The following is a 57,671-nucleotide window of genomic DNA, read 5'->3' on the forward strand; positions in this document are numbered from 1 at the left end:
GTGCCTGTGGCAACGATTTGTCCACCACCGACACCGCCTTCTGGTCCAAGGTCGATAATGTGGTCAGCTGTCTTAATCACATCAAGATTGTGTTCAATGACAAGCACGGTGTTTCCATCGTCCACGAAGCGTTGAAGGACTTTAAGCAGACGAGCAATGTCATCTGTGTGAAGTCCTGTCGTTGGTTCATCAAGGATATAAAGGCTCTTACCGGTTGAGCGTTTGTGAAGTTCACTCGCCAATTTCATACGCTGTGCTTCACCACCAGACAGCGTTGTGGCTGGTTGTCCAAGAGTGACATAACCAAGTCCAACGTCTTTGATAGTTTGCAATTTGCGTGCGATTTTAGGGATTGGTGCAAAGAATTCAACTGCATCATTGACTGTCATATCAAGAATTTCAGCGATATTTTTGTCTTTGTAATGAACTTCAAGCGTTTCACTGTTATAACGTGTGCCATGACAAACCTCACAAGGTACGTAAACATCTGGCAAGAAGTGCATTTCAATCTTGATAATTCCGTCACCAGAGCAAGCCTCGCAACGTCCACCTTTGACGTTAAATGAGAAACGTCCTTTTTTGTATCCACGAATCTTAGCTTCATTGGTCTTAGCAAAAAGGTCACGAATATCATCAAAAACACCTGTGTAAGTTGCAGGATTTGAACGCGGCGTACGACCAATTGGGCTTTGGTCAATGTCAATCAAGCGTTCAATGTTTTCAATGCCCTCAAGTGCCTTGTGTTTACCAGGTTTGGCAGAATTGCGATTCAATTTTTGAGCAACAGCTTTTTTCAAAATACTGTTAACCAAGGTTGATTTTCCAGAACCCGAAACACCTGTCACCGCAATGAATTTACCAAGTGGGAAAGTCACATCAATATTTTGCAGGTTATTTTCAGAAGCACCTTTGACACCAAGCACGCGCCCATTTCCTTTACGACGTTCTAGTGGCACAGGAATTTCTTTTGCTCCAGACAAATACTGCCCTGTAATTGATTTTTTATTTTTGGCAACATCTTCTGGCGTTCCAGAGGCAACAATTTGCCCACCAAAATCACCTGCACCTGGTCCGACATCAATGAGCCAATCAGCTTGGCGCATGGTATCTTCATCGTGTTCAACGACAATCAAGGTGTTGCCCAAATCACGCATTTTTTTCAAGCTGGAAATCAACCGGTCATTGTCACGTTGATGAAGCCCAATCGAAGGTTCATCCAAAATATAAAGGACACCTGATAGGTTTGAACCAATTTGCGTTGCCAAGCGAATACGCTGACTTTCACCACCAGATAAAGTCCCCGCAGAACGCGACAAGGTCAAATAATTCAAGCCAACATTATTTAAGAAGGTCAGACGGTCTTTGATTTCCTTAACAATCGGCGTTGCAATCGTCTTTTCATTTTCAGAGAGTTCGAGGTGAGTTAAAAGTTCCAAGTGGTCAGCAACTGACAAATCAGACACTTGCCCAATATTTAAGCCATTTTCGCCACCAACACGAACACAAAGTGCTTGATTATTTAAACGATAACCATGACAAGTTGCACATGGCAATTCATTCATGTAACCACGCATAACATTACGTGTAAAGTCACTATTTGTTTCATGATAACGACGGTCAATATTATTGACGACTCCCTCAAACGGAAGGTCGATATTACGTTCACCACCAAAGTCATTGATATAGTGGAAATGGAATTCACGCTCGCCTGAGCCATACAAGACCAAGTTTTGTTCTTCTTCTGTCAAATTTTCAAATGGTGTATCCATATCAATACCAAAAGAAGTCATGGCTTGTTCTAGCATGGCTGGGTAATAGTTAGATGAGATTGGATTCCACGGTGCTAAAGCCCCTTCACGAAGAGTTTTACTACGATCAGGAATCACCAAATCCAAATCGACTTCCAATTTGCTTCCCAAGCCATCACAGGTTGGGCATGAACCAAACGGTGCATTAAATGAAAAAAGACGTGGTTCCAATTCGGGAACGGTAAAACCACAAACAGGACATGAATAATGCTCTGAAAAGAGCAATTCAATACCATCCATAGTATCAATAATCACATAACCATCAGCCAATCGAAGCGCAGCTTCCACTGAATCAAACAAGCGCGAACGGATACCGTCTTTATTAATCAAACGGTCAACAACGATTTCGATATTGTGCATTTTGCTCTTAGATAACTCAGGAACTTCTGAAATGTCGAAAATCTCGCCATCCACGCGTACACGCACATAACCATCTTTTTGAATACGGTCAAAAATCGTCTTGTGTTGTCCTTTTTTACGACGCACAACTGGTGCTAAAATCTGCATTCGCGTCCGTTCTGGCAATTCCAAAACTTGGTCAACAATTTGCTCAACAGACGATGCCGTAATGGCACCATGCCCATTGATACAGTATGGCGTACCCACACGAGCATACAAAAGGCGCAGATAATCATTGATTTCTGTCGTTGTCCCTACAGTAGAGCGAGGGTTTTTACTAGTTGTTTTTTGGTCAATGGAAATCGCTGGACTAAGACCCTCAATCGAATCCACATCAGGTTTTTCCATATTTCCAAGAAACATGCGGGCATAAGCTGACAAGCTTTCTACATAACGACGTTGCCCTTCTGCATAAATCGTATCAAATGCTAAACTTGACTTTCCCGAACCAGACAAACCAGTCACAACAACTAACTTATCCCGCGGAATTTCAACATTGACATTTTTTAAATTGTGGGCACGTGCCCCACGAATAATTAATTTATCTTGCATAATCTATTCATCAGCAAAATGAATAACCTATCTTGATGATCCTTCATCCGATAGATTCACTTTTTACCAATGTCCTAGTCCTTTCTTCATAGCTACTTCTAAGATTCTTACCTTATTATAACAAATTTTCTACTATTATTTATCCCAAAAAACTGCTAATTGTAGTATAATAGATTGGTATGTAAGATTTTGTCCTCTTGAAAATATCAAACTAAGGATTTTAATATGACATACAGCAAAAATGAATAGAACAAAATCCAATGTTCTACGCTAAACTAACTAGATTTTGTATCTTAGAGTAAAAGGAGGGTTGTTTTTATGGAACAAATGTTTCTATCAACAGCGTTAGAATTTAAAGAAATCAATACATTCCAGCCCGGCGCTTGGATTAATTTGGTCAACCCCTCCCAGGAAGAAATTGTCAAATTATCTGAGCAATTCAATATTGATATTACAGACCTTCGTGCACCACTCGACCTTGAAGAAACATCACGTATTGCTGTTGAAGATGATTATACATTGATTATCGTCGATGTGCCAACCTATGAAGAACGTAATAACAAAAGTTACTATGTCACTATTCCGCTCGGTATTATCGTGACAGATAACGCTGTTATCACAACGTGTTTGCAAGAATTGACGCTTTTTGATAACTTTTTCAATCGTCGTGTGAAAAACTTTTACACATTCATGAAAACACGTTTTGTATTCCAATTGCTTTATCGTAATGCAGAGCTATTCCTAACAGCCCTTCGTTCTATCGACCGTCAAAGCGACCGAATCGAAGCTGAATTGGAAAACGCCACACGTAATGAGCAATTGATTGACATGATGGAGTTGGAAAAATCTATCGTCTATTTGAAAGCCTCATTGAAATTCAACGAACGTATTGTTAAAAAACTTTCGAGTAGTACCAGTTCTTTGAAAAAATATACCAAAGATGAAGATTTGCTTGAAGATACCCTGATTGAAACGCAACAGGCGATTGAGATGGCTGGCATTTATGAAAATGTCTTGAACGCCATGACAGAAGCAACTGCTTCAATTATCAACAACAATCAGAATACCATCATGAAAACCTTGGCATTAATGACCATGGCTTTGGATATTCCAACCGTTATCTTCTCAGCTTATGGCATGAACTTTCAAAATAACTGGTTACCACTAAATGGTCTACCATACGCCTTTTGGTACATTGTCTTTATCGCCGCTGCTATGAGCGCCATCGTTGTTATCTATTTCTTTAGAAAGAAATGGTTTTAACAGAGTACGTTTTAAGGTAGCTAAAGCTACTCTTAAAACGACGGGAAGTCTTATATGACTTTCCTAACTCTCTTACTAGTTCGAAAAGTGATTATTATCAAGCCAATGTTTTTGCGTTATGATATTTGATATGTCGGGCTATGTTGAGTAACGAAAGTTTGATATTTTATCGGCAGCGTATTTATGGTGGTTATTAATTAGAGGAAGTAACTGTTTTATTTTCTCTCACTAGTAATTCATCTTAATCATGGGCTTTACTGGATGTTCTTAGCAACACTTCTATTTCACAAAAACAGGAGACTATATATTATGGATTTAACTAATCTTACTAAAAAGAATCAAGAATTTATTCACATTGCTACTAATCAATTGATTCAAGATGGCAAATCTGATGTTGAAATCAAAGCGATTTTAGAAGAAGTTTTACCAACAATCGTTGAAAATCAGAAAAAAGGTTTGACTGCGCGCGCTCTTTTCGGAGCACCTACCGTTTGGGCTGCTTCATTTACTGAAAAAGCTTCAGACAAGAAAGCTGAGCAAACTGCCAAAAATGATAATCCTTGGTTAATGTGGCTCGATACATCACTTCTTTTCATTGGTGTTGTTGCTCTTCTTAATGCTGTCATTGGTTTCTTCAATTCAACGACAACAAGTTCTGGCTTGCTTTCATTGCTTGCCCTTGGTTTTGGTGGTGGTGCTGCTATGTATGCCACTTATCACTTCATCTATCGCCATTCTGGTAAACCAAAAAGCAAACGTCCAGGTTGGGCTAAAACTATCTTGGTGCTCGTTTTAGCAATGCTTGGTTGGGTTCTCCTTTACACTGCAACAGCATTCTTGCCAGCAGTTATCAACCCACAATTACCAGCCATCGTTATGTTAATAATTGGTGCAGCTGCACTTCTCGGACGTTATTTCCTTCAAAAGAAATATAATATCCTTAATGCCATGTCACCACAACAATAATTTTTAAACATTAAAAGTCCTGCTAGGTAACCTAGCAGGACTTTTTTAGGTATTACGCAATGCCACGATAATTTTCTTTGACCAATCTGATGTAATTTTCACCTTATCAATATCTGTCACATCAATTTTCTTAACCGAAAAATACGTCTTATTGTTATACCTAAGGTTAAAATCATCGTCACTATTTTCTTTAACAGCCGTAAATGGAACGTCATTTAAAGCAAAATAGACTTGCAGAAGATAACTTCTGCAAGTCCTCTTTGGTAGCCATGATATAAAGAGCACCTGAAAACTATGCTGATAATTGTTGTTCCTCATCGCTCTCAACTGAAATAATATCCACAATATTCATTTCTGACAATTCTGCTGAATAATCTTTGTTAATCTCCGTTTGAATGTCTTGCGACACATCAGTTAATTCTGAATCAACACCACATCCCGCCAAAATAGTTAGCAACAGCGCTAACAGTCCTAGCAAAAATTTTCTCTTTTTCATCTTAGTCTCTCCTATATTTTAAAATATCTCCTGGTTGACAGTCTAATTCGCGGCAAATATTCATCAACGTATTAAACCTAACACCTTTTGCCTTTCCAGTCTTTAAAATCGATAAATTCGCCTCAGTTATCCCAACTTTTTCAGCCAATTCTTTGGAGGTTATATTTCTCAACTTGAGCATTTTATCCAAATGTACTTGTATTTCTTCCATAGCTAAATAATCTCATCGTAATCTTTTTGAAGTTGAACGCCGTGTTTTATCACAAGGATACCAATATAATTGACAACAAGTAATACAATGTTGAACCAATAATCTTTTAATGATAGCTCAAATAAATCACTAACATGTTCAAGATTCAAAAAATTAAAAATAAGGTTAACAGCCAACTGAATACCTGTCGCAATCAGCAAGCAACGCAATATTTTAGAAAGATAAGTGATATTTCCAGAATTGAAATAGAAGTCTTTCTAAAAATTCATTAGTAGTTTGTCTAACACTCGCATAATCATAACGACCATATAAAAAATAGCAGCCGCTAATAGCAATATAAGCATCGGAAACCAAATCGGTACCTGAGCAATTTGAGAGCCATACTCTAGTGTCAACATTCCATTTTGACTCCAGCCGTCAAGAACAGCACCTAGAATACCTAAAAACATGACAATAATTCCAATAATTACTAAATAGCGTATGATTTTGATAACTTCCCTACTAACCTTAAAAACAATCTGTTTCATTTTACACCTCGATTATTGTTTTACTCTGTAAAGCATTTGCATACACAAAAAAGACCCCTTGCGGAGTCATTTTTCTTATTTAAAGTAACGAATTAGTCTTCGTTTACGAATGGCATAAGAGCCATAACGCGAGCGCGTTTGATAGCTTTTGTTACTTTACGTTGGTTTTTAGCTGAAGTTCCAGTTACGCGACGTGGAAGAATTTTACCACGTTCTGAAACGAAACGGCTAAGAAGCTCAGTATCTTTGTAATCAACATATTCAATTTTGTTAGCTGCGATGTAATCAACTTTTTTACGGCGTTTGAATCCGCCACGACGTTGTTGAGCCATGTTTTATTCTCCTTTATATTATTATTATTTCAAGTTTTTCACTTGAGTTGTCCATATCCATTAGAATGGAAGATCGTCATCTGAAATGTCCATTGGATTTGAATTGCCAAATGGGCTTTCATCACGACCAAAGTTAGGTGTTTGTGATTGTGAAGATTGCGATGAGAATCCACCACCGTTTGATGAGCCACCAAATGATGAATTGTTATTGTTGAATCCACCTGATTGACCTTCACGTGTAGCACGGCTTTCCAAGATTTGGAAATCATCTGCAACAATCTCTGTTACATAAACACGTTGACCTTGTTGATTTTCATAATTACGAGTCTGGATACGACCTGTAACACCAATCAATGTGCCTTTTTTAGCCCAGTTAGACAGATTTTCTGCCTGTTGGCGCCAAATCACACAGTTAATAAAATCAGCTTCACGTTCACCATTTTGATTTTTAAAGTTGCGGTTTACAGCAAGTGTAAATGTGGCAACGGCTTGATTAGATGGTGTGTAACGGAGTTCTGCATCACGGGTCATGCGACCGACAAGTACTACATTATTAATCATAAAGCACCTTCTTACGCGTCAAGTTTAACGATCATATGACGAAGAATGTCACCGTTGATTTTTGAAAGACGGTCAAACTCGTTAAGAGCTGTTGCATCTTCTGCTTCAACGTTGATAACGTGGTAAAGTCCTTCACGGAAATCTTGGATTTCGTATGCAAGACGGCGTTTTTCCCAATCTTTTGATTCAACAACAGTTGCACCGTTGTCTGTCAAGATAGAGTCAAAGCGTGCTACCAAAGCGTTTTTAGCTTCTTCTTCAATGTTTGGACGAATGATATAAAGAATTTCGTATTTAGCCATTGATATTTTTCCTCCTTTTGGTCTAATGACCCGTGACCCTCGTCACGAGTAAGTGAGGGATACTCACAATGAATTATTATACTATATGTAGGGCGAATACGCAAGAGATTTATGTATTACAGAAAGATTTCATTTGTCCATTGTGAGCATTGTTAAAATGATATTATCTACTATTAAACAAGACAATAAAAAAGCACAGACGTGCTTTCTATATAAATATTAAATTAAAATTCACCTTTATTAGAGACAGGGAGATTCGTTTCATATAGCTCCGTTGCAAACTCTAAGCCTTTTCTAAAATTATCCGCTTCTTCGCGGGCTTCAAACATTTTCTGTGCTTGTACATATTGTTGACCACTACGCCAATACGTTTTCCGAACAACCCACATATCCCTACCTCGCTTTTCGCTAGTTTAAGATACATTATAGCATAAATTGTAACAAAATTTTGTCTTGTCTTGAATTTTTAATATAACATTCAAATTGTTTTAATATATTTTTTGAGTGTTATAACACGAAAATCAATTAATTTCCTGCTAAACTAATATTTTCTATCAAATACATCTTCTTACTCTAGAATAACTATATTGAAAGTCGTCTTAAACTAAAAGAGTCAATTATAAAAATAATAGTTTCTTAGTTTTATCATCATTAAAGTTATAATAACAGTTAGACCTGAATCTACTAAAAAAATCAACAAGTGAACTAAAAAATAGTATATCGTTAAAGACTTCAAATTTTCCATAAAATACTAAAATGATGTTATCCTTAAATCTTAGAGTCATTATTGTATAATTTAGACAAAGGACGAAAACATGCAAAAACGATACTCAAAAGAATTTAAAGAAACCCTTATTGACTTCTATCATTCTGGGCAATCCGTTACACAGCTTTCTAAAGAATACAGCGTGTCTCCTGCAACAATTTATAAATGGATCGACCTCTACTCTAAGTCTAATGAAAGCTCAGTTTCTAAAGCTGATTTTCTAGAATTAAAAAGACAACTAGCAAAAGTTAAGGAAGAACGAGACATCTTAAAAAAAGTATTGACCATATTCGCCGAGAAAAAGAAGTGAGTGCTGCGGATATGACTCAAACCATTAAAACTTTAGCACTCAATGTCAGGCTCAGCTGTCAACTTCTTGGTGTCTCTGAATCAAGTTATTATGAACGGATCAATCGACGTCGTTCCAAAACTCAATTACGGAGGCAACACTTGGCAATTAAGATTGTCCAACTTTTCAAGGCGAATCGGGGAATCTATGGGGCACCTAAGATTCAGCACCTCTTACTAAATCAAGGGGAAAAAGTAGGGTTAAACCTCGTACAAAAAATAATGAGACAACTTCAGATCAAGTCAGTCGTCGTTAAAAAATTTAAACCAGGACACTCCGTTAGGGATGGCATTAAAAGAAAGAACCTCATACAAAATGAGCCTACAAAGAAAAATAAGGTTTGGTCAACCGATATTACTTATATCCCTACTCAACAAGGCTGGGCTTATCTCTCAACCATTATGGATCGTTACACTAAAAAAGTCATTACTTGGGATTTAGACAAGCGAATGACTGTAGAATTAGTGCAAAGGACTTTGATTAAGGCATTGAAATCACAAAATTATCCAGAAGCTGTTATTCTTCATTCTGACCAAGGAAGTCAGTATACTAGTCATGAGTATGAAGAGACAATAAAAAATTCTGGACTCACCCACTCCTTCAGTCGTAAGGGTATCCTTATCATAATGCCAGTCTTGAATCTTGGCATGGACATTTAAAAAGAGAGTGGGTGTATCAATTTAGATATAAGAACTTTGAAGAAGCCTATCAGAGTATTTTCTGGTATATCGAAGCCTTTTATAATTCAAAACGAATCCATCAAAGTTTAGGGTATCTTACGCCTAATCAATTTGAAAAAGTAATCACTTAAAATAAAGATATTAAAATTATACGTTTTTGACTCTAATAAATTGACTTAACGTCACAAACTATTAATACTATTATATAAGGGTTGAAATCCTATCATTGCTGCGTTTACTGTTCATTTTAACAGAGCATTGGAGCTACTATTTTTGTCAAGCCCCCCTATACTAAAATTTTTAAAAAACATCATTTTTATACGCTTATGATATAGTTGCGCTCTTATTATAAAAATAGAGGGGGACGGGTCCTCAATCTACAGGTGTTAAAATTTTTTATTTAATTCGTACTCTATACTACTAATCAATTCTTTTGTATAATATCCTTCGCGCAATCTATGTTGTTGTATACGGACATTACTCTGTAATTGCCCATATTGAGATTTTGAAATGGCCATAATGCTATTATTGAGTTCTTCCAAAATGTCTAATGTTAATCCACATTTATTATTGTTTAACCATATGCCAACATTAGAATTAGTGTCGGCTATAGGAATAATTCCTGAAGCTAAATAAAGACTTAACTTATATTGCCAATTATATTTTTCATACGTTTTAAACTTGGTATTATCGATCCCATCTGAATCCCATAACAACCCATACCCAGTGTTTAATTTTGAAATAAGTGTGTCATTATCAAACTGCCCCATATATTCAAGATTGGTTGGAAGCGTAAAATCTAAGTTACTGCCAAAGATATGCATATATACGTCATTGATATTTTCTAAAAATCCAGCCTTAATAAAGGAAATATTACCAGCATAATTAACAGTATGTGAAAAAGTAGGATAATTGATTGGTGTATTAGTCAAAAAATCAAACGGATCGGTTTGAATAACTACAGGCACATTCAATCCATTATTGGTCAGTACCTCTCTTGCTAATTTACTAGGAAGAGTTATAACATCAAATTGATTTAATAATTCTATATCCCTCTCTAAAGTAGTATGTAGGCCTCTTAGACTGTTTAGGTCATGTACTATGGCTATAACAGAGCACTTATTCATATGTGCTTTCCTTATTAAGTCTACTTGAAAATCAGATGTAATATAAAGCGGATACTGAAAATAAATTACGGAATTTGGTTCTACAATATCCATTACCTTATTGTTAATATCAGGAAACTCTGTTAATTGAGAATTGAACATAGGATAATTAATTTTCTCAAATAATAATTTAGATGTCAGAATATCACTTATATCACGGCGTGGTTTTATTGAACCATCATATGAAGTACGTAATTTTGGTGTTAAAATATAATTTTTCATGAATATTTCTCCTACATTTAAGTTGAAAGAGAGAAACTAAGCTTTTTTAACGATGCTAGAGTATACTTAGTCGGCCTTCTTATAATCTGCATTTTTAGGATTATCATCATGTTGCATTTTAGTCATTATTAACTATCCTCCATGATCGATCTAGTACGTACATCCACCTCTTACTTGAATGTGGGTTATTAATTTAAAAGATTCTATCAACTAGATATGGGTATATGTAAGCAATTATATTATAACACATATAGGGTTCTGTTGCAAAGTTCCCCATAACTCCTGATTTATTGTAAAATGTAAGAAAACGAGAGTGAGGGTAGACAGATGGATCATTTCAAAGGGAAACAATTTCAAAAAGATGTGATTATTGTCGCTGTTGGTTACTACCTGCGTTACAATCTAAGCTATCGTGAAGTTCAAGAACTACTGTATGATCGTGGAATAAATGTTTGTCACACTACGATTTATCGCTGGGTGCAAGAGTACATCAAAGTCCTCTTTTATCTTTGGAAGAAGAAAAATAGACAATCCTTCTATTCATGGAAAATGGACGAAACCTATATCAAAATTAAGGGACGTTGGCATTATCTTTATCGTGCAATTGATGCGGACGGCTTAACCTTAGATATCTGGTTACGAAAGAAACGGGATACTCAAGCAGCCTATGCTTTCTTAAAACGACTTCATAAACAGTTTGGACAGCCTAGAGTCATCGTGACAGACAAAGCACCTTCTCTTGGCTCCGCCTTTAGAAAGTTACAGAGTGTGGGTTTATATACTAAGACAGAGCACCGAACTGTGAAGTATCTTAACAATTTAATAGAACAAGACCATCGACCTATTAAACGACGAAATAAATTTTATCAAAGTCTCCGTACAGCCTCTTCCACGATAAAGGGCATGGAGACCATTCGAGGAATATACAAAAAGAACCGAAGAAATGGAACACTCTTCGGCTTTTCGGTCTCTACTGAAATCAAGGTATTAATGGGAATAACAGCCTAAGATATTTGGAGTTCAGAGAGGGCGCGTTTGATTTTCAAACTTCGCAACAGAACCTATTCAAAGACGATTAGGTCATTCTGATGTCAAAACTACACTTAGCATTTATAGTCATTTATACCCAAACGCTGATGCTGAATTGACAGATAAACTCAATCTCATATCAAGTGATTTTATCGACTAAATCTCTTTGGCTACCAAATTAGCTACTAAAAAAGGAAATACACCTCAAAAGCCTCATTTTAAGGGCTTTTTTCCATATTTTCCCACTATTTCTAAAGGGGGGGCATTAAGTGAGTTACCGTGAAAAATTCATAAGCTCTGAACTTTTAGATACGGCGTTGGTAAATAGAGAACTAACATGATTAATCAGCACTCCAAAAATAAAAATACAGCGCATGAGGTCAACCTCATAAAGGTACCTCTTCTTTTTTTCGCTTCTGTTGGCAAAATGGCTGCTCCTTCTGTTAAATTTACTTGGCAACCATTATCCATCTTAAAACTTAATGCTATCTTAAGCACGGCAAAAGAAAAAAACGCTTAAACTATTAATTCTCACAAATTTTCCGTTAAAAATAAGCTAAAAAAAACAAAAAATCTGGAACACCTAAGTGTTCCAGACCCTTTTAAAAATATTGCGTATGTTGTACCAACATACCAATCTCATAAGGAGTTAGGCTGTTGGATTATTATCTCCATTTTTATAGCGACTTAAATTCATTTTCAGCATTGTACATACCTCCACGACTTTTTTTATCACTACTTTTTACATTGGTTTCACTCCTTTAGCTATTTTCTGCAACTAGCTAAAGTATCACAATTTTTATATCTTGCTACGTTCATAAGATACCTCCATTAATCTGAAAATACTCACATAACAACGATAATAATCACCTAATTTTTAATTTGTTTTTCTGTTTTTTGATTGATACAGCGATTGACTCGTCGCCATATCTGTTTAGAGTATCCATTTTTGTAACGGCCTACATTGATTGCTTTCATATCTATCACAACTTTCTTTAAAAGCTTTTTTAAACATGGAAGCAATATGATTAGAAGCCCTTTCGATTACTACTGTTACTAGCAACAAGATCAACCGGTAATATTTCTTGCACTAGCCATTTCTAACCGTTTACTTCCAATAATATTTTCTCACCTAAAATGTGACATCACTCCTTTATCGCTATTTTCTGCAACAAGTCGTTAGTCTCCATTTTTGTAACGACCTACATTAAACATCAACATAAGGGGTTCCTCCGATGTACTTTGTTACAAGTTTTGGTTTTCAAGGCTAAACAAGATGCTTAATCACCATCTTTATAGCGTCCTAAGTTAAAAGCTAACATAAGCGCCACCTCCGTAAAGTCAACTGTGCCTACTCACTCCGACTAGGAGACTAATCACCATTTTTGTACCGGGCGACATGTGGTTTCATCATAAGAACTGTTACCTCCTTACTTCGTTACTTTTGTCATCCTTCTTTACACTTTTATTATAGTGTAACCGCTTACTTTTGTCAATACCTAAATACTCATTTTTCTAAAAAATAGTCAAAAATCTCATTTTTGATGAAATAAAATAATAAGCGTTTTTGTTATTCAAAGAAATCATTCTTTGCTAAAATAGAGATATGATTAATTTTACTGATTATGGCATTGAGATGTGGGATGATGAGAAAATTGCTTCTTTTCGTCGCACGCTGCTTGCTTGGTATGACAATGAAAAGCGAGATTTGCCTTGGCGCAGAACCAAAAATCCTTATCACATTTGGGTGTCTGAAATCATGTTGCAACAAACACAAGTTGTTACTGTTATTCCCTACTATGAACGCTTTTTAGCTTGGTTTCCAACCGTTGACGATCTCGCCAAAGCTCCTGAAGAAAAATTACTTAAAGCGTGGGAAGGCTTAGGTTATTATTCACGCGTGCGCAATATGCAAAAAGCTGCGCAAGAAATCATGGACGATTTTAATGGCGAATTTCCTAGCACTTATGATGATATTCTCTCCTTAAAAGGAATTGGACCTTATACAGCTGGTGCGATTGCAAGCATTGCTTTTGACCTTCCCGAGCCAGCTGTGGACGGCAATGTCATGCGTGTTATGGCAAGGCTTTTTGAGGTCAATTATGATATTAGTGACCCTAAAAATCGCAAAATCTTTCAAGCTATTATGGAAGTTCTCATTGACCCTGAACGCCCTGGGGATTTCAATCAAGCACTTATGGATTTGGGCACAGATATTGACTCTGCTAAAAATCCTCGCCCAGATGAATCACCAATTCGCTTTTTCAGCGCAGCTTATTTACACGGCACTTATGACAAATACCCTATCAAATTGCCAAAGAAAAAGCCAAAACCGTTGCAAATTCAAGCTTTTGTCATTCGCAACAGCAAAGGTGATTTCTTATTAGAAAAGAATACAGACGGGCGATTGCTTGGTGGTTTTTGGTCATTTCCAATCATGGAAACTGATTTTATTGGGCAACAACTTGATTTATTTGAGACAAATAATGCCAAAAACACTCTCAAAACAACGTCGCAAAAAACGTTATTTAAGGAAGAATATAAACTAAACCCAACTTGGACAAATCAAACCTTCAATCACGTCAAGCATACCTTTAGCCACCAAAAATGGACAATCGAACTCATCGAAGGCTCAGTCAACTCAAATGAGTTTACCAAAGATAGGGAACTCCGCTGGGTCGCACAAGACCAACTTTCGACCTACCCCATGGCAACCCCACAAAAGAAAATGTTAAAAGAGTATCTGAAAATGGAGGGATAAAATGATCACGGGTTCATGTCTCTGTCACACTGTCACTTACCAAGCCCAAAAACTGTTAGGACCTATCGTGTTTTGTCACTGTTCGTAGCGTCGTAGCTGATTAGATTCTCTTCGTCCTTTGGACTGTGACAATCCTAATCATCCTGACGGGAGTACGTCAACGAAATCATAGATTTCTGAATTACCACCTGTCGAAAAGCTTCTTCTTCGGCTTTTTCGGTTAATCCTTTGGTCAACGTTGAAGATTTTCAAATCTTATCTGGTGCAGATGAGATTGTGACTTATGAATCCTCTAAAGGAAAATACCGCTATTATTGTAAGAATTGTCACAGCCAAATTTACCACATCAAAGATGATATGCCAGATAAACTTACTTTAAAACTGGGAACAATTGACCATTGCGAACAAGACTTGACCTTACTCGAACTCAAGCACATTCACAACAGCCAGAAATTCCCATGGCTTGAATGATTGAAATAAAATAAGGACTGGAATAAACCAATCCTTATTTTTATTTAAGCTTTTTGGCTAATTTTCCCGTATAGGAAATTGAGCAAGAGCCCTGCAAGTGCTAATATGATAGCAATGTAGAATGCAATTGAGAAGCTTCCATTATTTGCTACTGCTATATTTGAAGCGATACTTGGTGCAAAATAAGCTGCTACTGAATATCCTGTAAACACGATACCATAGTTTACACCTTGATTGGCGGGACCATAATTTTCCATAACAATTGACGGAAAAACTCCCATGACACCACCAAAACAAATGCCAAGCCCAATAATACCAACAGCAAAACCAGCTTATCCTGGAACAAATGCCAGAACCGCTAGCGCTAAGGTAATAACGGTGAAAATAATATAGAGGGTGTTTGAACGCCCAATCCTATCTGAAACAAGTTCCCCAGATAAAACGTCCACTCGAATTAGCAATTGAATAGAGTGATACGTAAAGAGCGGCGACCGTTGCCGAAAGCCCAAACATTGACGTGCCAATCGTACGAGCATTTGAAGCAATCATAAGTCCTGAAAAAGCTCCGACAAAAAACATCGCAATAACAACATAAAAAACTGGTGTCTTTAGAATGTCAATCCATGTTTTGTTGACCACATTTTGTGCTGACGAAGTCGGTGGATTCCAACCGTCAGGCTTATATCCTGCAGGTGCTTTTTGGACAACGACACTTGCCACAAGAACGATGACAATATAAGCTAGACCAATTGTCCGAAAGGCGTGCTGAGCATCATGAGATAAAATCAAACTATTAGCAATCGGTGAAGCAAAAACAGCCGCTAAACCCATACCGCCTGTTATTATCCCAGAAGCTAGGCCACGCTTATCTGGGAACAGTCGTAAGGTATTGGACAAGCAACCAGAATAAGCAAAACCTTGACCGAGCCCTGCAATCAAACCGTAGTTAATATACAACTGCGCTAAACTAGTTGCCGTACCCGTGAGATAAAAACCACTAGTAAAAAGAATTGCACCAATCGCAATTGACCACTTCACCCATCCTTTATCCGCAAAATATCCGCCTAAAATCATCGGAATCGGACCAATGGCTGAATTAATGGAAAAAAACTAACATGATTTGGGGCATTATCTAGCCTGTCTATTCACTCAAAGGCTGCGCAAAAGTTGAAAAAGCATAAACTGCACCTGTGCATAGTAAGATAGCAGTTGAGGCTGCCAGCACTAGCCAGCGATTTATTTTTTTATCCATAAGAGACCTCCTTTTGGATTACATTTGCCTTATTTTGACAAAGATAATAACAAAATCGCCTTAAAATATCAACGCTTACATTGTAAAAAACAATACTAAAATACTAAAAAATCAGAAAATTGTATTATAGCATTGAAAACTGATACTATCGTAGTCTGTCTATAAAAACGTTTACATTTTATTTAAAAAAGGAGTATGATATAGTTAATTATTTGTGTAAAAGAGGTAAACTATATGAAATTAGTTGCTATCGTTGGAACGAATTCAGATCGTTCTACCAACCGAAAATTATTAAAATTTATGGCGAAGCATTTTTCTGATTCAGCTGATATTGAAATCCTTGAAATCAAGAATTTGCCAGCTTTCAACGAACCAGAGGATAAGATGGCTCCCGCTCCTGTCGCTGATTTTTCTCAAAAAATCGCTAGCGCAGATGGTGTCATTATCGCAACTCCAGAATATGACCATACGATTCCTGCACCACTTGCTTCTGCTCTTGAATGGATTGCCTACACTAGCCGTGTGCTTATCAATAAACCAATCATGATTGTTGGGGCTTCTCTTGGTGCTCTCGGTACTTCACGCGCACAAGCTCATCTCCGTCAAATCCTTGATGCCCCTGAATTAAAAGCACGCATCATGCCAGGAACAGAATTTTTCCTCGGACATTCTGAACAAGTTTCGGACATTCTGAACAAGTTTTAGATAATGATTTTAATCTCAATAACCCTGAAAAAGTCGCCGAACTTGAAGATAATTTCAAAGAATTCCAATCATTTGTTGAGATTAGTAATCAAATCGCTAGCCAAGCAGACACAGACCGCAAAAGAGCATTTGCTTGGGAAGCCAAATAGGAGGTAACAAGTTATGAAATTAGTCGCTATTGTCGGAACTAACGCCAAAAAATCATATAATCGACTGCTATTACAATACATGGCAAGACATTTTGCCAAAAAAGCAGACATCGAGATTTTAGAAATCATAGATGTACCAATGTTCAATGAAACAGATGACCAGACAGAGTCAGCTATTATTCAAGAATTTAATAGCAAAATCACAGAAGCGGACGGTGTTATCATTGCCACACCTGAACACAACCACACGATTCCTTCAAGCTTAAATAGCCTTCTTGAGTGGCTTTCTTTCAACATTCATCCTTTAGCTGGCAAGCCAACCATGATTGTTGGAGCTTCTTATGACATTCAAGGCTCATCTCGTGCGCAATTGCATCTTCGCCAAATTTTGGATGCACCAGGTGTTAATGCTACTGTCATGCCAGGAAGTGAATTTTTACTAGGACGTGTCCAAACTGCTTTTGATGAAAATGGTGACCTTAAAGACCAAGGAACTATTGATTTTCTAGAATCATGTTTCTTCAGATTCCTTCGCTTTGCAACCATTGCCAATCAACTCAATGAACCAGAAGAAGTTCGTTTTGAACCTGGTACTTATCAAGTCACGACAGTTGGGCACAACGGAGATTTGCCAATGTCCGTAACCCTTTCAGAAGAACGTATTGAAGCGATTGACATTGATTCTTCTGGTGAAACAGGCGGAATTGCTGACGTTGTCTTTACTCGTATCCCAAGTGAAATTATTGAAGGACAAACTTTAAATGTTGATGCGGTATCAGGTGCTTCGGTAACATCAAATGGTGTTCTTGACGGAGTTGCTCGTGCTGTTCGACAAGCAGGTGCCAATCCAGATGCGCTCCGCTCACGTCCAAAAGCACCATCAGCGCTTGATAAAGAAGATAGAATTTACGATACCGAACTCGTCGTTGTCGGTGGCGGCGGAGCAGGGCTTGCTGCTGCAGCTCGTGCCCTTCAAGCTGGTAAAAAAGTGGTTGTCGTTGAAAAATTCCCATCTGTTGGTGGAAACACTGTTCGTGCCGGTGGACCAATGAATGCTCCTGACCCTGCTTGGCAAAATACATTTGCTGCTAACCCTGGTGAAGCTAATACGCTTCAAGAATTGCACGACATTGACGAAGCAACAATCGACCCTGAATTTATCGATGATTTCCGTGCTTTAAAAGTTGAAATCGAAGAATACCTCAAAGACTCCACTTATCTCTTTGATTCAAAATTACTCTACCGTATCCAAACTTATCTTGGCGGTAAACGAAAAGACCTTAAAGGCAATGAAATTCACGGAAATTATCAATTAATCAGCGTTTTAACCGAGCGCGCCCTCGAATCTGTCCACTGGCTGGAAAATATCGGTGTTGAATTTGTCCGTGACGAAGTCACCATGCCAGTTGGAGCTCTCTGGCGCCGCGGTCATAAACCAAAAGTTCCAATGGGCGTTGCCTTTATTTCTGTTTTGAAAGACTTTGTTTTAAAAAATGGTGGCATTATTTTAACAGATACACAAGTCAAAGAATTGCTTGTTACAGACGGTATTGTCACAGGTGTTAAGGGAACAGGACGCAATGGTCAAAGCATTACCGTAAATGGGAAAGCTGTCATTCTGACAACAGGTGGCTTTGGAGCAAATACTAAAATGCTCCAACAGTACAATACTTACTGGTCAAAAATTGATGACGACATTGCCACGTCTAATACCCCATCTGCCACTGGTGACGGCATTTTCCTTGGTCAATCCGTCGGTGCTGACTTGGTTGGAATGGGATTCAGCCAAATGATGCCCGTATCAGACCCAGTTACTGGTGCTCTCTTCTCAGGTCTCCAAGTCCCACCAGCTAACTTTATCATGGTCAATACCAAAGGAAAACGATTCGTTGACGAATACGGCAGCCGTGACCAATTGTCCCAAGCGGCAATTGATAACGGTGGACTTTTCTACTTGATTGCTGATGAAAATATCAAAGAAACAGCTTATAATACAAGCCAAGAAAAAATTGATGCTCAAGTAGAAGCTGGAACGCTTTTCCGCGCTGATACTTTGGAAGAATTAGCAGAGCAAATCAATATTGACCCAGCCGTTTTGATAGAAACAATCACCAATTACAATTCATACGTTGATGCTGGTCATGACCCCGAATTTGACAAAGGTGCCTTCGACCTCAAAGTCGAAAAAGCACCATTTTACGCGACACCACGCAAACCAGCCGTTCACCACACCATGGGTGGTTTGAAAATTGATACCAAAGCCCATGTTATTAACGAAAACGGGCAAACGATTAAAGGGCTCTTTGCAGCTGGCGAAGTAGCTGGCGGACTCCACGCTGGTAACCGCCTCGGTGGAAATTCGCTAACAGACATTTTCACATTCGGTCGCATCGCAACCAACACCGCTATCGCAGAATATCTGGGTTAAGTTAAAAACAAGGTGAGAATTTCTCATCTTGTTTTTTATTTTCAAATAACAAAAGAAAACCCCAGCTTCTTCAAGCTAGGGATCTCTAGGAGATTATGAAAAAGAAAGTTTATTAGGATTGTTTATAGTATAGAGCCACTTGCTTAACTAAACCTAAATTTTTTCTTACAGAAAACTTAAACTTTTTTCTTTTCAATGTCCCCGCTTTTTCTGATGATGCTTTTCTTGCCTAAGCAAGTATTTTCGTTCTTTTTCTCGCTCACGCTTCACTTTTTGCTTAGACTTTTGAGCTTTCTTGACTTCCTCACGCATTTCCTGCATAGCAAGCTGAGCTTTCGTTGACACCACAGGCTTACACTTTGCCTTATTGATATCACGTTGCACTCGTTTTGGATTTCGTTTTTTCTGTGAAATAGCTGGCGCTGAAAACTCAGAGCTTACTTCAACCTTATCATACCTGCGCAGCCATTTTCCCAAAGAAACATCAATAAAGTTTAGAATATCATCATCCTTTGGTTCTTTACCAAACACGTAACGAAAAGCCTTGTAACGTTTCTTCGAATCCGTAAATTCAATCAAAGCCGACCAAAATGCCCCATCAAAATATACTGTCATTTTCATAACAGCCCCTCCTTAAAAAAATTGACAATGGACGACCTCGGAAGGGGAAGGTTACTGATACATATTGTACTCACAGAATACCGACTGCGATTTGTTTTTATGTCAGCTTTAGTATAACAGATTTTGCTGATTTTGAAAGAGAATACCTTGATAACCTAGAAAACTTGGCAAATCTACCGTAAAGACATTAGCCACCGCAAATTGATATTTCCCTTTAAAATATCCCAAATGTGTCATGGTTCTGATATTGTATTTCTTGACAAATTTCTTATAAGCAACATAATCAATTTCCTTAGTATCAAGAAAATAAATCGTTTGTTCCACAGCTTCAAGCCACTTCAAACCTCTCTGCGTATCCACATTATCCAAACGACCAACAAAAAGGAAAAATTCCTCTTTAGCCGCCATTTTTTCTTTCACCGCATCAAGCGTAACAAAACAAATATTATCAGCCGTTTCAGCCTTAACATCACCACAATAAAATAAAAAAGATAGGAGTAACAACCTCAACACACTCACTACTCTCATTTTTCCCTCCTACCTATTTATTCGAAAAAAGAAAGAAAAACCTCCCGAAAAATTTCGGGAGGTTATGTTAACAGCTTAAGCGTTAGGTTAGTCCATGGCAATCAGTGATTTAATGGTTTTACGGTCTTGCATATCTTTGTAGGCTTGGTTAATGTCATCCAAGCGATAAGTGTTTGTAAAGACGCGACCTGGGTTAATGTCACCGTCAAGGACTGCTTTAAGAAGGAGTTGTTTGTCGTAGGTAGTGACAGAAGCTGGACCGCCTCCGACAGTAATGTTTTGTGCAAATGTTGAACCTAGCGGACGATTATTGTAATGAGGGACACCAACAAATCCAATACGTCCGCCATTGTGGATAACACCGAGAGCTTGCTCCATAGCAGCTTCTGTACCGACACATTCAAGAGCAGCGTCAGCTCCTCCGCCGAGAATTTGACGAACCTTAGCAATGCCTTCTTCACCGCGTTCAGCAACGACAGCGGTAGCTCCTGAAGCAAGCGCCATTTGTTGACGGTCTTCGTGTCGGCTCATCAAGACAATCTGAGAAGCTCCGCGCATTTTCGCCGCAATAACGGCACATTGTCCAACCGCTCCATCACCAATAACAACGACTTTATCGCCACGTTTTACGTCAGCAACACGCGCAGCATGATAACCTGTTGGCATAACATCAGCCAAAGTAAGGAGTGATTTCATCATACCTTCTGAATAATCAGACGGTTGCCCAGGGATTTTAATCAAAGCCCAGTTAGCATAGTGGAAGCGGACATATTCTGATTGGAAACCAGAAGACCAGTTTGTGTCGCCAGGGTGGTTATCACACGTTCCGTCAAAACCAGCACGACAAGCATCACATTCCCCACAACCGTGAGTAAATGGCACGATGACAAAATCACCAGGTTGTACGGTCGTAATGGCAGAACCAACTTCTTCAACAATACCAAGAGCTTCGTGACCTGAGTTTTCAGAATGTGCAGCTTTTTCATCACCATTAGCATAAGACCAAAGGTCAGAACCGCAGACACAAGCACGAACAACCTTGATAATAACATCATCGTCAGCTTGCAAAGTTGGCTTAGCCACTTCTTCAACAGTCATCAGACCAGCTTTTTCAAAAATAGCAGATTTCATAAATAAGATACCGAGCCCGTATACGACAAAGTAAAAATAGGAAATCGACCGACGATGCTTGCATCTAGGAAGATTTATCTTTTTTACACAGTCGGGTAGGGCGGGTTCAATTATCATATCAAAAATGACAATTGAACCTTTCCTTTCTAAAATTTGGGATAACAACTCTCACTTACAAGTTTCCCACGCTTCTAAATGAGTTTACAAAATCATTAGGCAAGTTCAATTATCACCAAACATCATAACCAAACCTTTCTATTTTCTAGTTCACAACATCTAGAAAGTAAACCTTGTCAGAGTTTCATCCTCTTGACATAGTCATTATATACCTTTGAGTTAACTCTAAGTCAAGCCGAAAACTTCATTAATTGATAAAAAAGAGGTCAGAGCTTCCCCTGACCTTGTCGTTAACTTAATTCAGCAACGATTTCTTTGATTTGTTCTTTTGTGTGCACACCAGCCACTTGTTTCACAACTTCGCCGTCTTTTTTGAACAGCAATGTTGGAATTGACATGATACCAAATTTTTGTGCGGTATCTGGATTTTCATCAACATCGATTTTGACGATTTTAAGTTCATCTTCATCGATTTCTTGTGACAATTGTTCCAAAATTGGCGCTTGCATCAAACATGGACCACACCAAGTTGCCCAAAAGTCAACAAGGACAAGACCTTCACTTGTTTCTGCTTCGAATGTCGCATCTGTAACATTATGTACCATAATAAATTACCTAGAACTCTAGAAGCTACTGGAAAATACCTTATTAAAAGGCAAACTATTTTTAAATAGTAAACTACAACCAGCTAAACAATCCTAAAGTTCATTTCCTTTTCTATTAGTTTATGAGCCTATTTTACGAGAAAATTATTGATTTGACAACTAATTGCTACGGAAAATGAGAATTTTTTTAAAAAAATCTCATTTTCCATATTTGTCTGACTTATATGCTATAATGAAGCTATTATTACACAAAGGACTGCTATGAAAAATTACGCTACATTTTATAACAAGCTAACACGAAGTTTTCAGAATAAACCAACCGCCACTCGTTGCCTGCAAGTTGTCAACAGTTTATTAACAAAAATCATGTATTTGATTTATCCACTAATGCTCATTTACCTGTTTTGCATACAGTCAAATAGGCTGCTTGCTTTCATTCTTATCCCAGCCCTTTCGTTTATGCTAGTATCAGTTGTACGCAAGCTGCTCAATGTCCCTCGTCCTTACGAGACTTGGAACATCACACCACTTATTTTAAAAAATACCAAGGGACAATCTATGCCAAGTCGTCATGTCTTTTCGGCAACCATTATCAGCATGGCTATTTTACGGTTGAACCTTATTTTGGGCATTTTCTTTCTGATATTATCCCTAGTGATTGCACTTTGCCGCGTTTTAGGCGGTGTACATTATCCTCGCGATGTCATGGCAGGTTTTCTCGTTGGAATCGTCTGTGGATTACTGCTTTTCCTTTTTTAGTTATCAACATATAATCCCCAACTTTTAAAGAGCTGGGGATTTTTCAAACCATAATTTTTGCTTTTGGAAATTTATCAACTCAGTTATCAACAGGATGTAGATTTTTAAGGGATAAATCCAAAATTTTAGCAGAATGAGTAATCGCTCTGCTTGAGACATATTGAACATTCAAATCAATATAAGAAGCCAGATTTTCCTTAGTCACATTTCCAGAAATTTCGATTTCTGCCTTGCCGTTAACCACAGTAACTGCTTCTTTCATTGTGTCATGGTCCATGTTATCAAGCATGATAATATCAGCACCTGCTTCCACAGCTTCTTTGACCATTTCAATCGTTTCAACTTCGATTTCAATTTTACGAACAGACGGAGCATAATTTTTAGCAGCAAGAACTGCTTCCTTTACACCACCTGCTGCGCCAATGTGATTATCTTTCAATAGAACACCGTCTGATAAATTGTAACGGTGATTTTTACCGCCACCAACTTTAACAGCGTATTTTTCAAAAATACGATTATTTGGCGTGGTCTTACGTGAATCAAGAAGTGTAATCGGAGTGTCTTTTAACAGCTCTGCCATTTCATGCGTGTAAGTCGCAATGCCACTCATGCGTTGCAAATAGTTAAGAGACGTACGTTTGCCTGACAGTAAGACACGAATATCACCACGAACGGTTCCCAAATGTTGTCCTGCCTTGACAGCTTCACCGTCTTTCACCCAAACGTCAAAGGTTGTCGTTGAGTCAAGCAAGTAAAAAACGCGTTCAAAAACAGATAAGCCACAGATAATCCCATCTTCTTTACAAATCAAATCAACTTGACCAACCACATTTTCAGGCATAACACTATTCGTTGAGACATCTTCATTGTTAATATCTTCAGACAAAGCACTCAAAATGAGCGGGTCAACGTTTAATTTTAGAGTAATTGGGTCTAACATCATTATCCTTTCTTTTCTCAATTTTGACTATACAATATAACTAGCCAGTTGATTTTGCTCGGCTAACTTTTCAAGCACCATTTTCTTGTAGTCCTCTTCGAGACTTTCTTGGTCTTGATAATCTTCCAAATCTAGCTCTGACAAGCTTTCTGGCAATTTAGCAACTGTTTCATAGTGAGCCACCAAATCTTTAGCCGCACGTTTCGCAAAAACGAGACTTTCAAGCAGCGAATTACTTGCCAGACGGTTTTGCCCATGCACACCATTACAAGCTGTTTCACCAACCGCATACAAAGCATCCATGGTTGTTTTGCTGTGATGATTAACCTTAATTCAACCCATGAAATAATGCTGCGCTGGCACGACAGGAATACATTCTGTGAATGGGTCGTAGCCAGCCTCACGACAATGTGCCAAGATATTTGGAAAATGCTCTTCCAATTCTTTTTTGGGAATGGTGCGTAAATCTTCCCAAACATGGTCTGTGCCGTCTTTTTTCATTTGTTTTAAAATAGCTTGTGCTACAACGTCACGAGGCTGCAATTCATCCACAAAACGATTCATATTTTTATCGTAAAGCAGTGCCCCTTCCCCACGAACGGATTCAGAAATCAAAAATGGGCGTTCTTTTGGATTTTCTTGATAAAGAGTGGTTGGGTGAATTTGCACATATGACATATCCTTGAGTTCAATGTCATGTTTTAGAGAAATAGCTAGCGCATCACCTGTCAAATGTTTGAAATTGGTGCTATTTTTATACAAACCACCAACACCACCGCTGGCAAGAACAGTCACGTCAGCTCTGATTTTTTCCAAATCACCATTTTCAAGACGCACCACGCCACCGTAACAGCGATTATCTTCTTCTAAAATATCAAGCAGACAGCTGTGTTCCATCAACGTAATGTTTGAACGCTTTTTAACCGCAGCAAGCAATCTGCTTGTGATTTCTTTCCTGTTGTGTCTTGATAAAAAAGAATACGTTTATCCGAATGCGCACCCTCACGTGTAAAGGCTAGATTGCCATTTTCATCACGTTGAAAATCCACACCAAAATCAAGCAAATCTTTGATAACATCAGGTGATGACTTAATCATCAAATCAACAGAAACCTTGTCATTCTTATAATGACCAGCTCGCAAAGTGTCCTCAAAAAACGATTCATAATCCGAATCATCTTTTAACATACAAATCCCACCTTGAGCTAAAAAGGAATCGCTATTTTCTAATGTATCTTTAGTAATAATAGTAATTTGAAGTTCTTGTGACAAATTCAGCCCCGTGTAAAGCCCTGAACAACCACTTCCCTACAATAAGTACATTTGTTTTCATACAAACCTTCTTTTTGACAATTACAAGTGAACTAAAACTGTAATCGTCACTTTTATTAACACTATTTAAAAATAGGTTAGTTATTAAATCATACGACTTAGGAAACATTTTACCACTCAACCTTACACCTGACAAAACACATAGATAAAATTTCTTTATAGGTATCTTGATACTAAGGACTTGCAGGACTATAATATATAACTAAGACAATTCAAGGAAGGATACCACAATCTACAATGAATACAAGAGAGATGCAAGATGAGATTTTACGTCTCAAAAAGGAAAAGGGGGTCTGCATTTTAGCCCATGCCTACCAAAGTCAGGATATTTGGGAAGTGGCTGATTTTGTCGGTGACTCTTTTGCCTTGAGTAAATACGCTGCCAAAGCACCACAAGACACGATTATCATGTGTCGCGTTCGTTTCATGGCAGAAACTGTCAAGGTTCTATCTCCTGAAAAAACATCTATCCCTAGCAAATCCAATGGCTGGCTATCCAATGGCTGCACAAATTGATAAAAAGTTAGTCAGCTGGTTAAAGGAAGCTCACCCAGATTACACCGTTGTTGCTTATATCAACACAACATCAGAAGTAAAAACACTTGTTGACGTTTGTGTGACATCTTCTTCTGTTGTCAAAATCATCAGTAATATTGACAATGATAAAATCCTTTTTGTTCCAGACCGCAATCTTGGACAATGGGTCGCTGAACAATGTCCTGATAAGCAATTTGAATTTTTCAAAGGTGGCTGTCCAACGCATATGCGCATGCGTAAACGTGATGTCATTCGTGCGCGTGAAGAACATCCAAATGCCAAAGTTCTTGTCCACCCAGAATGTCTAGCAGAGGTGACCGAATTGGCTGATTTTGCAGGAAGTACCACAGAAATCATGGCTTATGCCAAAAACAGTTCTGAAAAAGAATTTATCATCGGTACCGAAAGCAGTATTGTCCAACACTTGCAATTCGAATGTCCAGACAAACGTTTCTATCTGTTATCAACCGAGTGTGTTTGCCACAATATGAAAATGACAACGCTAGCTGACATTTATAATTGCCTACTCGGTCAAGCAGGCGAAGAAATCACCCTAGACGAAGAAACAATCACCGGTGCACGCCGCTTTATTGACCAAATGATTCTACTCGGACAAAAATAAATTTTATGTGCATTTTCTACAAACAAAAAGCTCTTCCATATTTCAAGCTCTATAATTTCTGTAGTGGGTAACTCCACTGTGGAATTATAGGGCTTTTTGAATATACACAAAAAGTCCCATATGACTTATAATGAAAAGCGACCAAACTCACATTAGAAAGCATCATATGGAACAACTCTATCATACTACACAATTGATTGGAATTAAAGACAAAAATATCACGTTGAACAAAGTTTTGAAACACAAGACACACATTGAGATGATAGCTACACTGGACTACGCTCCTGGAAACTGTAATCACTGTCAGGGAAAACAGATAAAATATGACTTCCAAAAGCCATCGAAAATACCATTTCTTGAGGTGGCTGGCTTCCCCAGTCTTATTAGGCTCAAGAAACGGCGTTTTCAATGCAAGAATTGTCGTAAGGTAACCGTCTCTGAAACCAGCTTGGTACAGAAAAACTGTCAAATCTCTGAACCTCTCAGACAGAAGGTCGCGCAAGCCTTGGTCAATCGTCAAGCCTTAACACACATTGCTCAGGATTTAGCGATTTCAACCTCTACCGTACACCGAAAACTCAGGGAATTCACTTTCAAAGAGGACTTCTCTCGTCTGCCTGAAATCCTCTCCATCGATGAGTTTTCGTATCAAAAAGGAAAGCTTGCCTTCATTGCACAGGATTTTGAGACCAAGAAAATCATCACCATCCTTGAGAATCGGACACAAACAACCATTCGCAATCATTTCTTCAGGTATTCTAAAGAGGCTAGGAACAGCGTGAAAGTCGTTACCGTTGATATGTCTGGCAGCTACATCCCGATGATTCCTAAGCTCTTTCCCAAAGCTAAGATTGTTATTGACCGTTTCCACATTGTTCAACACATGAGCCGTGCTCTTAATCACACACGTATTCAACTTATGAAACAGTTCGACAAGAAATCTTTAGAATATCGTGCCCTCAAATACTACTGGAAATCCGTGCTGAAAGACAGTCGTAAACTCTCTCTAAACAGCTTTCGTTCAAGGACTTTTGGAGAAACGCTCACACCAAAAGAATGTTTGACCGAGATATTCCACCTTGTCCCTGAGTTGAAAGGGTATTATGACCTCTACCAGCTCCTACTGTTCCACCTGCAAGAGAAAAACGCTGACTACTTCTTTGACTTGATTGAAGAAGCCTTACCACATCTCAATCAAACCTTTAAAACAGCTCTGAGAACTATCCTTCACCACAAGCAACACGTCATAAACGCTATTGAGCTTCCTTATTCTAACGCCAAACTGGAGGCAACCAACAAACTCATCAAAGACATCAAGCGTAATGCCTTTGGATTCAGGAACTTTGACAACTTTAAAAAACGTATCTTTATCGCTTTAAACATGCAAAAAGAGAAGACGCATTTCGTCTCCTCTCGTGCTTAGCTATAAGTCACCCACTACAGTTGACAATGAGTCATATTTCAGGAAGAGCTTTTCTATCTTCACTCTAAATTTGCAATAGTGCAGCCGCTGCCACCTGCGTTTTGTGGGGCGTAGCCAAATGATTTGACGTGTTTGTTGCGACGAAGGTATTTTGTGACACCTTCACGGATAACACCTGTTCCGATACCGTGAATAATATCGACTTGTGCCATGTTATTTAGCAAGGCTTGGTCGATAAATTCATCCAATTCTTGCATGGCTTCTTCATAGCGTTTACCACGAAGATCAAGACGGGCACGTGGACCAGCTGATTTTTTGCTTTTCTTGACCACATTGACTTGTTTTTTCTTCGGCTTTTGGGCTTCCTCTTGAACTTTAACAAGGGTAAATTCGTCCTCTTTAAGTGTCATTTTAATAAGACCAACTTGTACTTCCCATTTTCCGTTTTTCCCTTGGTTAACCAATGTTCCGCGTTGTCCGTAAGCTGTGACGACAATGTCATCACCCACTCGCGGTGCGCGCAATTTTTTAGCTTTCTTGAGGACTTTATTTTTCGACAAATCAACTTCAGGCGCCAATTTTTTCAGCTGACTTTTGGCTTCAATAACTTCATGCGGTTTAAGGCTTGCTCTATCATGAAGATTTTTGAGAATTTCTTCACTCTCTGCTATGGCTTTATCTACAATTTCTTGCGCTTTGGCGCTAGCTTTTTCAAGTTCTTTGTCCTTGGCATGTGAAAATTCGTTGTAAAGTTTCTTGACCGCACGATTGAATTTGAGGTTATCTTGTTCCACTTCTTTGATATGGTCAAGTCGTTTACGACTTTCATGGGTTTGTTCTTCCAAACGCTCGATGATGCGGTTAACATCCGTATCAGAGTCCGTCAAACGCTCTGCTTCATTGACAATAATCTCTGCTAAACCAAGACGACGAGCAATTTCAAAGGCATTGGAGCGCCCTGGTACACCTTGCATAAAATGATAAGTTGGACTTAACGTCTCTGTATCAAATTCCATGCTGGCATTTTCCACAAATTCTGTCTCAATACCGTAAGCTTTCAATTCTGGATAATGTGTCGTTGCCATGGTTTTAATTTCCATGAGGCGAAGGTGTTCAAGAATGGCAATCGCAAGACTGGCACCTTCTTGTGGGTCAGTTCCTGCTCCCAATTCATCGACCAAGACAAGACTATCTTTATCCGCCGCTGCCAAAATCTCAACAATATTTGTCATATGACTTGAAAATGTTGACAAACTTTGTTCGATAGATTGCTCATCGCCAATATCTGCAAAAATTTCATTAAATACGGCGACTTTACTACCTTTGTCAGCCAAGATTGGCAAACCTGATTGTGCCATAAGCTGCGCTAAGCCCAATGTTTTCAACATGACTGTCTTACCACCAGTATTTGGTCCTGTAATGACAATAACGGTCAATTCGTTAAGAAAATGAAGGTCATTGGCGACTGGATCGATCAAAAGCGGGTGGCGAGTTTGTAATAGTTGCACGGTTTTATCTGCTGATAATTGTGGCACGATTGCGTTGTTTTCCTGCATGAAGAGGAACTTAGCACGAACAAAATCCAAATGCCCTAAAACCCACGCATTGTTACGAATAATATTAGTATGTGGGCGAAGCATATTTGACAATTCACGTAAAATACGTGCCATTTCGTGACGTTCATCTGCTCGCAATTGCGTGATTTCTTCATTAAGTTGCACTACTGCGCGCGGTTCAATATAAACCGTACTTCCTGATGCCGAAATATCATGCACAACCCCTGAAATACGGTTGCGGTAGCTATTTTTCACAGGTAAAACCGCACGACCATTACGACTAGCAATCAGAGTCTCTGTCAAATGATCAGCTTGTTTTTTCAAAATATCCTGCAAAATTTGACGAACTCTACCTTCGTCATGATTGATTTGGCGACGAATACGGTCCAATTCTGAACTTGCAAAATTTTCAATGAAACCGCCGTCGTTAATCGCTTGTAAGCTACCTTGCAGACTTGGCAACAATTCAATCTTCTCAAAAAGAGTATTTAATGCAGACAACTCTACATTTTCCAAATCATTATAAAAATGCTTGATTTCAGCTGATAATTGCAAGACTTTCTTGATGTCGATAATTTCTGAGATATTAACGTCAGCATCCAATTCCAAGCGACGCATACTTTCAGAAATGTCACGCAAACTGCCCATTCCAAAAGAATGGTGTTCAATGAAAATCTGTTCCATGTCCGATATTTCATCAAAAGAACGTGAAATGCGGTCAGGATCAGTCATTGGCTCAAGTTTACGTAACTCGTCTTGGCCTTGCTCAGTCTGTAAATAGCCAGCAAAAAGTTGCTTGACTTTATCAAATTCTAACTGTTCTAAAATTCTGTTGTTCATATCTTTATTATACCAAAAACCTAACTTTTCTCGTGCTTTCTAGGCACGCTGATGCTTTTATTATATATTGAACAAGTCTGAGGTGATTTACCCCAGACTCCTTTATTATCCTAGAATTGCTGTTACCCATAACGCTTTTATAATATTCGATAAAGGTGGCAAATCATCGACAATCACGCGCACAAGAAAGCTGCCTGATAAAATATTTTGCACCGTCGTCATAGGAACAGTCGCTAATATTGTAAATACAAGATTGAAAAATATCAGTGTGACTAAAATCGCTAAAACACCACTGACACAATTCATTTTAACATTATCAAAGTAATTGATTGGCGCCAAATGCACCAAAATACCGATGAAACGAAAAAGCAAATAAACCACCACATAAATGGCTGTAAAAGCTACTCCTGCATAATAAACTTGGTCTAAATCAAAAATATTAACGTCCGTGAAAAAATTCACCGTTGCTCCCTGACTAGCATTAGAATAGGGAATCCATAGCGTTATTTTTTCAGCTAATGTTTGATAAAACTGGCTAGCAATCACAAATGAGACAATACTTGCTATAAAATAGTAGGTTTGCAAAATAATCCCACGTGAATAACCGATATAAAAATGCCAGATTAAAATCAATACAAGAAGAATTGATAACATAATTAATCCTCATCGGAATCAGACTTGCTGGCTTTCTCCTTAATATCTACAATCGCTTCAGAACGAAGAGCCGTCAATTCTTTTTCCATCTTTTCAAGTTCAATCTCACGACTAAGCTGAGTAGAAAGCGAATTGATAGCCATCAAAATAGCAATCGTTTCATTATCAGCTTGCGGTAATTTTTCCTTGATAGTGTTATATTTTTCTTTGGCTACACGCTCAACCTCTTCCATAAAGAGATTATCCTTATCCGTTGTCAATGTAAGTGTTTTGTCACCAAAGACGAATTTATAACGATTTTTACTTTTCATATAGTCACCTCTTTGACATTATACCTTAAAATAAGCATTTCGTAAAATGTAAGCACGGAAAAATCTCACTTTCTACCAGCTGTTTTGCCCTCTTAGAGCGTTTTTATGATAAAATAAAATCATGAATACCATTGTTATGAAAATGGGTAAAGATGATTTGCAAAATCTGATAAAGGCACTGACTAGCCAGCAAGTCAACAATAACAACCCCTATGTCACTTTTGCGGCAAAAGTAAAGGGTGTTACGGTTCTTGTTTACACGTCTGGCAAAGTCGTCTTTCAGGGCGCAAATGCGGAAACTATCGCTGAACAATTTGGCTATCAATCAGCTAACCATTCCACAAGTGACACCGTTAGTGGTCAGAATATCCCCCTTATCGGCTCAGATGAGGTTGGTAATGGGTCTTATTTTGGTGGACTGGCTGTTGTTGCTAGTTTTGTGACCCCTGATGACCATGCCCTGCTTAAAAAGCTTGGAGTAGATGATTCCAAGAACTTAACAGACAGCAAAATTCGTCAAATCGCCCCAGTCTTAGAAAACAATATCAAGCATAAAGCTCTGCTATTGTCCCCACAAAAATACAACCAAGTCGTCGGTAAAGGAAAAATGCACAACGCGGTCTCTGTCAAAGTAGCCCTTCACAATCAAGCTATTTATCTGCTTCTCCAAGACGGTGTCAAGCCTGAAAAAATTGTTATCGATGCTTTTACCAGTCGGAAAAATTATCAAAAATACCTTAAAAATGAAGCCAATCAATTTGCTAATCCGCTGACACTCGAAGAAAAAGCCGAAGGAAAATATTTGGCAGTTGCCGTCAGTTCAATCATCGCTCGAAACCTTTTCTTAGAAAATCTCGATAAACTTAGCCAAGAGGTGCAATACAAACTCCCAAGCGGTGCTGGTAGCCAGTCCGATAAAGTCGCGAGTCAAATTTTAGCAGCCTATGGCATATCTGGCTTAGAACATACTGCCAAGCTTCATTTTGCAAATACCCAAAAAGCGCAAGCATTATTAAAAAAATAAAAGTAGAGGAAGATTTATGAAACACTTTATTAAAGAATGGGGACCACTAATCCTTTTCTTTCTTATTCTTATACTTAGTCGTGCCTTTATTTGGCAACCTGTAAAAGTTGACGGTCATTCAATGGATCCAACGTTAGCTGACGGTGAGCGTCTTATTGTCCTATCAACCACATCTATTGACCGTTTTGACATTGTAGTTGCTAAAGAAACCGAGGACGGTAAGACAAAAGAAATTGTTAAACGCGTGATTGGTATGCCAGGCGATACCATTACTTATAAAAATGATGTCCTCTACGTTAATAGCAAAAAAGTTGATGAGGACTACTTAGACGAATATAAAAAAGCCTTTGAGGACGACCAACTGCAAGATACTTATTCGTACAATACCTTATTCCAAGAGTTAGCTGAAAGCTCAGATGCTTTCACAACTGATAGTGATGGCAATACCGAGTTTACAGTCAAAGTTCCAAAAGGACAATATTATCTCCTCGGAGACGACCGTATCGTTTCAAAAGATAGTCGTGAAGTGGGGACTTTCTCTAAATCAGACATCATCGGTGAAGTCAAATTCCGCTTCTGGCCACTCTCAAAAATCGGCTCTATTAATTAATAAATAAGTCTGGACTCTTTGTTCCAGACTTTTCTTCACCCCCACAGATTAAAGGTTTGTTTATCTGATTAGCAATGATATAATAAAACCATTATAGTAATCAAGTAAGGACACGTTATGGAATACTTCTTTTCTGGCACAATTGACCGTATTATTTTTGAAAATGCCAGTAATTTCTTTAAAATTTTATTGCTCGAAATTGAGGATACCGATTCAGACTTTGATGATTTTGAAATCATTGTTACTGGAACAATTGCCGATATTATCGAGGGAGAAAATTATACGTTTTGGGGTGAATTAACGCAACACCCAAAATATGGCGAACAGCTCAGAGTCACACGTTACGAGCGCAGCAAACCAACTTCTTCTGGTCTTATTAAATATTTTTCAAGCGACCATTTCAAAGGAATTGGTAAAAAAACTGCTGAAAAAATTGTGCAGCTTTACGGCGACAATACCATTGATAAAATCCTAGAAGACCCTAGTAAATTAGACAGTATTTCTGGGCTTTCTAAGGAAAATAAAGACAACTTTTTAACCAAACTCAAGCTTAATTATGGTACAGAGCTCATTTTAGCCAAGTTGGCAGAGTATGGCTTAACTAATCGTGTTGCCTTTGAAATTTTTAATCAATACAAGGAAGACAGTCTTGATATTATCCAAGAAAATCCTTATCAATTGGTCGAAGACATTCAAGGGATTGGGTTTAAAATCGCTGACCAACTCGCTGAACAATTAGGAATCGAAGCAGATGCCCCTCAACGTTTTCGTGCCGCTCTCGTGCACAGTCTTTTTGAAACTTCTATTGAGCGAGGAGATACTTACGTCGAAGCGCGTGATTTGCTTGAAAATGCCATTACCACCCTTGAAGAAGCTAGACAAATTGAGTTAGACCCCGCAGCCGTTGCCAAAGAATTATCAACGCTTATCGCTGAAGATAAGGTACAAAATGTCGGTACCAAAATTTTTGACAATACTCTTTTCTATGCTGAATCAGGTATCAAAAAACACCTGACACGTATCCTTGATACGCCACTCAACCAAAACTTTTCAGATGTTGACTTGCAAGAAGAAATCGCTGACGTTGAGGAAGCTTTCGGCATTTCTTACGATGATGTGCAAAAACATGCTATCAAAGAAGCGCTCAAGAGCAAGGTGTTTATTTTGACTGGTGGTCCTGGCACGGGAAAAACGACTGTTATCAACGGTTTGATTGCTGCCTACGCAGACCTTCATCAAATTGATCTTGAGAAAAAAGATATTCCTATCATCTTAGCAGCGCCAACAGGACGTGCTGCCCGCCGTATGAATGAATTAACAGGCTTGCCAAGTGCGACTATTCACCGCCATTTGGGGTTAAATGGTGATAACGACTACCAAGCTATTGATGACTATCTCGACTGTGACTTGATTATCATTGATGAATTTTCAATGGTTGATACTTGGCTTGCCAATCAACTCTTTAGTTCCATTTCGTCCAATACTCAAGTCATCATCGTTGGAGATAGTGACCAATTGCCGTCTGTCGGTCCTGGGCAAGTATTAGCTGATTTATTAAAAATTGAAGCTCTTCCTCAACTAGCATTGACTAAAATCTTTAGACAATCGGAAGATTCAACCATTGTTACACTTGCTAATCAGATGAGACTTGGAAAATTACCAGCTGACTTCACACAAAAGAAAGCTGACCGTTCTTATTTTGAAGCAAGTGCACAATATATCCCAGAAATAATTCCTAAAATTGTCAGCGCAGCTGTTAAGAGTGGCATTGACCCACAAGAAATACAAATTCTTGCCCCAATGTACCGTGGCGCAGCTGGGATTAATCGACTTAATACCATTATTCAGGATTTACTTAACCCGCTTAAAGATCAACTCTCGTTTGCCTTTGGTGAGATGAATTTCCGTAAGGATGACAAAATTCTCCACCTCATCAACGATGCTGAACTCAATGTTTTCAATGGTGATATCGGCTATATTACAGACCTTATTCCTGCTAAATATACCGAATCCAAACAAGACGAGCTTTACATGTCTTTTGACGGCACTGAAGTTATTTACCCTCGTAATGAATGGCATAAAATTACCCTTGCTTACGCTATATCAATCCACAAATCACAAGGTAGCGAATTTCAGGTTGTCATTTTGCCGATCACTCGCCAAAGTCACAGACTCTTACAACGTAACCTCATTTACACAGCTATCACCCGCTCTAAGAGTAAATTAGTGATGTTAGGGGAAATTGCCGCCTTTGATTACGCCATAAAAAACGAAGGCGCTAAGCGCAACACCTATCTTGTTCAACGCTTTACAAGCTCCGCTCAAGAAGAAAGTATTGATTTACAAACTGAAATTTCTCAACAAACATCACCTAAAACAGATAATGAAGCTGAGAAAATCACCTCTCCAACTTCTCCCCAAACAAATATTTCTAAAGAAGAAAACATCCAACTGACACTAGATATTGCCGAAAATGAGCAAACACAAACAGAGCAAGAACCAAAAATCTATCGCTTGACAGAAGAAAACTTGGCATTTATCAACCCAATGATTGGCATTACCCAAGCCGACATTGAACAATTTTTTAAGAAATAACAGCCATCCCATGATGCTCAAAATCATGGGGTTATTTATAACTCAGAATGTGATACAAGTGTTTCAAAGCTTCTATACTTAAAATATTTTGATATTTAAAACAGTCCAATTCCTTGAAACGACAAGCTTTATCAAAATACTAAGTATTGATAAAAAGCTATTTACAGAGCGAAATTTTGTGTTATAATATTTGTACTATCACATTAGTATAACCATTGTTTTGGGAGGTTTGATATGGTTTCTTATGAAAAAATTCGTCAATCATTGTGTTCTTGGACGCTCTTTATTGCATGGGTAAATGTTCTTTCAGTCCTTGCAAAAATCTTTACTATTATCAGCTATTTCACGTTACTTAATAATCTTGACACCATTAAAAGTACTTATGATGCCGATACTTACCAAACAATCGTGGCAGCTACAAATATCTGGAACGTTATTATCATGATTGTTGCTTTGATTGCAAATATTGCCATTGCCTTCTTAGCGTTCAAAAATTTACCTAAAATCAAAGAAGATGCTCCAAGCTTGACACCTTACCGCCTTGGTTTGGTTTACACAGTTGTCTATAATGTAGCGGGCATTATTCTTGCAGTCGTTTTAGGTAGCACATTATCAGTTACAACTTTCCTTCTCCCAGTTATTTTCCTAGCTCTTTATGGCTATGTCTATGCAAAAGCAGGGCAATTATTAGATAAAGACGAAGAGGAAAATGACGAGGCTGTCACTGAAGCTGAATAAGTATTATAATCTATAAAAAATCAATACCGTCTCAGCAACTTACTAAGGCAGTATTTTAATTATCAAATAAATTCAAAGGTTGAATATTATCCTCTAAACCTGTGACAGTCACCCCCAACAAGCGAACACCCAATTTTGACTCGTCTAAGCTATCGTAAATCGTTTTAGCAACTTGGTCAATCACTTTAAAATCATTAGTGACATCATCAAGGGTTATTCGTTTGGTTAAGGTTGAAAAATCCGAATAACGCACTTTTAAGACAATTGTCCGACCAACTTTATGATTACGTTGAAGCGTGTCAACCACTCGCTGGGCATTCTTTGAAATTTCCGATTTGACATCATCTTCTTCATATAATAACTTACCATAAGTTCGCTCACTTCCAATTGATTTGCGAATGCGGTTAGACTTGACTGGCGAATTTGAAATGCCACGCGCCTTACGGTACAAATCATAGCCAAAGCGACCAAAAAGATCGATCAAGGTCATTTCAGGCATTTCCAACAAATCTGCTCCCGTGAAAACACCCAGTTGATGCAATTTTTCAACAGACCGTTTTCCGACACCGTAAAATTTCTCAATAGGAAGTTTTTCTAGAAAATCTTGGGCATCTTCTGGTAAAATTAAAGTTAATCCTTTCGGTTTTTCAAAATCCGAAGCGAGTTTAGCTAAAAATTTGTTATAAGAGACACCTGCCGAGCAGGTTAAATGAACTTCTTGCCAAATATCATATTGAATCATTTTGGCAATTTTAATAGCTGATTTGATCCCGAGTTTATTTTCAGTGACATCTAAATAAGCTTCATCAATGGACATGGGTTCAACCAAATCCGTATAACGCTTAAAAATCTCACGAATCTGCATACCGACTTTTCGGTATTTTTGATAATTACCTGAGATAAAAACGGCTTGCGGACAACGCTCATAAGCTTCTTTTGAGGACATGGCTGAATGAACACCAAATTTTCTGGCTTCATAATTACAAGTTGAAACAACACCACGTCCACCTGTTTTTCGTGGATCAGAACCGATAATGACAGGCTTACCTTTCAAGTCTGGATTATCCCGCTCTTCTACTGACGCAAAAAAGGCATCCATATCAATATGAATAATTTTTCGAGAAGTGTCATTAATTAAAGGAAAAATCAACATAAGCCTGTCCTTTCTGATTGTTTCTGAATCTATTATAACAATTTTCATGGTTTTCAACCAAACTTACAAATTTCTAGTACAGTTAAGTATTTTTTATGAAACTGTACTAGAAAATATTATCGTTTTTTGCGAGTTTTCCGATTTGGAAAACGCTTCCTTTGTGATAAACTATACTTGTAAATGTAACAGATGGTCTGTTACTAGAATTTAAGGGGAAATCTCATTATGGCGACTGTTAAAACTAATACAGATGTTTTTGAAAAAGCCTGGGAAGGCTTTAAAGGTACTGACTGGAAAGAAAAAGCCAGCGTTTCTCGTTTCGTACAAGCTAACTACACACCTTATGATGGTGATGAAAGCTTCTTAGCTCCTGCTACAAAACGTTCACTTAAAGTGAAAAAAATCATTGAAGAAACTAAAGCTCACTACGAAGAAACTCGTTTCCCAATGGATACTCGTCCAACATCAATCGCAGATATTCCTGCCGGCTATATTTCAAAAGACGACGAACTAATCTACGGTATTCAAAATGATGAGTTATTCAAACTGAATTTCATGCCAAAAGGCGGAATTCGTATGGCAGAAACAGCTCTCAAGGAACATGGCTATGAGCCCGACCCAGCTGTTCACGAAATTTTTACAAAACACGTAACTACAGTAAATGACGGTATCTTCCGTGCTTATACATCAAATATCCGTCGTGCACGTCACGCACACACTGTAACTGGACTTCCGGATGCTTACTCTCGTGGACGTATCATCGGTGTTTATGCTCGTCTTGCTCTTTACGGTGCTGACTACTTGATGAAAGAAAAAGCCAACGACTGGAATGCAATTACTGAAATTGATGAAGAATCAATTCGTCTTCGTGAAGAAGTTAACTTGCAATACCAAGCACTTGGTGAAGTTGTCAAACTTGGTGACCTTTACGGTGTTGATGTTCGCAAACCAGCGATGAACGTTAAAGAAGCTATCCAATGGGTAAATATCGCATTTATGGCTGTTTGTCGTGTTATCAATGGTGCTGCAACTTCTCTTGGACGTGTGCCAATTGTTCTTGATATCTTTGCAGAACGTGACCTTGCTCGTGGCACATTTACAGAATCAGAAATCCAAGAATTCGTTGATGATTTTGTCTTGAAACTTCGTACTGTAAAATTCGCACGTACAAAAGCTTACGACGAACTTTACTCAGGTGACCCAACATTCATCACAACTTCTATGGCTGGTATGGGTGCTGACGGACGTCACCGTGTTACTAAAATGGACTACCGTTTCTTGAACACACTTGATAATATTGGTAATGCTCCAGAACCAAACTTGACAGTTCTCTGGACTGACAAATTGCCATATTCATTCCGTCGCTACTGTATGAAAATGTCACACAAACACTCTTCAATCCAATACGAAGGTGTAACAACAATGACTAAAGACGGCTATGGTGAAATGTCATGTATCTCATGTTGTGTATCACCACTTGACCCAGAAAATGAAGAACAACGTCATAACATACAATACTTTGGTGCTCGTGTAAACGTCCTTAAAGCTCTTCTTACTGGTTTGAACGGTGGTTACGACGATGTTCACAAAGACTACAAAGTTTTTGATATTGACCCTGTCCGTGACGAAGTTCTTAACTTTGAAACTGTCAAAGCTAACTTTGAAAAATCACTTGATTGGTTGACTTCAACTTACGTAGATGCCCTTAACATCATTCACTACATGACTGATAAGTACAACTACGAAGCTGTCCAAATGGCATTCTTACCAACAAAACAACGTGCTAACATGGGATTCGGTATCTGTGGTTTTGCAAATACTGTTGATACCTTGTCAGCAATCAAGTACGCTACTGTTAAACCAATCCGTGATGAAAATGGTTACATCTACGATTACGAAACAACTGGTGATTACCCACGTTGGGGTGAAGATGACCCTCGTTCAAACGAATTGGCAAAATGGTTGGTAGAAGCATACACTACTCGTCTTCGTAGCCACAAACTCTATAAGGATGCAGAAGCTACTGTATCACTTCTTACAATCACTTCAAACGTTGCTTATTCTAAACAAACTGGTAACTCTCCAGTCCACAAAGGTGTTTACCTTAACGAAGATGGCACTGTGAATCTTTCTAAACTTGAATTCTTCTCTCCAGGTGCTAATCCATCTAACAAAGCTCGTGGTGGTTGGTTGCAAAACCTTAACTCACTTGCAAGCCTTGACTTCTCATACGCTGCAGATGGTATCTCACTTACAACTCAAGTTTCTCCACGTGCTCTTGGTAAGACATTCGATGAACAAGTTGATAACTTGGTAACTATCCTTGATGGTTACTTCGAAAACGGTGGACAACACGTTAACTTGAACGTTATGGACCTTAAAGATGTCTATGACAAGATTATGAGTGGTGAAGATGTTATCGTTCGTATCTCTGGTTACTGTGTCAACACTAAATATCTTACAAAAGAACAAAAAACTGAATTGACACAACGTGTCTTCCACGAAATCCTTTCAATGGACGACGCTGCTGAAGTCGTTGCTGGAAAATAAGAATAGAAGAAAAGACTTTGTCAGTTGACAAGGTCTTTTCTTGCTTTTAAAATATAGCTATGAAAATCAAACAGACACGAAATACATTATCAGATACTTATTTAGATGCTGTCAGAATCCGACAATTAGTCTTTGTGAAGGGACAAGGCGTGCCGATGTCGCTTGAAATCGACGAGAATGAGGCTTATTGCCTTCACTTTGTCCTTTATGATGAGAAAGGTCAAGTTGCCGCTACCTGCCGTATTTTGCCAAATAAAGACCATAGTGAAGCGACACTACAACGTATGGCGGTACTACCAGCCTATCAAGGACAAAATCTTGGAAAACTTCTCTTAGAGGATGTGATTCAATTCTGTCAAAAACAAGGCTTTAAACGCATGGTATTACACGCGCAATTAACAGCAAAAGGTTTCTACAACAAGCTTGGCTTTGCTTGCTTCGGCGAAGAATTTGAAGAAGCTGGTATCATGCATATTAGCATGGAAAAATCATTATAAAACTCTTTAACGGCTTACTGGCTTAGATTCATTATATTGGGGTGATTTGCAATTTGACATAACAAAAGCGAGGCTGAGACAAAAGTGCTCAGCCTCGCTTTTTATATAGCTGTAATAAGCAAAATGCAATGGTTTGGACTTCAACAATCTGGAAATCAACTGTTAAAAGTCGCTGTCAAGAAATCTAATAACAGAAATTGCCAACTTTTCAACTTAGAATTTCCCATGCGCAATTGATTAGGCATTTTTTAACACTTGCTTTGCAAGCTAGATTTCCAAACCTCAAACAATATTTTAAACTATTTAAGTAATCACCACTGAATAGGTTCTAATACACTGATAGACCAGCTTTTACAAACCTTTTAAAGTTATTCTTTTCCTCTTAGGCGTTGGAAAGTTGCTTTAATAGCATCTGCGATGTCATTTCCTTGTTCTTTGAGACGATTTAGACGACGTTCGTTCAAATCTTCTTGAACTTTATCGTACAATTCATCTTGAACTTGTCCTGCAAGCTCAACTTCACGTGCGAGAGCAAGGGCATCCCACCGCATAATATTCGTTTTATAAGGAGCAAAGGCATGGTTTAAAATACTTTCATCTTCTTCGTGAACTAGAGCAATAACGGCAACATCACCATCAAGCAATTTTGTTGTCACTTCTTCAATCAAGCTATTGTCACTCGCATCAGTCATGCTTCCACTTGCTGCACCCGCAAGACTACCGATACCATAACCAATAATAACACCGATAGGACCGCTCAAAATGCCCAACAGACCACCAATAATACCGCCAACAGTTGCATAATCACGACTAGTATCATCAAAGTCAATAGAATCTTTGATAGCGATTTTACCATCTTCATTTTTCACCAATGCAATCTGTGCAATTTGCGTATCATTATCCTGCTTGAATGATTTTAGTTCTGAAAAAACTTGATAGGCTTCGCTTTCAACATCAAAAACAACAGTTAGTACATTTGCCATAATCTTGTTCCTCCTTTTCCTTTATCACCATCATTATAACACTTTCGGGCTAAAAGGCTGAGAAAAAACAAAACGTTTTCAAAGAAATGTCTGTTTTTTAATAATTCTGCTGAATCCATTGTGAAATTCTCTGACGTTCCTCAATCCACAGAGGTCTATCATCATAAGCATATGTACGATTAGTCAGAAAAATAGCAGCTTTTTGCTCCTTACGATTGATTGTCACATAAGTGCCTGTGTAACCAGTATGGTCAAGCCAATCGTCCTCTTTATTCCATGCCAGCGAACGTTCTTTATTCACTTGACTGAAATTTTGCCAAATATCACTCGCAAAATCATCTGTTAGGTAATGCTGACAAAACTTTTCTAAATCCTGCAGGTTTGAAAATAACCCTGCTGAACCCGAATGAACACCAAGAACCTTGGCTTTTGGGTCATGAACAAGCCCGTCACCAATGCCAGCAACCGTAGGCACCGCATTTTTTACTGGACCAAAACCAGTATTTCTCATGCCAAAAGGCTGAAAGACTTCATCTTTAAAAATCACATCGAGTGACTTGCCATAAATCTCTTCTAGCATAAAGCCAAGCAAAATAAAATTGATGTCTGTGTAAAGAAACTCTTTCTTGCCCTCCACAGTAATGTGATTAATGGCTTCTTTCAACTCGGCTGCATTCAGATTATCACGATTAGGGATAAAAGGATTTATCCCACTACTATGTGTCAAAAGTTGTCGTAAGGTTACAGATGACTCGTGAAAATCAGGATAATACCGCACCAAAGGCGTATCCAACTCTAAATTTCCTTGATATAAAAGAGAAATAATAACTGTTCCAACGCCAACTACTTTGGAAACAGACGCTAAATCATAAATCAAACCAGATTTTACAGGAGTGACACCGTCAATCGTACCAATATAATATTCTGACCATTGACCGTCTTTAAAAAGAGCTAAACTAGCTCCATGATAAATATTGCGATTGATCTGGTTATTAATAATTTCTAACAAGTTTGTCATTTGCTAAACCAAATTTCAATATTGCTAGGGTCAGAAAGTACTAAGACACTCGCTTTTTTATCCAAATAAACAGTTTGCCCTTTATTTTCTAAAAAGCTAGCCAAAGCTTTCAAATCATAATTGTCAGGAACTTGACATTCTAAAATTTCCACATCCCAAGTTTCAAGCGGGTCAACGGCTAAATCTGCACCTTGCGCTTGCACAAATTGGATATCAAGCGGAAATTGTCCTTCAAAGACATCATTGTAAAAAGCACGCGCAGCTGCTTCATCAGCTACGTTAAGTGTCATACTTTCGAAGCTAAAGTCAGAAACTTCTTTTAACTCATCATTTTTAGGGAAATTGACACTATCGATTTCAGTTAATTGTTGAATATCATCTTCAGAATGTAAAAGAAAAAGGTCACCTTCTGGTGATAACGTTTCAAAGGCATACCCATTTTTACCTTTAAAGAGACGCTCAACAGCAATACCATTTCCTAAGATAGCTGTCACTTCATCGGCATTCGGAATTTTAACAACAATCTTATTAACTTTTTTTATTCCCTCAACAGCATGTGTATCAGGCGCTGGTGATTCTTCAATAACAAAACAAGCATTTTTTTGTTTGGTTGAAAACTCAGCAATTGCATTTTCTTCGTTAACTAATTTAAAACCTAATTTTTTATAAAACTCAATGTTGTGGTCACGATTATTGATTCGCAAAACGGGATGCCTAAACGTAACTTCGTCAAATAAAGTCATAACTGTCTCCTCATAATGTTTCTTTTATTAAATTTTCAATACAGTTCCTACAAAATAAGGACTAGATCTTTTCTATTTTAGAAAAAATTATTTAGTTTGACAAGAAATTATGCGTTTTTAAGAAATTTTTGTATAAAAAGTACCCAACTTCTTTATTTATACAGTGATAATTTACAAAGTTCAAGAGATTTAGGGATAAAATTGGTGAAGAGCATATCAAAAACATAAGAATAGTGATGAAAAACTTTAGCTAACAGAGTTTCTCATGCACGAATTGATTAGATATTTTATTAGGGCTCATTGTCAACTGTAGTGGGTGACTTATCACTAACATCTAGAGAGAATCAGATTGGTTCTCTCTATTTTGATGTTCAAAGCGATGAGAATTTTAGTTTTAAAGTTTTTGAAGTTTCGAAAGCCGAAAGCTTGACGCTTAATGTCCTTGATGAGTTTGTTAGTGGCTTCTAGCTTAGCGTTAGAATAAGGGAGCTCCAGGGCGTTTGCAATGTAGGATTTGTATTTCTTGAAGGTCTTAAAGACAGTGGTAAATACAGGATTGACAAAGGGAAGGTTGTCGTCAATCAGCGCCATAAAATGGTCGGTATTCTTCTCTTGAAAATGGAATAATAAGAGTTGATACAGCTCATAGTAATAACGGAATTCGTCCGATAAATCTAGAATCTTCTTAACAATTTCTTTCGGAGTCAAGGTTTGGCTAAAGGTTCGTAAATAAAAGCGTTTATCAGAAAGTTTGCGACTGTCTTTCTGGAGTATTTTCCAGTGATTTTTCATAGCTCGATAAGGGAGAGACTTTTTATCAAAGCTCTTCATGATGGTAATTCGAGTGCTCATCATAGCTCTGCCAAGGTGTTGGACAATATGGAAGCGGTCGAGCACGATTTTGGCTTTAGGAAATAGCTGTTTCAGGATTGGAATATAAGACCCAGACATGTCCACAGCAACGACTTTAACCGCCTCACGAACAGCTCTAGGATAGCGATAAAAGTAGTTTTTGATGGTGGTTTGTCGGTTGTTTTCAAGGAGAGTGACAATTTTTCTGGTTTCAAAATCTTGAGCAATGAAAGCTAGTTGTCCCTTGTTTCGAGAAAATTCATCTACTGATAGAACCTCAGGAAGACGAGTAAAGTCTTCCTTGAAGGTGAAAGCTTCCAGCTGACGTTGGACAAGAGATACTGAAAGGTGGAGTCTCTTAGCGATGGCAGTATTAGTTAACTTTTCGGTATGGTATTGTGTGATTTTCTGGCGGACAGGCTTTGAGATTTGGCAATGTTTCTTGACTAAGCTAGTCTCAGAAACCGTCACACGACGACAGCCCTTACATTGAAAGCGTCGCTTCTTGAGTTTGAGGACCGTTGGTATGCCTTGGACGTCAAGGATTGGGATGGTAGAGGCTCGTTGAAAGTCATACTTGCTCATCTGACTTTTGCAGTGAGGGCAGAGTGGAGGCTGATAGTCTAGGCTAGCCTCAATCGTGATGTGGGTATCAGCCTTAAAAACCGTCTTGATTTTAATATTTTTGTCTTTTAATCCGATGAGTTCTGTGGTATTCTTAAGTTGTTCCATAAGGTGTTCCTAATGATGGTTTAGTCGCTTTTCATTATAAGTCTTATGGGGCTTTTTTGATACACTGAAAAAGCTCCATAATCTCTGTGGGGGATTTACCCACTACAGAAATTATAGAGCCTTTATTAGCACCAATCAAAAATAAAAAAAGGAAACCCGAAGGTCTCCTATATGTCTCATTCTTATAGGTACAATAGTTTGAATAAGGCTACTGCTGCGATACCTGCAAGAATTGGAGCGATAACTGGTACCCATGAATACCACCATTTAGAATCGCCTTTGTGTTCACCAAGAACTGATTTAGGAAGCAAAGCATGGACGATACGTGGACCAAGGTCACGTGCAGGGTTAAGACCAGGACCAGTAGGACCACCAAGTGATGCAACAAGTGTCATTACAAGGAAACCAAGTCCCAAGTGAGCAACAGCAAGTGAACCTGTTGTGTAAGGTGCAATTTGGTTTGCTGCTGTAGTAGCGTCATAACCGTAGTCAGTCAATTTTGCAACTAATTCAGCACCGAAGTAGTTTTTAGTAAGTGCCATAGCACCGAAGAAAAGTACGAATGAACCTACGAACTCATTCAAGAAACCATTAATCCAAGCAACTTTGTGGCTTTCTTTTGTACCATCGTCAACAGCTGAGATAGTTGAGAATGAACCAAGGATAGCATTTGGATTTTCAGTTTTAAGGTAGTATGGTTTGTGTGTCATAACGACAAGCAATTGACCAAACATTGCACCAAGTAATTGAGCAATGATGTATTGTGGAACGTGTGACCAGTCAAACAAACCTGAAACTGCAAGTGCAAGTGTGAAGGCTGGATTGATGTGGTTACCTGAAACGTTACCAAACATAAGCGCAGGAATCATAACACCAAAACCATAACCAAGTGCGATGATAACCCAACCAGAGTTATTTCCTTTTGTACCTTTAAGTTCAACATTGGCAACAGCACCATTACCAAGAATGATAAGTAAGGCTGTCCCGATAAATTCTGTGATGTATTTCACAGTCCATGTAACATCCATGTTTTTTTTGTTTCCTCCGAAAAAAATATAGTTTAGACAACTAACATTTTATCAAGTATAATAGATAATGTAAAGGTTATCTGTAAAATTAAAACGTTTACTTTTTAGAAGGGAAAGTTTCATGAAATATAATCAATTTTCTTTCATTCCAAGACCTATCGCTATTGCAGAGCAAGAGTTGCAAGCCTTGGGATTTGATATTACCCACCAACAAGCTGATAAAAAAGCTCTTGAAAATTTCTGCCGTAAGATTTTCTTTAATTACAAAGATACGGACTACCCACTTCATCAATTAATTGCTGATTTTGAGACAGATTTATTAACATTTTTTAATTCTGAACGTCCATTGACAGCGGATATTTTTTACACTATTTCACTACAACTTCTCGGATTTATTCCGCATGTTGATTTTACAAATACAACTGACTTTTTAGAAAAAATTGCCTTTCCGATTAATTATCAAAAAGGACACATCCTTGAGGCGCTTTATCATTTGCTAGTTAGTCGCCAAAAATCCGGTATGACCTTGCTTGATGATTTAATTAGTAAGGGACTTATTCCAGTAGATAATAATTATCATTTTTTCAATGGCAAATCACTAGCAACGTTTGATACAACTGATTTGATTCGTGAAGTTGTTTATGTGCAATCACCGCTTGATACTGACCAAGACGGACAACTCGATTTGATTAAGGTCAATATTATTCGCCCTAAAACAAGCCACCAATTGCCAACCATGATGACAGCTAGTCCTTATCACCAAGGAACAAATGTCGTTGCTAACGATAAAAAACTTTACAAAATGGAAGGTGATTTAGCTGTAAAACCAGCACGAACAATCAACGTTGAAACACGTGACTTTGAACCGTTAGCTGCTCCTGATGTTGACCTTCCTATCGGAGAAAGTGAAGAACGTTTCAATTTTATTGACCCCTACACGCTCAATGATTATTTCCTTGCACGTGGTTTCGCAAATATCTACGTTTCTGGGGTTGGAACTGCAGGCTCTGACGGTTTTATGACCAGCGGAGATTATGCGCAAGTGGAAAGTTTTAAAGCAGTCATTGATTGGTTAAATGGAAAATCAATCGCCTTTTCTAGCCATTGTCGTGATCAAAAAGTTGTTGCTGATTGGGCGAGTGGACTGGTTTGTACCACTGGAAAATCTTATCTTGGAACTATGTCAACTGCTCTAGCAACGACAGGTGTTGAGGGGCTGAAAGTTATCATCGCTGAATCAGCTATTTCATCTTGGTATGATTATTATCGTGAAAATGGGTTGGTTTGCAGCCCTGGGGGCTATCCTGGTGAGGACCTTGATGTGCTGACTGAATTGACTTATTCACGTAATTTGCTGCCTGGCGATTATCTTCGTAATAATGCACATTACCAAGAATTCCTTGATGAGCAATCTGCACAACTCGACCGTGCTTCTGGTGATTACAATCAATTTTGGCATGACCGTAATTATCTGCCACACGCTGACAAGGTTAAAGCAACCTGCGTATTCACTCATGGACTCCAAGACTGGAATGTCAAACCACGTCATATTTTCAATATTTTCAATGCCCTTCCAGATACTGTCGAAAAACACGCTTTTCTTCACCACGGTGAGCATGTCTACATGCACAACTGGCAATCCATTGATTTCCGTGAAAGCATGAACACTTTACTTTCTGAAAAAATGCTTGGACAAGATAATCATTTCGTTTTGCCAACACTTATCTGGCAAGATAATAGCCAAGAACAAGCTTGGACAAGCTTAGCTGAATTTGGCAGTAGCAATCAAGCAACTTTAGCCCTCGGTACAGACCAAAAAATCATTGACAATCATTACGCCAAAGCTGAATTTGAACGTTATAGCAAGAATTTCAGAACTTTCAAGAGTGAGTTATTTACTGGAAAAGCAAATGCCATTTGCCTCGATTTACCGATTAAAAACGATTACCATATCAATGGGCAAATCACTTTACACCTAACCGTCAAATCTAGTGAAAATAAAGGAATTCTGTCTGCCCAAGTCCTAGACTATGGCGAAAAGAAACGTTTTAAAGATGTTCCTTCTGTACTTGATTTATACGCTATTGATAATGGATGCAATTTCTCACGTGAAGCTCTCAAAGAATTGCCATTTACCAAAGCCAAAGAACGTGTCATCACAAAAGGTGTTCTAAATCTTCAAAATCGTACAGATTTGTTAACAATCGAAGATATTCCTGCAAATGAGTGGATGACCTTTGATTTCACCCTTCAACCAAGTATCTACAAATTGGAAAAAGGCGACACTCTCCGTGTGCTTCTCTACACAACAGACTTTGAGCACACTATCCGTGACAATAGCAATTATATTTTGACAGTTGATTTAGACAAATCAAATTTGGAAATTCCTATAGAGAATAACGTGGGTCTTTGACACATAAGCATCCTCCTATCATTCTCAGAAGAAAAAATCCTTTCTAATCTATCACATAGGTTTCCAAATTTTAATAAGAACCCTGCTTACTTTGAAAAATCAAAGAATATCATCTCATACAAAAACCTCCTCTATATCTTATGAACAAGAGGAGGTTTTTGTGTTTTTATACTCAACGAAAATCAAAATTAGACTAGGTGACGTAGATTCAGATAGAACTCCGTTATTTTATAATTTGGAATAATAAGCTAAAAACTTCCGTTGAAGATTTTCACACCTCAAATCAAGTCACAAACGTCTGAGTTTAATTTTCAAAGAGGGTTACTTATAAAAGGTCACAGTCATTTTAGTTCCTAATCCCAGCTGACTTTCCACCTTAATATCAGCATGATGTTGATTGACTGCGTGCTTAACAATGGAGAGCCCCAAACCAGTGCCACCCAACTTCTTCGAGCGACTCTTATCAACTCGATAGAAACGCTCAAAAATGCGTTCCTGCTCATCTTTAGCGATACCAACTCCAGTATCCTGTACTGTCAGAACAATATCGTCCTCATTCGAGGTGACATTGACAGTCACATCCCCCTTATCACGGTTATAGATGATAGCATTATCACAAAGATTATAAATCAAAGAATGAATAAGGGCATAGTTACCAGTAATATAAGCTGGTTCCCCTAATAAATGCAAGTTGATATGACGTTCATTTGCCTTAGCAGATAGACTATCTAAAACTTCCTCTGATATCTGATAGAGATTGACGGGTTCCATAGCTAACTCTTCTGACTCATCAAGATGTGACAGTTTAATAATATCTTCTACCAACTGGATCATACGTTGAGACTCACTGTGGATTTTCTCAGCGAATTGTGGAACATCTTTTTGCGCAACAACATCACTAGCCAGCATTTCAGAATATCCAGAAATCAAATGTAACGGCGTTTTCAGTTCATGAGAAACGTTTGCCGTAAATTCGCGGCGCAGCTGCTCTGCCTGAAGCTGATCTGTAACATCAAAGAAAAGAATTGCTAAACCAGTCACCTTATCCTCAGACTGAATAGGACGCACCATAACTTTGTAATGCGCGTCATCTAATTGCAAAATCCCTTCTTGTTTGCGCCCCTGAAGACCTTTTTCTAGCCAATTATTTAGTGACAGGTTACGGAGAATTTGCAATATATCTTTACCCAAACAAGTTTGATCAGTCTGCAAAATATCCTGTGCTGCTTGGTTAATACTGATGATACGACAGTTATTGTCTAACAAAATCATGCCTTCTTTAATTTTAGAAATAATGGTATCAAATTCTGATTGACGTTGTTCTAACAAAACTTCTCGCTCAGTGACCTCCTTTTGATGTCTGGCAATCCGTCTTAGAAGGGGTGAAATTTCTTCATAGGCATCATTTTCAAGCGGATGGTCAAGATCCAGTCGATTCAATGGTAACACAATACTCTTAGCAATAGAGTGTGAAAGCCACAGAGAGAGTAAGAAGGCCAATACAAGAATAAGGAAAAAAGGCTGGAACATCCGAAACAAAAGCACTAAAATACTGTGTCTAGTAACAGATAAGCGAATAACGGTTCCATTATCCAAGCGCTGAGCAGAATAAAGTGACTGAGTAGTTAAGGTTTTCGAGTATCGAACACTCTCACCATAACCATCTTTCAAAGCTTCTTTGATTTCTTCTCTATTAGCATGATTGTCCATGATCTGTGCATCAGACTCATTATCATAGAGAACTTTTCCTTGATTATCAACCCAAGTGATTCTGACATTTGACATCTTGAGCTCATTAAAATAGTCTTGGCCTTCCAGAGAAACCCCTTGAGCAGCTAAGGCTGTTTCTGTCTGCAACTGTTCCTTTTGTACTTGAGTAAAGTAGCCATAAAGCAAGCCAACAACCATAAATAAAGTTACAAGAAGAACGCCTAGCGTGGCAAAAAAAGTTGAACGAAAGATTTTCTTAACCATCTGTTACCTCCAAACGATAACCAACACCACGAACTGTCTTAATCAGATGACTAGCATCTCCAAGCTTCATGCGAAGGGTTCCAATATGAACATCAACTGTCCGTGTTTCTCCGATAAAGTGTTCTCCCCAAACTTTATCCAAAAGTTCTTGCCGCGTAAAAACACGGCCAGGATTTAACATCAATAAAGATAGCAGATCAAATTCTTTCAAAGTTAATTCGATTTTTTGTCCATTATTTCTAACCGTGTAATTCTTTGCATCCAAAGAGAGGTTTTTTATTGTCAAATGAGTTTCCTGTTCCTGATTGGATGTACGTCTGAGAACTGCTTTGATGCGAGAAATCATTTCCATCATACCAAACGGCTTAACCAAATAATCATCGGCACCCAAATCTAATCCTTTGACCTTATCAAATTCTGTTCCTTTCGCAGTTGTCATGATTACTGGAATATCTTTTGTCATGCCAATTGATCGTAAGGATTTTAAAATGGTCAGTCCATCATCTACAGGCAACATGATATCTAACAGTATAAGCTTAGGTTGCTCTTCTTCCATGGCTGTCCAAAATAGAACGGAGTCAGGAAACCCCTGAGCCTCAAATCCTGCTGTTCGTAAAGTATAAAGCATCAGTTCTCGAATATCATCATCATCTTCAACGCAGTAAATCATGTTTCTTCTCCATTCAGTTCACCAGTGATTGAAAAAATTACCCACTTAGCGACATTGACGGTATGGTCACCAATTCTTTCCAAATATTTGGCAATCATCAAAACATCAATAGTATATTCACCATCATTTCCAAGTTCAGCAATATGGGCAATTAAACTTGCCTTTATTGTATCAAATTCTTTATCCACTGTGACATCTTTTTGGATAACTTTTAAAGCTAAAGTCTCATCATCATGGACAAAGGCATCCACACTATCTGTTACCATATGAACAACGTGTTTGACCATTTGCTTGAGATGACGAAACTCAGCTCCTTCATGAACATGACCATCACCAATAATATCAACAATTTCAGCAGATTGAGCACCAATACGCTTCATATCATAAACCATTTTCAAAGCAGCTGAAATACGTCGCAAATCCTTGGCAACTGGCTGTTGACGAAGCAGTAACTTAAGACATTGTGATTCAATATCTCTTTCCATCTGCTCAATTTTTTGATAAGTTTTGCCAACATCATTAATCAGATGCTGATCATTTTCACTGATGGGCATTAAGGATTTTGAAATAATTTCCTCACATAACGACCCCATCAAAATTAAATTGGTATTGAGTGCATGCAGTTGATTTTCAAAGGCTGAGCGTATCATCCGAATCTCCCTGTTATATAATTTTCTGTGCGTTCGTCTTGTGGCATTGAAAATAGTTGGCTTGTTTTATTGTACTCAACAATTTCGCCCAATAAGAAGAAGGCTGTCTTGTCGGAAATCCGCACAGCTTGTTGCATGTTGTGGGTCACCATGACGATAGTATATTTTTTCTTGAGTTCAATAACCAAATCTTCAATTTTTGCTGTTGAAATCGGATCTAAGGCACTTGTTGGTTCATCCATGAGGAGAACTTCAGGTTCAATGGCCAAAGCTCTAGCAATACAAAGCCGTTGCTGTTGACCACCAGACATACCAAGAGCAGATTTATTGAGGCGATCTTTGACTTCATCCCATATAGCGGCTTGTTTTAAGGAACGCTCCACAATTTCATCCAATTGAACTTTATTGTGAATACCGTGAGTTCTAGGTCCAAAGGCAATGTTGTCATAGATGCTCATCGGAAATGGATTGGGTTTTTGGAAAACCATACCTACTTTTTTACGAAGGACATTGATATCTAAATCGCGGTAAACATTTTCTTTATCTAATGTGACCTCTCCGGTAATACGGCAATTTTTCACCAAGTCATTCATTCGGTTAAGACTTTTCAGCAAGGTCGATTTTCCACATCCTGATGGACCAATGAAAGCTGTAATTTCATTGCTGGCAATTTCCAGATTAATGTTTTTTAAAGCTTTGAAGTCTCCGTAGTAGAGATCCAAATTTTTAATTTCTATTTTATTCATCGCTTGTTTTACTTCCTAATCGTCTAGCAATCAAACCTGACACTAGATTAATGACAATAACTAATACTAAGAGAACCACTGCTGTAGCATAGGTTTGATTGACATAAAGTCCCTCTCCTGAGATAGCATACATATGTACAGCCAAAGTCCGTGACGAACTGAAAATACTTTTCGCCACTTCAGCAACCGTACCTGCTGTAAAAATCAAGGCGGCTGATTCTCCCACAATTCGCCCAATCGCTAAAATAATTCCTGAAAAAATTCCTGGCATGGCGCTAGGAAGGACAATTTTAAAAATTGTCCTAAGTTTACCCGCCCCAAGTGCAAAAGCCCCTTCACGATAGAAGTCTGGTACTGAAAGCAAAGCTTCTTCTGTTGTTCGCATAATTAGTGGCAAAATCATGATACTAAGTGTAACAGCTCCTGACAGCAAGGAAAGTCCCATGTGAGCGAACTTAACAAAGAAAAGAGCGCCAAACAGTCCATAGATAATGGAGGGAATCCCAGAGAGCGTTTCAGTTGCAATCCGGATAACACTAACAAAAGGGTTATCACGACGCGCATATTCTACCAAGTAAATAGAGGCCCCTATACCAATAGGTACGGCAACACTTAATGCCAAAATGGTCATAAAAACCGTATTGATTAATGCTGGTAACAACGATACATTCTCACTATTGTAAGTCCAATCAAACAAACTCATGTTTAAATTGGGCAAGCCTTTGACCAGAATGTATCCGACCGTTAAAGCAATTCCGACAAATGTTATCAAGGCAGCACCATAAACTAACAAATACAACATTAATGATACCAGGTCCCGTCGGCGTGACTGCCAATCTTGCTTGAAGCTACGGTGATTGATATTTTCCATGTCTACTCCTCTTTATGTAACAACGAAAAGCTGATGTTAATGATTAGGACAAATATAAAAAGAACAACAGCTGTCCCTATAAGAGCCTCTTTGTGAAGACCACTAGAGTACCCCATCTCCATAACAATATTGGTTGTCATAGTTCTGACCCCCGATGTCAAGGAATCTGGCAAGACAGCTTGGTTACCTGCAACCATGATAACTGCCATAGTTTCCCCGATTGCGCGTCCAATCCCTAAAATGACAGATGCCAAAATTCCCCGCTTAGCTGCTGGCAGTACTGCAAAAAAGATGCTACGCTCATGGGAAGCCCCCAGAGCTAAACCACCTTCATAATAGGATCTAGGAACAGCACGAATAGCAGCCTCAGAGACACTGATAATAGTTGGTAAAATCATCAAACCAAGCAAAATTGAAGCGGTAAGTACCCCCATTCCAAAGCCACCAATGTTATCACGAACAAAGGGAACTAAAACAACCAAACCAAAGAAACCATAAACAACCGATGGTATCCCTGCCATGAGGTTAATAGCCGCCTTGAGCGGTCTATAGATGGCTTCTGGACAAAAAGAAGACATAAAAACCGCTGTCAAAACTCCAACAGGTACCCCAATAATAAGCGCCCCTGCTGTCACATAAAGTGAACCGACAATCATTGGAAAAATACCAAAAAGGTTGTTAGCCGGTCTCCATACAGTTCCGAAAAGAAAGTTACCTAAACCAATTTGATGAATAGCAGGAATCCCACTCCAAAACAAAAAGATGCAGATTAGTAGCACGGATAGAACAGAAATGCAGGCGGTAAGGAAAAATACCGCTTGCATCATTTTTTCTTTTGTATGATTCATTCATGACCCCTTAGTCTGAAAGACCGTCCCAGCTTGTTGTCTTACCTGTAAAAATAGTCTTGACTTGTTCGCTTGTTAAGCCATCAACTTTGTTATCTTTATTAACAATAACAGCAATACCATCTATCGCAATAACTGTTGAGCTGACTCCTTTAGATGTTTCTTCATCTTTCAAATCACGTGACGCCATTCCAATATCAGCTGTTCCCTCGATTGCATTTGTGATACCTGTTGAGGAGTCGCTTTGTTGAATCTCTACTTCAACCTTAGAGTTGACTTTGCTATAAGCTTCTTTTAATTTTTCCATAACTGGTGTGACAGAGCTTGATCCTGAAACCACAACCTTGCCAGAATCAACTGAAGATTTATAGGCTTTGGTATCGTCAAGTGGAATGTAACCATTTTCTTCTACGACAGCTTGACCATCAGAGCTTAAAATAAAGTTGATGAAATCTTGAGCAGCCTCACTTATCTTATCTTTAGTCACAATGTTAAATGGTCGAGAAATCTTGTAGCTTCCGGCTTTAATATTGGCAACACTTGCCTCAGTACCATCAATTTTCAGAACCTTGACGGTATCATCCAAAGAACCTAGCGAAGTATAGCCGATAGCTGATTTATCTCCAGCTACTGTCGTTAGCATAACAGAGGTCGAGTTAGTAACAATGGCTTTGTCCGTTGTTAAATCAACTTTTTCACCATTTTGCTCTTCTTGAACTCCGAAAAGTTCTACAAAAGCACCGCGTGTCCCTGACCCATCTTCACGGGAAACAACGCTGATGTTACCAGATGCAGATGAAGAGTCCCCGTTTGATTTGCTACAAGCTGAAAGTCCCACTAGAGCTGTTAAGCCAGCTAGGGCCAATACCGAAAACAATTTACATTTTTTCATGATGTTCTCCTTTAAATTCTTTACAATGACCATTATAGAAAGCCAACATCAAATCTATTACCATAATTTTGTAAAGTTTTTGTAAAATCATCACCAAACGCTCACTCTTATCACACAGTTAAAATAGGCAGTTACTTCAAAAAATGCTATAATAAATAAAGCTTTAAGAAATACTCAAAAAGAAACATAAGGCAATAAAAATTTACACATAGGGTCTAACCCCTTGCTACGAAAGGAATCACAAAAACATTATGATGAACATGCAAAATATGATGCGTCAAGCTCAAAAACTCCAAAAACAAATGGAGAAAAAACAATCTGAACTTGCTAGTACAACTTTCACTGGAAAATCAGCTCAAGATTTAGTTGTTGTTGAGTTTACAGGTGATAAAAAATTAGTGAACATTACTTTTAAAGATGCTATTGTTGACCCAGATGATGTTGAAACACTTCAAGACATGACAACACAAGCTATCAACGATGCACTTTCTCAAATTGATGATGCCACACAAAAAACACTAGGCGCATTTGCAGGAAAATTACCATTTTAATGACATAATCAAAAAAAGCTCAAACCTTAAAAGGTTCGAGCTTTTTAAGCTTCTTTTGCTGTTTCTAAACAATAAGATTTTTCATGACAATGTGGGCAAGTTAATTTTCGCGTTTTAGGAGTATGAAGAGCAAATGCGAATTCCCTATACGTTGGTTGGAAAAGTTGGTGGCAATTGGGACAGATATAAGCTATTTTACGTGAATAATGATAAGACAATGTTAATAATGTGCCAACATACACCAAACCAATACCGATACCAACACCTTGCCAAACAACACAAAGAAAAAAAATAAGGATCGTTGCTAGAATACTAATCCACATCCGTTTTTGCAAACGACGCCAAGCTAATTGATTTTTCATGGTAAGAGAAATGTCTGATAAAAATTCTAGCGACTGACCTGTTTGATTTTTTACCCTATCAAGCAAGTTGACAGTAGTGTCAAGTTTGGCTTTCTTCTCAGCAAGCTCACGCTTTGTTTCCTTGATATGCTCAACAAGCAATAACTCTAAAACTTGCCTTGCATTTTCCTCAGCAAACAGCCGTTTTATCTGTTCAATTGAAAAATCAAGTTCCCGTAAAAAACAAATCATGCGCAACTGTTCCAAATCACTATCCACATAGATTCGCCGTCCACCTTCTGTCAAATCAGATGGCGATAAAATACCACGTTTATCATAATATTGGACCGTGCGAACTGAAACACCTGCCAACTTCGCCAAATCACCAGTTGTATAAGAGTGAGACATCCCTTTCACCTCCTTTCTGCCCTTATTATAGGACACGCCCCAACGTCACAAGCAAGGGGTTACCCTAGATGATTTTTTATTTTTTAAAAAATAGTAGAGCTTTTAGCTAAAAAAGCCATCTAAAGCTGCAAAAGGATTGTCACCATGCTCTTCTTCTTGCTGATTCAAATAAGATTTATTCTCATCAAATTCCATGAACTTTTCGTAAACAAGCGCAGTCATGCGAGCATCTTCAAGTGAATTATGACCATGTCCTGAAATACCTAAAAGTTCAGCAACACTTGCCAACTTAAGATTGGCAATTCCATTCAAGTCTGTGCTACGACGTTCAAAAGCCTCATCATATAAATCAACCTTGTAAAGCTCTGTCAAGTCTAATTCATTTTCAGCAAGCAAAGGCAGGTCTGATTTTAGCGCATTATAACCAACCAAAGCAGTCTCTCCAACGAATGTTTTAAAGTCAGCCAGCACTTCATCAAGCTTTGGAGCGTTAGCAATTTTTTCTGATGTAATCCCTGTCAATCCATTAATAAATGACTGCAATGGCACATCTGTGTAAACATAGGTGTCAAAGCTGTCAACTTCGTGACCTTCTTTGAATTTTACTGCTGAAACCTGAATAATATGACTTTTCTCGGCAACCGTATTAAATTCCAAATCAAATGCAATGTACTCTGCTAATTTCTCCATGATACCTCCTAAAAATGAGTTTATAAAATAAAACTGGAACTTTTGTCCCAGCTTCCGATAAATTTCGAGTTCTTATTTTCCACCAAAAAGACGCGCTAGGAATCCCTTTGGAGCTGCTTCTTCTTGAATTTTTTCTTCTGACTTCGTTTGAATTTCTTCGACTTCAGCCTTAGCTTCATTAAGTTCAAGCTGAAGGCGCTTTGTGTCTTCCATGGCTGCAAGCGTCAATTGTTGTTGCTGATCAAGCTGCTTGTCTTTTTCACTAATTTGCACATCTTTAACACGAAGCTGTTCATCTTTTGAAGCAAGCTGTTTATCCTTAGCTTTGAGTTGCTCATACAAACGTGTAATTTCAGTATTTTTTTCGTCCACTAAAATTTCTAAAAGTTCGCGTTGTTTTGTTTCTTCATCAATTGGCTCATCTTCAAAAATGGTTGTTTTGTAGATTTCTTCCAATTTAATCAAGCCACTTCGGTTGACAACGGTAACTCCCTTTTCATTTTTATCGACATCTTCTTCTGGCAGACTCTTGACACGATTGTTAACCGCTTGGCGGCTAACTCCTAGAATCTCAGCCAGCTCGCTAACTGTTTTCTCAATTGCCATAATATCCTCTTTTACGTTGAAATTTCTTATGAAAAGGATAACATAACAGTCTATAATTGTCAATTTTTACCAAGTTTCTGGTGCACTTTTTACTTGATATTAACTTGTTTTTTAGAAC

Annotated in this window: 54 protein-coding genes and 4 pseudogenes (1 of these 58 cut by a window edge); 21 read left to right on the forward strand and 37 right to left on the reverse strand. The window is 38.2% G+C overall.

Annotated features, from left to right (window positions below; genetic code table 11):
* Positions 1-2,759, reverse strand: partial view of an excinuclease ABC subunit UvrA gene (gene uvrA, locus SMA_RS08820; RefSeq protein WP_014295226.1) — the 5' portion only. The gene continues 67 nt to the left of window position 1, outside the view; the window shows 2,759 of its 2,826 coding nt (coding positions 1-2,759); the start codon lies at positions 2,757-2,759; its stop codon lies beyond the left edge, outside the window.
* Between the two features lie 318 nt (positions 2,760-3,077).
* Here uvrA and SMA_RS08825 point away from each other — a divergent pair, with 318 nt between their 5' ends.
* The gene (locus SMA_RS08825) at positions 3,078-4,022 is read left to right on the forward strand and encodes a magnesium transporter CorA family protein (RefSeq protein WP_014295227.1); all 945 of its coding nucleotides are present in this window, start codon (positions 3,078-3,080) and stop codon (positions 4,020-4,022) included.
* Between the two features lie 309 nt (positions 4,023-4,331).
* Positions 4,332-4,988: a DUF1129 domain-containing protein gene (locus tag SMA_RS08830; RefSeq protein WP_014295228.1), complete on the forward strand. Its 657-nt coding sequence runs from the start codon at positions 4,332-4,334 to the stop codon at positions 4,986-4,988.
* A 45-nt stretch (positions 4,989-5,033) separates the two neighbouring features.
* Here SMA_RS08830 and SMA_RS12225 read toward each other — a convergent pair whose 3' ends face one another.
* From SMA_RS12225 to SMA_RS08865, 9 genes are all read right to left on the reverse strand, one after another.
* Positions 5,034-5,306 carry a hypothetical protein gene (locus SMA_RS12225; protein WP_265672754.1) on the reverse strand — a complete coding sequence of 91 codons (273 nt, stop codon included), beginning with the start codon at positions 5,304-5,306 and terminating at the stop codon, positions 5,034-5,036.
* Positions 5,281-5,484: a hypothetical protein gene (locus tag SMA_RS12230; RefSeq protein ID WP_318248486.1), complete on the reverse strand. Its 204-nt coding sequence runs from the start codon at positions 5,482-5,484 to the stop codon at positions 5,281-5,283. Before SMA_RS12230 ends, SMA_RS12225 begins: the two co-directional genes overlap by 26 nt.
* 1 nt (position 5,485) lies before the next feature.
* On the reverse strand, positions 5,486-5,695 hold the full coding sequence (locus SMA_RS08840) for a helix-turn-helix domain-containing protein (protein WP_014295229.1): 210 nt from the start codon (positions 5,693-5,695) through the stop codon (positions 5,486-5,488).
* Positions 5,696-5,697: 2 nt separating this feature from the next.
* On the reverse strand, positions 5,698-5,895 hold the full coding sequence (locus tag SMA_RS12235; protein ID WP_223246318.1) for a hypothetical protein: 198 nt from the start codon (positions 5,893-5,895) through the stop codon (positions 5,698-5,700).
* Between the two features lie 57 nt (positions 5,896-5,952).
* Entirely contained in the window at positions 5,953-6,222 is a 270-nt protein-coding gene (locus SMA_RS12240; protein WP_318248487.1) for a hypothetical protein, read from the reverse strand.
* A gap of 92 nt (positions 6,223-6,314) precedes the next feature.
* Positions 6,315-6,554: a 30S ribosomal protein S18 gene (gene rpsR, locus SMA_RS08850; RefSeq protein WP_014295230.1), complete on the reverse strand. Its 240-nt coding sequence runs from the start codon at positions 6,552-6,554 to the stop codon at positions 6,315-6,317.
* A 60-nt stretch (positions 6,555-6,614) separates the two neighbouring features.
* Positions 6,615-7,115 (reverse strand): single-stranded DNA-binding protein, encoded by a 501-nt coding sequence (locus SMA_RS08855; RefSeq protein ID WP_014295231.1) that lies wholly within the window; start codon positions 7,113-7,115, stop codon positions 6,615-6,617.
* Between the two features lie 11 nt (positions 7,116-7,126).
* Positions 7,127-7,417 carry a 30S ribosomal protein S6 gene (gene rpsF / locus SMA_RS08860; protein WP_009854900.1) on the reverse strand — a complete coding sequence of 97 codons (291 nt, stop codon included), beginning with the start codon at positions 7,415-7,417 and terminating at the stop codon, positions 7,127-7,129.
* Between the two features lie 224 nt (positions 7,418-7,641).
* Complete coding sequence (locus tag SMA_RS08865; protein WP_014295232.1) at positions 7,642-7,806, reverse strand: hypothetical protein; 165 nt, start codon at positions 7,804-7,806, stop codon at positions 7,642-7,644.
* Between the two features lie 426 nt (positions 7,807-8,232).
* Between SMA_RS08865 and SMA_RS08875 the strand changes: the two are divergent.
* Positions 8,233-9,343: pseudogene (locus tag SMA_RS08875) on the forward strand (IS3 family transposase).
* A gap of 255 nt (positions 9,344-9,598) precedes the next feature.
* Here SMA_RS08875 and SMA_RS08880 read toward each other — a convergent pair.
* Entirely contained in the window at positions 9,599-10,600 is a 1,002-nt protein-coding gene (locus SMA_RS08880; RefSeq protein ID WP_014295234.1) for a glycosyltransferase, read from the reverse strand.
* Between the two features lie 327 nt (positions 10,601-10,927).
* Here SMA_RS08880 and SMA_RS08885 point away from each other — a divergent pair, with 327 nt between their 5' ends.
* The 4 genes from SMA_RS08885 (at position 10,928) to SMA_RS08900 (ending at position 14,861) form a co-directional block, all read left to right on the forward strand.
* On the forward strand, positions 10,928-11,608 hold the full coding sequence (locus SMA_RS08885) for an IS6 family transposase (RefSeq protein ID WP_014295235.1): 681 nt from the start codon (positions 10,928-10,930) through the stop codon (positions 11,606-11,608).
* Between the two features lie 358 nt (positions 11,609-11,966).
* Entirely contained in the window at positions 11,967-12,149 is a 183-nt protein-coding gene (locus SMA_RS11570; RefSeq protein ID WP_039671202.1) for a hypothetical protein, read from the forward strand.
* A 1,086-nt stretch (positions 12,150-13,235) separates the two neighbouring features.
* The gene (gene mutY, locus SMA_RS08895) at positions 13,236-14,390 is read left to right on the forward strand and encodes an A/G-specific adenine glycosylase (protein WP_014295236.1); all 1,155 of its coding nucleotides are present in this window, start codon (positions 13,236-13,238) and stop codon (positions 14,388-14,390) included.
* Positions 14,391-14,618: 228 nt separating this feature from the next.
* The gene (locus SMA_RS08900) at positions 14,619-14,861 is read left to right on the forward strand and encodes a GFA family protein (protein ID WP_014295237.1); all 243 of its coding nucleotides are present in this window, start codon (positions 14,619-14,621) and stop codon (positions 14,859-14,861) included.
* A 44-nt stretch (positions 14,862-14,905) separates the two neighbouring features.
* Here SMA_RS08900 and SMA_RS08905 read toward each other — a convergent pair.
* Positions 14,906-16,113, reverse strand: a pseudogene (locus tag SMA_RS08905) (L-lactate MFS transporter).
* A 234-nt stretch (positions 16,114-16,347) separates the two neighbouring features.
* Here SMA_RS08905 and SMA_RS08910 point away from each other — a divergent pair.
* Together SMA_RS08910 and SMA_RS08915 are read left to right on the forward strand one after the other, a co-directional pair.
* A pseudogene (locus SMA_RS08910) lies at positions 16,348-16,967 on the forward strand (NADPH-dependent FMN reductase).
* Between the two features lie 13 nt (positions 16,968-16,980).
* The gene (locus tag SMA_RS08915) at positions 16,981-19,395 is read left to right on the forward strand and encodes a flavocytochrome c (protein WP_014295239.1); all 2,415 of its coding nucleotides are present in this window, start codon (positions 16,981-16,983) and stop codon (positions 19,393-19,395) included.
* A gap of 192 nt (positions 19,396-19,587) precedes the next feature.
* Here the strand turns inward: SMA_RS08915 and SMA_RS08920 are convergent, their stop codons facing one another.
* The 4 genes from SMA_RS08920 to trxA form a co-directional block, all read right to left on the reverse strand.
* Positions 19,588-20,016, reverse strand: coding sequence for a YjdF family protein (locus SMA_RS08920; protein ID WP_014295240.1), 429 nt, complete (start codon positions 20,014-20,016; stop codon positions 19,588-19,590).
* Positions 20,017-20,124: 108 nt separating this feature from the next.
* On the reverse strand, positions 20,125-20,544 hold the full coding sequence (locus SMA_RS08925) for a hypothetical protein (RefSeq protein ID WP_014295241.1): 420 nt from the start codon (positions 20,542-20,544) through the stop codon (positions 20,125-20,127).
* 87 nt (positions 20,545-20,631) lie between these two features.
* Positions 20,632-21,675, reverse strand: coding sequence for an alcohol dehydrogenase catalytic domain-containing protein (locus SMA_RS08930; RefSeq protein WP_014295242.1), 1,044 nt, complete (start codon positions 21,673-21,675; stop codon positions 20,632-20,634).
* 407 nt (positions 21,676-22,082) lie between these two features.
* Complete coding sequence (trxA, locus tag SMA_RS08935) at positions 22,083-22,397, reverse strand: thioredoxin (protein WP_014295243.1); 315 nt, start codon at positions 22,395-22,397, stop codon at positions 22,083-22,085.
* 261 nt (positions 22,398-22,658) lie between these two features.
* Between trxA and SMA_RS11130 the strand changes: the two genes are divergently transcribed.
* Complete coding sequence (locus SMA_RS11130) at positions 22,659-23,156, forward strand: phosphatase PAP2 family protein (RefSeq protein WP_014295244.1); 498 nt, start codon at positions 22,659-22,661, stop codon at positions 23,154-23,156.
* 79 nt (positions 23,157-23,235) lie between these two features.
* Here the strand turns inward: SMA_RS11130 and nadC are convergent, their stop codons facing one another.
* Together nadC and SMA_RS08945 are read right to left on the reverse strand one after the other, a co-directional pair.
* Positions 23,236-24,096, reverse strand: a complete 861-nt coding sequence (nadC, locus tag SMA_RS08940; RefSeq protein ID WP_014295245.1) for a carboxylating nicotinate-nucleotide diphosphorylase — start codon at positions 24,094-24,096, stop codon at positions 23,236-23,238.
* Between the two features lie 27 nt (positions 24,097-24,123).
* A pseudogene (locus SMA_RS08945) lies at positions 24,124-25,428 on the reverse strand (L-aspartate oxidase).
* Between the two features lie 236 nt (positions 25,429-25,664).
* Here SMA_RS08945 and nadA point away from each other — a divergent pair.
* The 3 genes from nadA (at position 25,665) to SMA_RS08955 (ending at position 28,009) form a co-directional block, all read left to right on the forward strand.
* A complete protein-coding gene (gene nadA / locus SMA_RS12245; RefSeq protein ID WP_318248488.1) occupies positions 25,665-25,943 on the forward strand; it encodes a quinolinate synthase NadA in 279 nt (92 codons plus the stop codon).
* Positions 25,912-26,586, forward strand: coding sequence for a quinolinate synthase NadA (locus SMA_RS08950; RefSeq protein WP_230937575.1), 675 nt, complete (start codon positions 25,912-25,914; stop codon positions 26,584-26,586). Before nadA ends, SMA_RS08950 begins: the two co-directional genes overlap by 32 nt.
* A gap of 166 nt (positions 26,587-26,752) precedes the next feature.
* Positions 26,753-28,009 carry an ISL3 family transposase gene (locus SMA_RS08955; RefSeq protein ID WP_014293928.1) on the forward strand — a complete coding sequence of 419 codons (1,257 nt, stop codon included), beginning with the start codon at positions 26,753-26,755 and terminating at the stop codon, positions 28,007-28,009.
* A gap of 59 nt (positions 28,010-28,068) precedes the next feature.
* Here the strand turns inward: SMA_RS08955 and SMA_RS08960 are convergent, their stop codons facing one another.
* The 3 genes from SMA_RS08960 to zapA form a co-directional block, all read right to left on the reverse strand.
* Entirely contained in the window at positions 28,069-30,405 is a 2,337-nt protein-coding gene (locus SMA_RS08960) for an endonuclease MutS2 (RefSeq protein ID WP_014295249.1), read from the reverse strand.
* A gap of 105 nt (positions 30,406-30,510) precedes the next feature.
* Entirely contained in the window at positions 30,511-31,059 is a 549-nt protein-coding gene (locus tag SMA_RS08965) for a CvpA family protein (protein ID WP_014295250.1), read from the reverse strand.
* Positions 31,060-31,061: 2 nt separating this feature from the next.
* Positions 31,062-31,370, reverse strand: coding sequence for a cell division protein ZapA (zapA, locus tag SMA_RS08970; protein WP_014295251.1), 309 nt, complete (start codon positions 31,368-31,370; stop codon positions 31,062-31,064).
* A 121-nt stretch (positions 31,371-31,491) separates the two neighbouring features.
* Between zapA and rnhC the strand changes: the two genes are divergently transcribed.
* The 4 genes from rnhC (at position 31,492) to SMA_RS08990 (ending at position 36,337) form a co-directional block, all read left to right on the forward strand.
* Entirely contained in the window at positions 31,492-32,394 is a 903-nt protein-coding gene (rnhC, locus tag SMA_RS08975; RefSeq protein WP_014295252.1) for a ribonuclease HIII, read from the forward strand.
* Between the two features lie 16 nt (positions 32,395-32,410).
* Positions 32,411-33,004 carry a signal peptidase I gene (gene lepB / locus SMA_RS08980; protein WP_014295253.1) on the forward strand — a complete coding sequence of 198 codons (594 nt, stop codon included), beginning with the start codon at positions 32,411-32,413 and terminating at the stop codon, positions 33,002-33,004.
* A 117-nt stretch (positions 33,005-33,121) separates the two neighbouring features.
* On the forward strand, positions 33,122-35,599 hold the full coding sequence (gene recD2, locus SMA_RS08985) for an SF1B family DNA helicase RecD2 (RefSeq protein ID WP_014295254.1): 2,478 nt from the start codon (positions 33,122-33,124) through the stop codon (positions 35,597-35,599).
* Positions 35,600-35,833: 234 nt separating this feature from the next.
* A complete protein-coding gene (locus tag SMA_RS08990; RefSeq protein ID WP_014295255.1) occupies positions 35,834-36,337 on the forward strand; it encodes a hypothetical protein in 504 nt (167 codons plus the stop codon).
* 55 nt (positions 36,338-36,392) lie between these two features.
* Here the strand turns inward: SMA_RS08990 and dinB are convergent, their stop codons facing one another.
* Entirely contained in the window at positions 36,393-37,490 is a 1,098-nt protein-coding gene (gene dinB, locus SMA_RS08995) for a DNA polymerase IV (RefSeq protein WP_014295256.1), read from the reverse strand.
* A gap of 225 nt (positions 37,491-37,715) precedes the next feature.
* On the opposite strand from dinB, the gene pflB reads away from it, so the two are divergent.
* Positions 37,716-40,040, forward strand: a complete 2,325-nt coding sequence (gene pflB / locus SMA_RS09000) for a formate C-acetyltransferase (protein WP_014295257.1) — start codon at positions 37,716-37,718, stop codon at positions 40,038-40,040.
* A gap of 59 nt (positions 40,041-40,099) precedes the next feature.
* The gene (locus SMA_RS09005) at positions 40,100-40,537 is read left to right on the forward strand and encodes a GNAT family N-acetyltransferase (protein WP_014295258.1); all 438 of its coding nucleotides are present in this window, start codon (positions 40,100-40,102) and stop codon (positions 40,535-40,537) included.
* A 368-nt stretch (positions 40,538-40,905) separates the two neighbouring features.
* Here the strand turns inward: SMA_RS09005 and SMA_RS09010 are convergent, their stop codons facing one another.
* The 5 genes from SMA_RS09010 to gla form a co-directional block, all read right to left on the reverse strand.
* Positions 40,906-41,520: a DUF1269 domain-containing protein gene (locus tag SMA_RS09010; RefSeq protein WP_014295259.1), complete on the reverse strand. Its 615-nt coding sequence runs from the start codon at positions 41,518-41,520 to the stop codon at positions 40,906-40,908.
* A 97-nt stretch (positions 41,521-41,617) separates the two neighbouring features.
* Entirely contained in the window at positions 41,618-42,538 is a 921-nt protein-coding gene (locus SMA_RS09015; RefSeq protein WP_014295260.1) for a serine hydrolase domain-containing protein, read from the reverse strand.
* A complete protein-coding gene (locus SMA_RS09020; RefSeq protein ID WP_014295261.1) occupies positions 42,535-43,281 on the reverse strand; it encodes a CppA family protein in 747 nt (248 codons plus the stop codon). Before SMA_RS09020 ends, SMA_RS09015 begins: the two co-directional genes overlap by 4 nt.
* A 327-nt stretch (positions 43,282-43,608) precedes the next feature.
* A complete protein-coding gene (locus SMA_RS09025; protein WP_014295262.1) occupies positions 43,609-44,865 on the reverse strand; it encodes an ISL3 family transposase in 1,257 nt (418 codons plus the stop codon).
* 182 nt (positions 44,866-45,047) lie between these two features.
* Positions 45,048-45,893, reverse strand: a complete 846-nt coding sequence (gene gla / locus SMA_RS09030) for an aquaglyceroporin Gla (RefSeq protein WP_014295263.1) — start codon at positions 45,891-45,893, stop codon at positions 45,048-45,050.
* 121 nt (positions 45,894-46,014) lie between these two features.
* Here gla and SMA_RS09035 point away from each other — a divergent pair, with 121 nt between their 5' ends.
* Entirely contained in the window at positions 46,015-48,306 is a 2,292-nt protein-coding gene (locus SMA_RS09035; protein ID WP_014295264.1) for a Xaa-Pro dipeptidyl-peptidase, read from the forward strand.
* 321 nt (positions 48,307-48,627) lie between these two features.
* Here SMA_RS09035 and SMA_RS09040 read toward each other — a convergent pair whose 3' ends face one another.
* The 7 genes from SMA_RS09040 to SMA_RS09070 are packed head-to-tail and all read right to left on the reverse strand — an operon-like array spanning position 48,628 to position 54,957.
* The gene (locus tag SMA_RS09040; RefSeq protein ID WP_014295265.1) at positions 48,628-50,280 is read right to left on the reverse strand and encodes an ATP-binding protein; all 1,653 of its coding nucleotides are present in this window, start codon (positions 50,278-50,280) and stop codon (positions 48,628-48,630) included.
* Positions 50,273-50,950, reverse strand: a complete 678-nt coding sequence (locus tag SMA_RS09045; RefSeq protein ID WP_014295266.1) for a winged helix-turn-helix domain-containing protein — start codon at positions 50,948-50,950, stop codon at positions 50,273-50,275. The genes SMA_RS09040 and SMA_RS09045 overlap by 8 nt, the downstream gene beginning before the upstream one ends.
* Positions 50,947-51,600, reverse strand: coding sequence for a phosphate signaling complex protein PhoU (gene phoU / locus SMA_RS09050; protein WP_014295267.1), 654 nt, complete (start codon positions 51,598-51,600; stop codon positions 50,947-50,949). Before phoU ends, SMA_RS09045 begins: the two co-directional genes overlap by 4 nt.
* A complete protein-coding gene (gene pstB / locus SMA_RS09055) occupies positions 51,597-52,346 on the reverse strand; it encodes a phosphate ABC transporter ATP-binding protein PstB (protein WP_003066483.1) in 750 nt (249 codons plus the stop codon). The genes phoU and pstB overlap by 4 nt, the downstream gene beginning before the upstream one ends.
* Positions 52,339-53,217: a phosphate ABC transporter permease PstA gene (gene pstA, locus SMA_RS09060; protein WP_014295268.1), complete on the reverse strand. Its 879-nt coding sequence runs from the start codon at positions 53,215-53,217 to the stop codon at positions 52,339-52,341. Before pstA ends, pstB begins: the two co-directional genes overlap by 8 nt.
* Before the next feature lie 2 nt (positions 53,218-53,219).
* On the reverse strand, positions 53,220-54,065 hold the full coding sequence (pstC, locus tag SMA_RS09065) for a phosphate ABC transporter permease subunit PstC (protein ID WP_014295269.1): 846 nt from the start codon (positions 54,063-54,065) through the stop codon (positions 53,220-53,222).
* Positions 54,066-54,075: 10 nt separating this feature from the next.
* Positions 54,076-54,957 carry a substrate-binding domain-containing protein gene (locus tag SMA_RS09070; protein WP_014295270.1) on the reverse strand — a complete coding sequence of 294 codons (882 nt, stop codon included), beginning with the start codon at positions 54,955-54,957 and terminating at the stop codon, positions 54,076-54,078.
* Between the two features lie 251 nt (positions 54,958-55,208).
* On the opposite strand from SMA_RS09070, the gene SMA_RS09075 reads away from it, so the two are divergent.
* A complete protein-coding gene (locus tag SMA_RS09075; protein ID WP_014295271.1) occupies positions 55,209-55,508 on the forward strand; it encodes a YbaB/EbfC family nucleoid-associated protein in 300 nt (99 codons plus the stop codon).
* Between the two features lie 44 nt (positions 55,509-55,552).
* On the opposite strand, the gene SMA_RS09080 is transcribed toward SMA_RS09075, so the two are convergent.
* The 3 genes from SMA_RS09080 to SMA_RS09090 all read right to left on the reverse strand — a co-directional run bounded on the left by SMA_RS09080 (position 55,553) and on the right by SMA_RS09090 (position 57,553).
* Positions 55,553-56,257 carry a MerR family transcriptional regulator gene (locus SMA_RS09080; RefSeq protein ID WP_014295272.1) on the reverse strand — a complete coding sequence of 235 codons (705 nt, stop codon included), beginning with the start codon at positions 56,255-56,257 and terminating at the stop codon, positions 55,553-55,555.
* A gap of 102 nt (positions 56,258-56,359) precedes the next feature.
* Positions 56,360-56,947, reverse strand: a complete 588-nt coding sequence (locus SMA_RS09085) for a 3'-5' exonuclease (RefSeq protein WP_014295273.1) — start codon at positions 56,945-56,947, stop codon at positions 56,360-56,362.
* Between the two features lie 72 nt (positions 56,948-57,019).
* Positions 57,020-57,553 (reverse strand): DUF536 domain-containing protein, encoded by a 534-nt coding sequence (locus SMA_RS09090; RefSeq protein ID WP_003066496.1) that lies wholly within the window; start codon positions 57,551-57,553, stop codon positions 57,020-57,022.
* Positions 57,554-57,671: the final 118 nt, after the last annotated feature.

Source organism: Streptococcus macedonicus ACA-DC 198, assembly GCA_000283635.1.
Lineage (GTDB): Bacteria > Bacillota > Bacilli > Lactobacillales > Streptococcaceae > Streptococcus > Streptococcus macedonicus.

Excerpts from the sequence above, each read along its gene's own strand:
- SMA_RS08825 (WP_014295227.1), top strand. The coding sequence starts at position 3,078 with ATGGAACAAATGTTTCTATCAACAGCGTTAGAATTTAAAGAAATCAAT.
- SMA_RS08830 (WP_014295228.1), top strand. The coding sequence starts at position 4,332 with ATGGATTTAACTAATCTTACTAAAAAGAATCAAGAATTTATTCACATT.
- SMA_RS12225 (WP_265672754.1), bottom strand. The coding sequence starts at position 5,306 with ATGAGGAACAACAATTATCAGCATAGTTTTCAGGTGCTCTTTATATCA.
- SMA_RS12230 (WP_318248486.1), bottom strand. The coding sequence starts at position 5,484 with ATGAAAAAGAGAAAATTTTTGCTAGGACTGTTAGCGCTGTTGCTAACT.
- SMA_RS08840 (WP_014295229.1), bottom strand. The coding sequence starts at position 5,695 with ATGGAAGAAATACAAGTACATTTGGATAAAATGCTCAAGTTGAGAAAT.
- SMA_RS12240 (WP_318248487.1), bottom strand. The coding sequence starts at position 6,222 with ATGAAACAGATTGTTTTTAAGGTTAGTAGGGAAGTTATCAAAATCATA.
- rpsR (WP_014295230.1), bottom strand. The coding sequence starts at position 6,554 with ATGGCTCAACAACGTCGTGGCGGATTCAAACGCCGTAAAAAAGTTGAT.
- SMA_RS08855 (WP_014295231.1), bottom strand. The coding sequence starts at position 7,115 with ATGATTAATAATGTAGTACTTGTCGGTCGCATGACCCGTGATGCAGAA.
- rpsF (WP_009854900.1), bottom strand. The coding sequence starts at position 7,417 with ATGGCTAAATACGAAATTCTTTATATCATTCGTCCAAACATTGAAGAA.
- SMA_RS08865 (WP_014295232.1), bottom strand. The coding sequence starts at position 7,806 with ATGTGGGTTGTTCGGAAAACGTATTGGCGTAGTGGTCAACAATATGTA.
- SMA_RS08880 (WP_014295234.1), bottom strand. The coding sequence starts at position 10,600 with ATGAAAAATTATATTTTAACACCAAAATTACGTACTTCATATGATGGT.
- SMA_RS08885 (WP_014295235.1), top strand. The coding sequence starts at position 10,928 with ATGGATCATTTCAAAGGGAAACAATTTCAAAAAGATGTGATTATTGTC.
- SMA_RS11570 (WP_039671202.1), top strand. The coding sequence starts at position 11,967 with ATGATTAATCAGCACTCCAAAAATAAAAATACAGCGCATGAGGTCAAC.
- mutY (WP_014295236.1), top strand. The coding sequence starts at position 13,236 with ATGATTAATTTTACTGATTATGGCATTGAGATGTGGGATGATGAGAAA.
- SMA_RS08915 (WP_014295239.1), top strand. The coding sequence starts at position 16,981 with ATGAAATTAGTCGCTATTGTCGGAACTAACGCCAAAAAATCATATAAT.
- SMA_RS08920 (WP_014295240.1), bottom strand. The coding sequence starts at position 20,016 with ATGAAAATGACAGTATATTTTGATGGGGCATTTTGGTCGGCTTTGATT.
- SMA_RS08925 (WP_014295241.1), bottom strand. The coding sequence starts at position 20,544 with ATGAGAGTAGTGAGTGTGTTGAGGTTGTTACTCCTATCTTTTTTATTT.
- SMA_RS08930 (WP_014295242.1), bottom strand. The coding sequence starts at position 21,675 with ATGAAATCTGCTATTTTTGAAAAAGCTGGTCTGATGACTGTTGAAGAA.
- trxA (WP_014295243.1), bottom strand. The coding sequence starts at position 22,397 with ATGGTACATAATGTTACAGATGCGACATTCGAAGCAGAAACAAGTGAA.
- SMA_RS11130 (WP_014295244.1), top strand. The coding sequence starts at position 22,659 with ATGAAAAATTACGCTACATTTTATAACAAGCTAACACGAAGTTTTCAG.
- nadC (WP_014295245.1), bottom strand. The coding sequence starts at position 24,096 with ATGTTAGACCCAATTACTCTAAAATTAAACGTTGACCCGCTCATTTTG.
- nadA (WP_318248488.1), top strand. The coding sequence starts at position 25,665 with ATGAATACAAGAGAGATGCAAGATGAGATTTTACGTCTCAAAAAGGAA.
- SMA_RS08950 (WP_230937575.1), top strand. The coding sequence starts at position 25,912 with ATGGCTGGCTATCCAATGGCTGCACAAATTGATAAAAAGTTAGTCAGC.
- SMA_RS08955 (WP_014293928.1), top strand. The coding sequence starts at position 26,753 with ATGGAACAACTCTATCATACTACACAATTGATTGGAATTAAAGACAAA.
- SMA_RS08960 (WP_014295249.1), bottom strand. The coding sequence starts at position 30,405 with ATGAACAACAGAATTTTAGAACAGTTAGAATTTGATAAAGTCAAGCAA.
- SMA_RS08965 (WP_014295250.1), bottom strand. The coding sequence starts at position 31,059 with ATGTTATCAATTCTTCTTGTATTGATTTTAATCTGGCATTTTTATATC.
- zapA (WP_014295251.1), bottom strand. The coding sequence starts at position 31,370 with ATGAAAAGTAAAAATCGTTATAAATTCGTCTTTGGTGACAAAACACTT.
- rnhC (WP_014295252.1), top strand. The coding sequence starts at position 31,492 with ATGAATACCATTGTTATGAAAATGGGTAAAGATGATTTGCAAAATCTG.
- lepB (WP_014295253.1), top strand. The coding sequence starts at position 32,411 with ATGAAACACTTTATTAAAGAATGGGGACCACTAATCCTTTTCTTTCTT.
- recD2 (WP_014295254.1), top strand. The coding sequence starts at position 33,122 with ATGGAATACTTCTTTTCTGGCACAATTGACCGTATTATTTTTGAAAAT.
- SMA_RS08990 (WP_014295255.1), top strand. The coding sequence starts at position 35,834 with ATGGTTTCTTATGAAAAAATTCGTCAATCATTGTGTTCTTGGACGCTC.
- dinB (WP_014295256.1), bottom strand. The coding sequence starts at position 37,490 with ATGTTGATTTTTCCTTTAATTAATGACACTTCTCGAAAAATTATTCAT.
- pflB (WP_014295257.1), top strand. The coding sequence starts at position 37,716 with ATGGCGACTGTTAAAACTAATACAGATGTTTTTGAAAAAGCCTGGGAA.
- SMA_RS09005 (WP_014295258.1), top strand. The coding sequence starts at position 40,100 with ATGAAAATCAAACAGACACGAAATACATTATCAGATACTTATTTAGAT.
- SMA_RS09010 (WP_014295259.1), bottom strand. The coding sequence starts at position 41,520 with ATGGCAAATGTACTAACTGTTGTTTTTGATGTTGAAAGCGAAGCCTAT.
- SMA_RS09015 (WP_014295260.1), bottom strand. The coding sequence starts at position 42,538 with ATGACAAACTTGTTAGAAATTATTAATAACCAGATCAATCGCAATATT.
- SMA_RS09020 (WP_014295261.1), bottom strand. The coding sequence starts at position 43,281 with ATGACTTTATTTGACGAAGTTACGTTTAGGCATCCCGTTTTGCGAATC.
- SMA_RS09025 (WP_014295262.1), bottom strand. The coding sequence starts at position 44,865 with ATGGAACAACTTAAGAATACCACAGAACTCATCGGATTAAAAGACAAA.
- gla (WP_014295263.1), bottom strand. The coding sequence starts at position 45,893 with ATGGATGTTACATGGACTGTGAAATACATCACAGAATTTATCGGGACA.
- SMA_RS09035 (WP_014295264.1), top strand. The coding sequence starts at position 46,015 with ATGAAATATAATCAATTTTCTTTCATTCCAAGACCTATCGCTATTGCA.
- SMA_RS09040 (WP_014295265.1), bottom strand. The coding sequence starts at position 50,280 with ATGGTTAAGAAAATCTTTCGTTCAACTTTTTTTGCCACGCTAGGCGTT.
- SMA_RS09045 (WP_014295266.1), bottom strand. The coding sequence starts at position 50,950 with ATGATTTACTGCGTTGAAGATGATGATGATATTCGAGAACTGATGCTT.
- phoU (WP_014295267.1), bottom strand. The coding sequence starts at position 51,600 with ATGATACGCTCAGCCTTTGAAAATCAACTGCATGCACTCAATACCAAT.
- pstB (WP_003066483.1), bottom strand. The coding sequence starts at position 52,346 with ATGAATAAAATAGAAATTAAAAATTTGGATCTCTACTACGGAGACTTC.
- pstA (WP_014295268.1), bottom strand. The coding sequence starts at position 53,217 with ATGGAAAATATCAATCACCGTAGCTTCAAGCAAGATTGGCAGTCACGC.
- pstC (WP_014295269.1), bottom strand. The coding sequence starts at position 54,065 with ATGAATCATACAAAAGAAAAAATGATGCAAGCGGTATTTTTCCTTACC.
- SMA_RS09070 (WP_014295270.1), bottom strand. The coding sequence starts at position 54,957 with ATGAAAAAATGTAAATTGTTTTCGGTATTGGCCCTAGCTGGCTTAACA.
- SMA_RS09075 (WP_014295271.1), top strand. The coding sequence starts at position 55,209 with ATGATGAACATGCAAAATATGATGCGTCAAGCTCAAAAACTCCAAAAA.
- SMA_RS09080 (WP_014295272.1), bottom strand. The coding sequence starts at position 56,257 with ATGTCTCACTCTTATACAACTGGTGATTTGGCGAAGTTGGCAGGTGTT.
- SMA_RS09085 (WP_014295273.1), bottom strand. The coding sequence starts at position 56,947 with ATGGAGAAATTAGCAGAGTACATTGCATTTGATTTGGAATTTAATACG.
- SMA_RS09090 (WP_003066496.1), bottom strand. The coding sequence starts at position 57,553 with ATGGCAATTGAGAAAACAGTTAGCGAGCTGGCTGAGATTCTAGGAGTT.